The following is a 55679-nucleotide window of genomic DNA, read 5'->3' on the forward strand; positions in this document are numbered from 1 at the left end:
GCGATATCGCCGACGAGGCCGGTGAGAAGTTCGCCGGTGCACTTCGCGCGGCCGGCCGTCGCGCCGACTACGTCCATTGCGATGTCTCCCAAGAAGCCGATATCGCCGGCCTGATCGACAGCGCCGTCAAGAAGACCGGACGTCTAGACGTCCTGGTCAACAACGCCGCCATCGCCATAGGCGGCATGCCGGTGCACGAGATGACCGACGAGCAATGGCACCGGCTGATCGCGGTCAACCTGACCAGCGTGTTCCGCGGCTGCAAATACGCGCTGCCGCATATGATCGCGCAGAAGTCCGGCTCGATCATCAACATGGCCTCGGCGCAGGGCCATATCGGCCTCGACGGCTGGACCGCCTATGCCGGTGCCAAGGGCGCGGTGATGGCGATGACGCGCCAGATGGCGGTCGAGTTCGGCCCGATGAACATCCGCGTCAACTCGATCTCGCCGGGCACCATCAACACGCCGATGAACGACAGGCTGATCAAGGAGATCGGCGGCAGCCTCGCCAAGGCCTGGGTCAAGATGCATCCGCTCGGCCGCATCGGCGAGCCTTCCGAGGTAGCCGAGGCCGCCGTCTATCTGGCTTCCGATGCGGCCGGCTTCACCACCGGCACCGACCTGCGCGTCGATGGCGGGCTGACGGCAGCGCCCCGCTACGTTCCCGAACTGCTTTGAAACGAAACGAGACATGAAATGAATAAGGCCCTCGAAGGCGTCCGCATCCTCGATTTCAGCCATCTGTTGCAGGGGCCGTTCGCCACGCAGCTGCTCGGCGACATGGGCGCCGACATCATCAAGATCGAGCGCGCCGGCGCCGGCGACATGTTCCGCGGCATGACCTTCTTCGCCAAATGGGTCGGCGGCTCCGAGAGCCCGAACTTCCTCGCCTGGAACCGCAACAAGCGCTCGATCGCGCTCAACCTGAAGAGCCGCAAGGTGCACGCCATCATCATGGAGATGGCGAAAAGCGCGGACGTGGTGGTGCAGAATTTCCGCCCCGGCGTGCTGGCCAAGCTCGGCTACGGTTACGAGGACTTCAAGGCCGTCAATCCGCGCATCATCTATTGCTCCGGTTCGGGCTATGGCGAGGAAGGTCCCTATGTCGAGCGTCCCGGACAGGACATGCTGATCCAGGGGCTGGCGGGACTGATCGCCAACACCGGCCGCGGCGACCAGGCCCCGGTTCCGGCCGGCGCCGGGCTTGCCGACCAGATCGGCGCCATGAACATGGTCTATGGCATCCTCTCGGCGCTCTATTATCGCGAGAAGACCGGCAAGGGGCAGAAGATCGAGGTCAATCTGCTGGCCGGCCTGCTGGCCCACCTCAACCAGGAATATGTCGCCGTGCTCAATCTCGGCGAGGATTTCGTGCGGCCGAATTCCGGCATAGGCCATCCCGGCATGCAGGCGCCGTTCGGTATCTACGAGACGAAGGACGGCGGCTACGTGTCGATCGCCATGAGCCCGTTCAAGACGCTCTATGAGGTGTTGGAAGCGCCGCAGCTCGCCGTCTATGACGACCTGAAGACCTTGTTCGACAAGCGCGACGAGGTGTTCGAGAAGGTCAATGCCGAGACAAAGAAATTCGCCACGCAGGACCTGCTGGCGCGGCTTCTCAAGGCCGATATCTGGTGCGCCGAGGTGAAGGATATCCGTCGCGCCGCGGAAGACCCGCAGGTGACGCATATGGGCATGATCACCAGCTACGATCATCCGCGCGGCGGCAAGGTGCGGGTGGTAGCGCCGGCGGTCAAGATGAGTGAGACGCCCGCGACCATCGAGCGGCCGGCGCCGCTGGTCGGCCAGCATGGCCGCGAGATCCTGGCCGAGTTCGGCCTGTCGAAGGATGAGATCGCAGCGCTCGAAGCCTCCGGCGACATGACCGTGGACGCGGCCTGACGATGCGCGACTACCAGACGCTCACGGTGGAAACCCAAGGCCGCGTCGCGGTCGTCACCTTCCGCCGTGCCGACCAGCTCAACGCCATGAACCGGCTGATGCAAGGCGAGATCACCGAAGCGTTCGAGGCGCTGTCCTCCGACGCGGGCGTCGGCGCGATCGTGGTGACCGGCGAGGGGCGCGGCTTCATGGCCGGCGCCGACATCAAGGAATACGCCGCGCAGACGGCGGCCGAGTTCGACACGTTCCAGGCTGCCGGCATGCGCATGTATGCGGCGATCGAGGACAACCGCAAGCCGGTGATCGCGGCGGTCAACGGCTTCGCGCTGGGCGGCGGCATGGAGCTGGTGCTGTGCTGCGATATCGTGATCGCCAACCAGTTCGCCAAGCTCGGCCTGCCGGAGATCAAGCTCGGGCTGATCCCCGGCGGCGGCGGCACGCAGCGCAGCGTCGCCAGGCTCGGCCGCAACCGCGCCAATCTTCTGCTGATGACCGGCGCCATCGTGCCGGCCTCCGAGTTCGTCGATGCCGGCCTGGTCAATGAGATCGTCGATGTCGAAAGGCTGATGCCGCGCGCGCTGGAACTGGCCGGGATGATCGCTGCCGAGCCGGCCGCCGCGATCGAGGGCCTCAAAGCCCTGACGGCGCATGCCGTTTCTGGCGATCTGGCCGAAGGCCTTGCCATGGAGCGCAACATATTGGGCGGCCTCTACCGCAGCGAGACCGGCCAAAGGCGCGTCAAGGAATTCGCCGAGAGGAGCACGACGAAGGCGAAAAAGGCCGGGCCGTGAAGACCGTCGATCGAACTGCATTGTCCCTGGTCAAGCCGAACCGGCCGCGCTTCACCGATGTCGAGGGCCTGGCGGCGATGGTCGGCGACGGCGACGTCTTTGGCGTCGGCGGCCACCACTTCGCCAGGCTGCCGATCGCCTTGCTGGGCGCGATAGCCGGGTCCGGCATCAAGCATTTGCGCTACGTCTCCTGGGCTGGCGGCCTGCCGCTCGAGCTGCTGCTCGGGGCGGGCGCGGTGGCGGAAGTCGAGCTTTGCTTTTCCAGCCTCGACATCTTCGGACTGCCGCCGAAATTCCGCGCGGCTGCCGAGAACGGCGCGATCCCCGTCCGCGACTGGACGGCCCTGGCCATGATCCAGGCGCTGCGGGCGGCGCAGCAGAACCTGCCGTCGATGCCGTTCCAGCTTCCTCAAGGGTCCGACATGCTGGCGCGCGTGCCGGGCGCGCGCGCCGCGTCCGATCCGATTTCCGGAACCGCTACCGGATTTATCCCGCCGCTGCGGCTCGACACCTTCGTCGTCCATGCCCAGCGCGCCGACGAAAGTGGCAATGTCGAGATCATCGGACCGCGGGCGCTGGACTTCGCCATGGCCGGCGCGGCGCGCCAGGTGCTGGTCACGGTCGAGGAGATCGTGCCCGTCGGGGCGCTGCGGCGGGATGGCCGCCAGAGCATCCTCACCCGCAACCAGGTTTCGGCGATAGCGCTGGCGCCGGGCGGCGCCTATCCGGCCTCGTGCCTGCCATTCTATGTCACCGACTATCAGGCCTTGTCGGTGGCGTTCGCGGCGAAGGACGTGGCTTTGTCGGATAGGCTCGGCCTGCCTGCGGGCGGCCTGCCGGAGCGGCTTCAAAAGGCGGCCAAAGTCAGCGCCGCAACGGTCCTCGCGATGCCCCCATTGGCGCAGGGCGAGGGGCAAGCATCCGTCGACGAGATCATCGCCGCGCGGATCGCGGCCGAGCTCGACAATGAGAGCTTCGCCAGCGCTGGTGCGGTATCGCCGCTCGCCAACGTCGCCTACCGGCTGGCCAAGGCAACGCATGCGCCGGACATGATCATCGCGACGATGAGCTGCGGCCATCTCGACATCGCGCCGAGCCCGATGGTGCTGTCGCTGATCGAAAGCCTCGATTGCGAGACGGCCGTGGCGCATGCCGGCGGCGACGACACCTACTCGACCTATTACCAGGCGGGCGCCGTGACACACGAGATCGTCGGCGCCGCGCAGGTCGACCGGCACGGCCGCGTCAACACCATCGCGCTGCGCAAGCCGAGCGGCGGCCTGATCCGGCTGCCGGGGCAGGGCGGCATGGCCGACGTCGCCAACATGCATCGCGACTACCTGCTCTACGTCCCGCGCCATTCGGTCCAGTCGCTGGTGGGCGCGGTCGAGATCGTCAGCTCCGCCCGCTGCCTGCTGACACCGGCCGAACGCGAGCCGATGGGCTATCGTACCGGCAAGTCGCTGGTCTTCACCGATCTCTGCATCTTCCGGCTCGACCAGGCATCGAGGGAATTGATCGTCATCGAAACCATGCCCGGCGTTACCCGGCAGCAGGTCCGTGAAGCCACCGGGTTCGAAGTGACATTCGATGCCGATTGCCGCGAGGTGCCGATGCCGTCCAGCGATACGCTTGCCATGCTGCGAAACCGCATAGATCCGCTTGGCCTGCGGCGTCTGGAATTCGTCAGCGCCAAGGAGCGTGGCGCGCTGATCGCCGAAATCCTCGCGGCCGACCGTGCCATGGTCGAGCGCTGCATCGCCGCGCAGAGGCCGCCCGCCGCAAGCTGAGGAGCATTCCATGGCAAAGCCGTTGCTCGATATGTCCGCCGCTCGCGTTTTCTTCGACGGCATCTTCACCAGTCCGCGCGTCGCGCATCCGGAGGGCGTGGCTGTCCATCGCGACGGATCGATCTGGTGTGGCACCGAGACCGGCGATCTCGTGAGGCTGGCGGCAGACGGCGGCTCGGTCGAGCGCATGGGCGGCACAGACGGCTTCCTGCTCGGCATCGCTTTCGACAGCGCCGGCAATTGTTTTGCCTGCGACCTCAAGTATGCCGCGATCTTCCGCCGGGATGCCGCGACAGGCCGCATGGAGCGCTTCGCTTCGTCCGGCATTCGCGTGCCCAACTATCCGATCGTCGACGAGGCGCGGGGCTGGCTGTTCGTTTCCGACAGCGTCGGCGAGGACAATCGCTCGGGCATCTTCCGTTACGATCTCAGGACGGGCGAGGGCGGCCTGTGGTGCCGTGAGGTCATGAGGTTCGCCAACGGCATGGCCATGGCGCCGGACGGCAACGGGCTCTATGTGGTTGAGAGCGATGCGCCCTGCATCAGCTATGTGCCGATCCTCGCCGATGGTACGGCAGGGGTCCGGCAGGTCGTCGTCGAAGACGTGCGCAATGTTCCTGACGGGCTCGCCTTCGCGCCCGACGGCTCGCTGCTCATCTCATGCTACGAGCCGAGCCGCATCTATCGCTGGCGAAAGGAGCAAGGCCTCGAAGTGCTGATCGAGGATCCGGCGGCGACGACGCTGGCGCATCCCACCAACATCGCCTTCAAGGGCGACAAGCTCTACACCGCAAACCTTGGCCGCTGGCACATCACCGAGATCGATCTTGCGGCGGTTCCGGGCCTGAGCGGCGCTTAATCCGGCAAAACACACACAGTGCCGCCGCAAAGGGCGAGGGTATCCTTCGGGCCGTCATCGGTGGGCAGATTCAAACCCGAGTGCCAGGTCGGGTTGTGGCGCCGATCCGCCGGAAAATGAAGCTTTCATTTCCCTCCGATGCTGCCTCTTCCTGCGCGGCGTCGGTGAGTATCGCCATGTACTTGTGGATCGGCGATTTGACGCAGGCCGGATCCGTTGCCGCGGCGTCGCCGGCAATCGCCATCGCCTGACACCTGCAGCCGCCCCAATCGACCTCGCGGCGCTCGCAGCTTCGGCACGGCTCCTGCATCCAGTCGGTGCCGCGGAAGGCGTTGAATGCCGGTGAATCGGTCCAGATTTCGGCGAGCCTGCGTTCGCCGAAGCGCTCGAAGCGGAGCGAGGGAATCGTCTGGGCGGCATGGCACGGCAACACGATGCCGTCGGGCGCCACCATGAACGCGTCGCGCGCCCAGCCGCCCATGCATGGCTTGGGGTAGATGGCAAAATAATCCGGCGTGACGAAATCGATGGTCATGATGCCGGCAAGCCTTTCGCGCGCCGCCGCGACGATGTCCGCCTGCCGGTTGACCGCGGCGAGGTCGGGCATCAGCCTGTCGCGGTTGGCCAGCGCCCAACCGGCATATTGGACGTTGGCGATCTCGAGCCTCTCCGCATCTAATGACAGGGCCAGGTCGATGAATTCCGGCACTTCCTCGATGTTGTGCCGGTGGACCGGCGCGTTGATGGTGAGTGGCAGTCCGGCCGCGCGGGCGCGGTGTGCCGTCTCCAGCTTCTTCTCGTGGCTTCCCTGGTGGTTGCCGATACGGTCGGTGGTCGCCGGGCGGGCGCCCTGGAAGCTCAGTTGCAAATGGTCGAGACCGGCTTCGGCAAAGGCCTCGATGCGGCCCTCGGCAATGCCGACGCCGGCGGTGATAAGGTTGGTGTAGACGCCGCGCGCTGAGAGCCCGGCGATCAATTGCTCGAGGTCGCGGCGCAGGGTCGGCTCGCCGCCGGAAAGATGCACCTGCAGCACGCCGAGATCGGCAGCCTGCGAGAAGAGATCGAGCCAGGTCTGCGTGTCGAGCTCGCGGTTGGCTTTCAGCAGTTCGAGCGGATTGGAGCAATAGGGGCACTGCAGCGGGCAACGATGCGTCAGTTCCGCCAGCATGCCGATCGGAGGCAGAATGGGCTCGCTCATAGCTTCACCAAAAGCTTGTCCGACCATTCCTGCAGGAAGGCGATGACGTCGGCCGCCACGTCCTCCGGGTCCGCGTCATAGTCGGCCGCAAGACCGGCGATGATGCGGTCGACGGTGGACTGGCCGTCGCAGCGGCGCAGTATGTCGAGGCTTATCTCGTTCGGCCAGAACACTTTCTCCGGCGAAAGCACGGCGAAGGCCTGCCGCACGGGGTCGTGCTGGATGCGCACATGCCCGGGCAGCGATGGCGCCGACCGCAACGACACGATGGCTCTTTTGCGTAATGCTGTCATGAGGCCGCCTCCGGGCGGAAGGCGCCGGGCGGTATGTTTCCCGGCGCGCCATAGGCATGCTGGAGCGCATCGAGCATGGCCCATAGTATATCGCATTTGAACACCAGCGCATCGATCGCCTGCTGCTGGCGTTCGGGCGTGTCGGCGTGGGCCAGCACATAGGCGAGGGCGAAGTCGGCGTCGCGCGATGCCTGTTCGGGCCGCCTGCTGAAATAGGCCAGAGTGTCCTCGGTGACGTAATCGTATTTCGCCAGCATCGCCGGCACCCGCTCGCCGATGATGCGCGGCGAGAACATCTCGGTCAGCGACGACGCGATCGCCTCGAGCAACGTCCGGTTGGTGCAGAACGACAGGTAGGCGCCGACGGCGAAGCGGGTTGCCGGCAGCGCCAGCCTTTCGCTTTTGACCGCTTCGGCATCGAGCCCGAGCGAGGTTGCCAGATGCAGCCAGCGCGCGATGCCGCCGCTCCAGCCGTCCTCGCCGTCATGGTCCTCGATGCGCTTGCGCCAGGCGGCGCGAAACGCCGGATCCTCGGCACGCGCCAGGATCATGGCGTCCTTGCGCGGGATGACGGCCTGGTAGCAATAGCGGTTCAGCGCCCAGGCCTGCATTTCGGCCTTCGACAGGGCGCCGCCGGTCATTCTGTGATGGAAAGGATGGCGGTTGTGATAGCGCTCGTCGCCGACCTGCCGCAGCACGGCCTCGAGCTCGCTCTTCGACAGGCCGCCTCGCGCCGCGTTGTGGAAATCGCTCAAAATTCCATCTCCATGCCATCGCTGGCGACTTCCCAGCCAGCCGCCCTGACCGCCGCGTGTTCGGCGGAATTCTCGTCCAGAACAGGATTGGTGTTGTTGATATGGATGAAGATACGCCGAGCGATCTTCACATCGGCGAGGCCGGCAATCGAACCCGCCTCTCCGGACATTGCGATGTGCCCCATGCGCGCGCCGGTTTTCTGGCCGACGCGGGCCGTGATCATCTCGTCGTCCGTGTAGACGGTGCCGTCGAACAGAAGGCAGGCGGCATCTGCCAGACGCGCGCGCAGCGCGGCATCGATGCGCGCGCAGCCGGGAATGTAGAAAACAGCGGCGCGGCCATCGACACTGCTGATACGGACGCCGATCGTGTCGCCCGTGTCGGAGCTGAAATCGGCGCCGGGATGGTCTCTCTGCTCGAGATAGAGCGCGACCTTGCCGGGCACCGCAAAGCTGCCGACGACCAAGCCGGTCGGGTGGCCGTCCGCGTCGCGGATCGCCATTTCCTCGGTTGGCGCCAGGAGACGCCGCGGCACGATCGCCGGATCGAGAACATTGAAGATCGAATTCGCCTCCAGCGTCGCCAGCACCTGTGCCGTCGCATAGATCGCGAAGGGCTGTCGTTCACGCAGGCTGAGCAAGCCGGCGATATGGTCCACGTCGGCATTGGTCAGCACCACCGCGCGGATAGGCGTCGAGCGCAACGGCGCGTCGGCCGCGGGCTGCAGCTCGGGCGCCTGCGCAATCTGCTGGCGGATATCGGGCGATGCGTTGAAGAGAACCCAGCCCGTCCCGTCCGCCGACGCGGCAATGGATGATTGGGTTCGCGGATGCACGCCGGGCATCCCGGTGCGAGCCGCCCGGCTCAGGCGGTAATTGCAGTTCCATTGCGGAAAGCCGCCTCCCGCCGCCGATCCGATGATCTTCACGCGCATGGCAAATGCCCGCTCCGCGACCCATCTGATGGGCTTCCCGGCGGTAGACAGTTTCGTGGCCGCGTTTCCCGCTGCAAAGCCCTCACATGCGGCGGGGTGCATGCCCCTGCTGCCAGGGACATGCACCCTTGCGGCCTACTTCCTGGGAGGAATTTCAGCAGGCAGATACCGCGAGATTTCGAAGCCCGCAGCGACCTGGCACATGGTCGGTTTCTTCCAGCTCTTCTTCATGGCATTTCTCCTCTTCTGCCAGCCCGAAGGGGCCGGTCATGTCGTTGTCGCCATTGCGGGCGGGTGCAATGGCTCGTCCATCACTTCACAAATGGACAAATGAAACACTGGATTCTCAAACAACTAAAAGAAACTATCCGCATCGACGATCGGTTCCTTTCCTCCATCGCATCTCCTGTCTTCGCGCTTACCCCGGCGTTGCCGTGATCGGGTTGTCGTGCTCGTCGATCAGCGGCACGTTATAGTCGAGCAGCAGCTTGTTGATCTCCGCCTGGTTCTCCCGGATCACCTTGTTGAGCGTACGCTTCCATTCCTGGTCGGATGGACGCACGCCCATGGTGATGCGGTAGGACATGCGCGAACCGGTCTTTTCCTTGACCAGCGGAACGATCGTGACATTCGCGTCGAGCTGCCTGACATAGTAGCCCGCCATCGGCCCCCACAGGATCGCCGCGTCGATCTTGCCGGCGAGCATGTCCTTGATCATGACCTCTCCCATCGACGGGGTGACGCGGGTGTCGACGGACAGCGGGTAGATCTTTGCCGTTCGCAAGAGCTTGTTGGCGGCCATGTTGGCGGTTGGCGGCGTGCGTTCGACGACGCCGATCCTCTTGCCGGTGAGCTTCGGATCCTCGATCGTCTCGACACCCTCGAGGTCATCGCCCTTCGGATGCACAAGCACATAGGAGGAGCGATAGTAGGCGTTGGTGTTCTGCACCAGCTCATCGCCCTGGGCATAGCCCATGATGACGTCGCATCGGTTGGCGGCGAGCGTGTTGCGCACGAAGCCGATGACGGTCGGAAACCATGTATAGGCGACCGACTTCCGCCCCGTCTTCCTGGCGACGAGTTCGGCCAGCTTGTTTTCGAATCCCTGGCCGTTCTGGTCGGTGAAAGGCATGTTCGAAGGATCGGCGCAGACGCGCAGAATGTCGGGGTCGACCAGTTCTCCCGCGGCGCCGAGGCCGGCGCCTTGCGCCCAAGCGGCCGACGGCAGCAAGGCGAGCGCGCCGAGCAGGGGCAGAACGAAACGTGGCTTCGATGCAACCCGGCTGGTCACTTCATCCCCCCATGCAGGATTTTTCGGCATCCTTGGCCGCCTGGGGCTTGTCCTCGTGCTTGGGCGGCCTGCCGCGCGGCGCGGCGCCGTCGGCGCGGGCGCGCAGATAGACGTAGAGGTCATCCAGGTAGCAGTAGACGTTCTTGTTGTCGCCAAAGGCCGGCATGACATTCTCCTTGCCGTTGGCGGTGTTCTTACGGCCCTGTGCAACGATCGAGAGGAAAGTAGGGTAGTCGATCGTTTTAAGGCTGTTCGCCAGGGCCGGGGCATAGGTCGAACCCATCCCGTCCTGCCCGTGGCAGACATGGCAGTCGGAGTGATAGCGGCGGTAGCCGCTGAAGGTGTACCAATCGACGGTTCCGTTCTCGATCTTGTAGGTTGGATTTCCATCCGCGTCCAAATATTTGCCGCCGTCGTCCTTCACCGCCTTGGCTTTGTCGGCGCTGTCCTCGGCCTGCGCCGAAATTGAGCCGGCCAAAGGCAGAAGGGTCAGGGCGAGAACGGAAACTGCGATGCGGATGGACATTCAGACGCTTCCTTATTTTGCCAAAGGACGAAGGGGTGCCGTGCTGCAGATCGAGAGCTCGGCCGTTGCCTGCGGATGATCCGGGCTCTCGATCTTTCAGCCTTCGGTCTTGAGGTGTTCCGGAATATCAATCCGGAAGACCGAAGACGGTGAGCTGGCCGCCGAGCGTCGTGTAGTCGGCGAGTGCAGCGTAGCCACCGACCGCTCCGAGACCGGCCGTTCCAACGACCGCGGCCTGATCGCCTTGCGCGCGGCCCTGATCGACGGCGCCGTGCCAGGCAGCGGCGTTGTCGGGTGACAGCAGTCCGCCGGCGAGGCCGATGCCTGCCCATCCGCCGACACCGGACAGAACGGCGATGTACTGCTTGCCGTCATGCTCGAAGGGCGTGACGTTGCCGATGATGCCGGACGGGGTCTTGAACTTGTAGAGTTCTTTGCCGTGCTCATCGACCGCCTTGATGTAGCCTTCGAGCGTTCCGTAGAAGATGACGTCGCCTGCGGTCGCCAATGCGCCCGACCACACCGAGAACTGCTCGGGCTTCGACCAGACGATCTCACCCTTGGCGGCATCCCAGGCAATGAAGTTGCCCATGTTGCCGTCACCGCCGGGCGCCGGATACATCGACACCGTGGCGCCCACATAAGGCTGGCCGGCCGTATAGCTCACCTTGTAGGGCTCATAGTCCATGCAGACGTGGTTCGTCGGCACGTAGAACAGTCCGGTCTTCGGCGAGTAGGCGGCCGGCTGCTGGTCCTTGGTTCCAAGCGCTGCCGGGCAGATACCCGTCGAGTTGGTGTCTTCGCCGTTCTGCTGCGTCGAATATTTCGCCACGACCTGCGGGCGACCATACTCCTTGCTGTTGGGGTCCATGTTGACTTCGGTGGCCCAGTTCACCGCCGGGTCGTACTTCTTGGCGACGAGAAGTTCGCCGGTGGTGCGATCCATGGTGTAGGCGAAGCCGTTACGGTCGAAATGCACCAGCACGTCGTGCTTCTTGCCTTTGACCTCCATGCCGTCGACGAGGATCATCTCGTTGATGCCGTCATAGTCCCATTCGTCATGCGGGGTCATCTGGTAGACCCATTTGGCTACGCCGGTGTCGGCATCGCGGGCGAAGATGGTCATCGACCAGCGATTGTCGCCGGGGCGCTGGACCGGATTCCAGGTCGAGGGATTGCCGGTGCCGTAGTAGACAAGGTTCAGCTTGGGATCATAGGAATACCATCCCCATGTCGTGCCGCCGCCCGTCTTCCACTGCTCGCCTTCCCAGGTGTTCGTGCCGGAGTCCTTTCCCACCGGCTTGCCGAGCTGCGTGGTCTTGTCGGGATCGAGCAGCGTGTCCGCATCCGGACCTTCCGAATAAGCCTTCCAGGCGAGCTTGCCATCCTTCAGATTATAGGCGGCCAGCCACCCGCGGACGCCGAATTCCGCGCCGGATACGCCGACGAGGACCTTGTCCTTGACGACCACGGGCGCCGACGTGCCGGATTCACCCTTGCCGCCGTCGGTCTGCTCGCCGTTCTTGACCGACCACACGACCTTGCCGGTCTTGGCATCGAGCGCAACGACGGTGGTGTCGGCCTGGTTGAGAATGATCTTGCCGTCACCATAGGCGACGCCACGATTGACCGTGTCGCAGCACATGATCGGAATGACATTGGTGTCCTGCTTGGGCTCGTACTTCCAGAGGATCTTCCCGTCATTGTTGAGATCGAGGGCGAAGACGGTGTTCGGGAACGGCGTGTGAACATACATGACGTTGCCGATGATCAGCGGTCCGCCCTCATGACCGCGCAGAACACCGGTCGAGAAGGTCCACTTGACCTGCAGGTTCTTCACGTTTTCCTTGGTGATCTGCTTCAGCTTGGAGTAACGGGTGTTGGCGTAGTCGCCAGTCTGCATCACCCAATCTTTCGGATTTTCAGCCATCTTCACGAGATCTTCGTTAGCCGACGCTGTATAGAGCGCGCCTAACGACAGTAGGGCAGTGGTTGTTGCGATGTAGGTAGCTTGCGTAAGTGCGCGCATCAAATTCCTCCCATGTTGACAACAAGAAATCGGTATTCAGGCCCGCAAGAGCCTGTCCAGGCGATTCGTATTGGGAAGTATTTCCGGCAGCTGTCACGACCTAGACTGCAAATAGCAGAGGACCTTTTCTGTCCTTTACCAAACCAGCCCAGCCTACACCCGCCCGATGTGGCCTACGAAAGACTGCCGCCGCTCCCTTGTTACAGCGATGTCCTTGAAGCCGGAAACAGGATTAGGCTATGTCATCGCAAAATGTCAGGCAAGGAAAAACCCTTGCCGAAATTGTGCGATGCAGCATATATTTGATGCGCTGCAATACAAAATTGAGTTACAAAGGATTATCCAAACTTCACGATGATATGCAGTGTAAAATCGGGAGATTGCATATATAAAACCATATAATATCGCGTTAAAAAGCGTGTGTACTTTGGCGTTTATTTATATATATTCCTTTTTTCTTGCTGTATAGGATACTTATGGTTTTCCGTATTGATCCGGCTATGAAACAGTACTCATGAAGATGGGTTCTGTGGCGGGCCGTAAAGTTGCCTTGGAGCGCTGCTGCCGGGGGGCAAGGCATTCCTCCTTTGGTCCTATACCGGGGCGGTGGGAACTTGACCGGGCGCGCGCCATGTCGCCAACTGGACACGATGGTGCTGCCTCGCCGCAGCGCGGGCGGGCAATAGGAGGAATTTCTCATGGTCAGATATGTTGGATTTTCGATCCTGACGCTCGTCTTTTCGTCGGCAACGGTCTTCGCAAACCCGGCCGGCGCTGCGGGAGACTATCCGACAACGACGATTGTCGACTATGTGCTCGGCTGCATGCGGACGAACGGCCAGACACGCCAGGCGCTGGAGAGCTGTTCATGCTCGATCGATGTCATCGCCTCGATCCTCCCTTACGATCATTATGAGAGGGCCGAGACCTTCAAGAGCATGTCCCTGACGACAGGCGAGAATGCAGGTCTGTTTCGCGAAAGCGCGCCGGCGAAAGCCGCGCGAACGGAGCTGAAGCAGGCGCAGGCCGAAGCCGACGTGCGTTGCTTCTGAAGCAGGAAGTCGGCAGCGGTTTTCCGTTCGCAACTGCATAGAGCAGTGTGATCAGCTCACGCCCGGAAATTTCTGATGGAACGATCGCAAAAGGTCGTTCGTCGCCTCGGGGCCGCGGTGTTGCCTGGGCAGCCCTATGTCGAAAACGCCGAGCACATGCGAGGGCCGCGGCGAAAGCACGATGATGCGATCCGCCAGCGCCAGGGCCTCTGCCAGGTTGTGCGTCACCATCAAGGCGGTCGTAGGCCTGGCCGACCAGACGTCGAGAAGCAGGCGCCGGAGCTGCCCGGCGGTCCGCCCGTCGAGCGAGACGAAGGGCTCGTCGAGGAACAGCACCGCCGGTTCGGTTGCGAAGGCCCGCGCAAGTGCCGCTCTTCGTGCAAGGCCGAGCGACAGCTCGGCCGGATAAAGCGAGCGCATGCCGGCGAGACCCAGCGTGTCGAACAGCGCGTCGAGATTTTTCACCCGCAGCTCTTTCGGCAGCGCCAGCCTGACATTCTGTTCCACCGTGCGCCAGGGCAGCAAGGTCGGTTCCTGGAACACGGCGGCTATGCGGTTCGAGCCGCCTTCGGGAAGCTGGAAAGAACCGGAGAACTGCCTGTCGAGCCCAAGCAGTATGCGCAGCGTCGTGGTCTTGCCGCAGCCCGATGGTCCGAGCAGGCAGGCGAATTCGCCGTTTGGGACCTCGAAGGAAAGGTTCTTGAGCGCCGTGACCGAGACGCCCTGCGCGGACCTGAAGGTCTTCTCGGCGATGTCGACCCTAAGCGGGGCGGCGGCGCCAACGGGTTGCATGTCGTTCAACGGGCTGCACCAGAAGAAGTTCGATCACGAGCATCACCGCCACGAATGCCAGCGTGTAGGCAAGAATGGCGGCAACGTCGAAAAGCTGGAAATAGAGGTGGATCTGGAAGCCCACGCCATTGGAGCGGCCGAGCAGTTCGACCACCAGAACGATCTTCCAGATGAGAGCAATGCCGGAGCGCGAGGCCGCGGCCAGATAGGGCTGCAGTTGCGGCAGCAGGATATGGCGAACGCGATCGAGGGGACCGAAGCGGTAGACTGCCGCCATCTCGGCGTAACTAGGGTCCAGCGCCCTGGCGCCCTCACGCATGGTCACCACGACATTCGGGATCTTGTTCACGGCCACCGCGCCTATCGCCGCCGCCTCGTTGAGGCCGAACCAGATGTAGGCCAGCACGATGATCACCAGCGCGGGAATGTTGAGGAACAGGATGACCCAGGGGTTGAAGAACCGGTCCGCGCGGCGGTAGCTGCCGAGGAGGATGCCGATCACCGACCCGACAATCATCGCGACGAGGTACGCGGCGGCGACCCGGCCGAGCGTTGCGCCGAGGTGGTAGAAAAGGTCGCCGCTCGCCGCCTCTCGCAGCAATACCTGCCAGACCTGTCCCGGTCCCGGAAAGGCAGGGCTCGGCCAGGCATTCGCCGCCAGGCTCCACAGCAGGCCTAGCCCGAGCAGAGAGATTGTCACCGTCAGCGCGGGCATCAGCGTCGCCGCAGGAGCGGAACGCCCGGAGATGCCGGCCGCTTCGCCGAGCGTGCGATCGCCACCCTCTCTTGCGGTCATTGCGGCGGCTCCTGCCAGAATGTGCCAGGCGCCATCTCCGGCGCGCTGCCGACCAGCTTTTCGCCGCCGATTCCGGCCAACACCCGATAGAGCTTGCCGGCATCGGCCGCCTCCTCGGAGACCGGCCGCCTGGGGATGCCCTCGCGGTAGCGGTCGCGCAGCTTTGCCAGCTCCTTGCCGTCCGCGCGGATGATCGGCGCGAGGCGCAGCCACTCTTCGTCGGACGTTGCCAGCAGATCCTTGGCCTGCGCGGAAGCCTCGAGGAAGCCGCGGGCGGCTTGCGGGTTATCGTTTGCCCATTTGTCGTGGAAGACATAGCCAAGCGTCGATACCGGACCTGAGGCTCCGAGCGCCATCTGCGCGTCGCCGGCGCCGATCAGCCGACGGAAGCCGTCGGCTTCGAGCCGGGCGCAGAAATGCCAGAAATTGAGCACCGCATCGAGCTCGCCTTGAATGGCCTTTTGCGAAATCAGCGGCGGCGCGCCAAAGACGACATCGCTCACCGCCGGCAGGTCGAGGCCGTGATCGCGCCTGGCCAGCGCCTGTATCAGCAGCCAGCTCTTGTCGAGCGCTCCGCCGGCGACGCCGATCTTCTTTCCCTTGAGGTCGGCGATGGTGCGGATCGGCGATGCGTCCTTCACCATGATCGCCCCGACGGCCGTCGAATAGGGGGCCAAAGTGACATCGCCGCCTTGCGAGCGCTGACGCGAGACCCACAGCCAATCGGTTACGATCATGTCGATCGCGCCTGCCAGCATCGCCACATTGGTCGCATCCTCCCCGGCTAAATAGATGACGTCCAGATCGATCCCGTTGGCGGCGTCGAACTTGTGTTGCTTCAGCGTATCAAGCTCCCAGCTCACCGTGCCGAACTTCAGCACGCCGATGCGAACCGTGGGCGCGACGGCAGCGGCAGTGGGGTGCGGGCCGAGCACCGCCGCCGTTCCAAGGGCCGCCAAACGAAGCGTTTCCCGCCGCGAAATCATGATGCGTCCTCCCGGGACTGCAACAAGTTTGGGGCGCCGGTCAGATTGCCCGGTCATTGGTCGGGAAAGCGCATTTCCAACGCCTGACCTTCAGGGCCGGGTGTTCCTGCGACCATTTCGCGATCTCGCTGGGCGCCAGCATCATGCATTGGAACAGGGAGCCACGGCTTTCAAAATAGAGATGCTCGTCCCGGCAATCGCCGGGATTGGCGCTCAGGCAAACCGTCAAGATGAGGTCGACCATATTCATTCAGCACCTCTTGCGCGCGAAGACGCCCGCTCTGGCTAAATGCCGCCGCCCCCATAGCCTGGGCAAATCTCAGCCTGGATGAAACCAGCCTGACCGATGTCCCGAGGTGCCCTTGGGATTCCAGAACGAGCTGAAGCTACGCGCTCGCCCCAGGACCGTCAACAAAGGCGAAAGTACAGGATGGGCTCTCTCCAGTGCCGGAGTCTGGACCTTCGTATGATTGACTTCCGACATCCTCCAGCTAGCTTTTTACAGGCGCCGGGGATCTGACGATTGATGAGGAATTGCCATGCGCGCTATCGCATTTTTTGCCGTCACATTCCTGGTTACTTTCATCACGGACCAATCCTACGCGCAGGATGCGGCGGCGGGTGAGAAGGTCTTCACCAAATGCAAGGTCTGCCACGTCGCGGACAAGGATCAGAACAAGGTCGGTCCGTCGTTGAACGGCGTCATCGGCCGCACGGCCGGCACGCATCCGGGGTTCAGCTACTCCCAGGCCATGGTCGCGGCTGGAAAGTCCGGCGTCAAATGGGACGAGCCGACGCTGACGACCTATCTCCATGATCCAAAGGCCATGGTGAAAGGCACGAAGATGGCGTTTGTCGGCCTCAAGGACGACAAGGACGTGGCCAACGTCATCGCCTATCTCAAGCAGTTCTCAAAGTAGGGCAATTCTCGAAGTGGCGGCTTCGGGCCGGTTCAGTGTTTGATAGACTGAACCGCTCTAACTCTTTGTTTTCACGCAATTCCGAAGGGAAGGCTACGGCGAAGTCGTCGAGCCCGACCGCTGCGCGCTTTCCTCGAATTGCTCCAGCGCGCCGTTCGATCATTTGGTCGACGCGACGCGCTTCAGGCGGCGTCGCGCGGCCTCCGCATGGCGGAAGGCAGATCGAGCAGGCTGTCGCACACGAGGTCCGCGCCCAGCTCTTCGACGGGGACATGGGTGTAGCCGCCGCGCAGCAGAACGACCGGCGTGCCGGCCGCTCGCGCGGCGCCGACATCGCTGACGCTGTCTCCAACCATCAGCGCCTCGTACGGTTCGACCCCAAGCTGGTCGAGCGCCAGAAGCAGGGCGTCGGGCGCCGGTTTCAGGTTCGTCACGGCGTCTCCGCCGACGATCGCGCCGAGATATTCCGTCAGGTGGAAGTGCAGCAGGATTTCGCGGGTCGCCAATTGCGGCTTGTTGGTGACGACGCCCATGGCCGTTCCGGTCAGGTGGAAGTGCGTCAGCGCCTCCCTGACGCCAGGCATCAGCCTCGTCCGGCCGGTCAGATGCCTGCGGTAGATCGGCGCCATGTCGCGGTTGGCTTCCTCGAGGGCGCTGCCGGAAAGCGGCGACCCCGACGCTGCGAAAGCCCGCTCGACCAATTTCATCACGCCGCCGCCGATCATCGCCTTGACCTGATCCACGCTGAGCGGCGGCAGATCGCGGCCGGCCAGCAGCTCGTTCACGGCCGCTGCGATGTCGGGCGCCGAATCGATCAGCGTGCCGTCGAGATCGAACAGGATCGCCCTTGGCGACCGAAACCGTTTGCTTGCGCCGACGTTCATACGGCCTCCTTCCATTTGATCGAGCAGCCGATCGAAGCGATCTGGTGGAGCGGTCCGTTGCCGGTTCGGGCAACCTGCTTCATCGCCTCGAACAGATCGCGTCTTAGCCCAGGCGGTCCGGCGTCCCGTCGCGATGCATCCAGCCGCCCGCGATATTGCAGCGTCAGTTCTCCGTTGAAGCCGAAGAAATCCGGGGTGCACACGGCGCCATAGGCGCGCGCCATCTGCTGCGCCTCGTCATGGAGGTACAGGAAGGTGAAGGCGTTCGCCCTGGCGAAGAGCTTCATGTTGTCGAAGCCGTCGTCCGGATAGGCGTCGACATCGTTGGCGTTGATCGCGACAAAGCCGATCCCCTCGGCCTTGAGGTCGTCGGCATCGCGCACGATGCGGGAAATCACCGCCTTCACATAGGGGCAGTGATTGCAGATGAAGGCGACGACCAGCCCGTTGCGACCGGCCTGGCCGAAGATCGAATGCGATTTGCCGTCGATGCCAGGCAAGACGGCATCGACGCCTTGCCAGCCGAAATCGCAGACGGGTGGGATTGCCGCCATGTCGTCCTCCGATCAGGCCGTCACGCGGCCCGCCGGACCGCTCCATCGGCCGCCTGTCTGATCGCGCCGATATTGGCGCGATAAGCAGCCTCGGCGCCACCCTTGAAAACGGCGGATCCCGCGACGAGCACATTGGCGCCGGCCGCGGTGACAACGGGAGCGGTCTCAGGCGTGACGCCGCCGTCGATCTCGATGTCGATCGGACGCTGGCCGACGAGCGCCTTGACACGCCTGACCTTGTCGATGACCGCCGAAATGAAGGCCTGGCCGCCGAAACCCGGATTGACCGTCATCAAAAGCACCAGGTCGAGCCGGTCGAGAACATATTCGATGACGCCTTCCGGCGTCGACGGATTGAGCGACACACCGGCTTTCTTGCCGAGGTTCCTGATCGCCTGCAGCGAACGGTCGAGATGCGGTCCGGCCTCGGCATGCACCGTGATGATGTCGCAACCGGCGTCGGCGAAGGCGGCGAGATAGGGATCGGCCGGCGCGATCATCAGATGACAGTCGAAGATCTTGTCCGTTCGGTTGCGGATCGCCTTGATCACCGGCGGGCCGAAGGTGATGTTGGGCACGAAGTGTCCGTCCATCACGTCGAGATGGATCCAGTCGGCGCCCGCGCGCGCGACCGCTTCGACCTCGTCGCCGAGCCGTGAGAAATCCGACGACAGAACGGAAGGGGAGATGATGGTCTTTGCGGTCATTTGCCTTCTCCTTTCCCAGGGGGCAGCGCGAAGACCCGGCTGGCGGTGATGTCCTCGCCGGAGATCGTCGACAGCGCCTTTGCGTCGAGCGGTCCCTTGGCGCTCTCGAACAGGCGGTTGGCCTGCCGCAGCCGTGTCCGGTCGAGCGCGTTGCGGATCGAGCGGGCGTTGGCGAAATGCGGCTGCGCGCGGCGGCGCGCGATGTAGTCGGCCATTGCGGCGGTTGCCTTGGCGTCGAACAGGTAGTTTTGCTTTTCGAGCATTTGTTCCGCGATCCTGAGAAGCTCGTCGTCGGAATAATCGGGAAAGTCGATGTGGTGGGCGACGCGCGAACGGAATCCCGGATTGCTTTCGAAGAAGCGATCCATGCGCCGCGCGTAGCCGGCCAGGATCACCACGAGATCGTCGCGCTGGTTCTCCATCACCTGCAGCAGGATCTCGATCGCCTCCTGGCCGTAATCGCGCTCGTTCTCGGGGCGATAGAGATAATAGGCCTCGTCGATGAACAGCACGCCGCCCATCGCCTTCTTCAGTATCTCCTTGGTCTTGGGCGCGGTGTGGCCGATATACTGGCCGACCAGGTCGTCGCGGGTGACCGAAACCAGATGGCCCTTGCGGATATAGCCCAGGCGATGCAGCAGGTCGGCCATGCGCAACGCGACGGTCGTCTTGCCGGTGCCCGGATTGCCGGTGAAGCTCATATGCAGCGTCGGCGTCTCGTGCGCGAGGCCCATGCGGCGGCGGGCCCGCTCGACCAGCAGGAGCGCCGCCGTCTCGCGGATGCGCCGCTTGACGGGGGCGAGTCCGATCAGATCGCGGTCGAGTTCGGCCAGGACGTCCTTGACGCCGGACGTCTCGAATTCCTCGCGCAGATCGATCGCCGCCGGGGCGGCGGCTTGTGGCAGTTCCGTTTCGGCAAAGGCTGGCGCCGGCATGGCATTTCCTCCTATCGCGATGATCAGCCGTACCTCGCGCCGGCCGGCCTGTCGGCGGCGTAGGGCCTTGTGGTGTAGCGGATCATGCGGCCCGCTGCCTCCTGCCGGTCGAGCCGATAGCCGGGTTCCTCGTCCGGGCGGTTCACGATGAAGGAGAGCTTCACCGATTCCCAGCCGGGCGAGGAATCGAAGGCGACGACACGGATATAGCGATCGCCATAGAGCTTGCGGCATGCGTTCAGCTCCATCATCAGCGCCGCCGCGTCGGGATTGTCGAACATCGGGTGGCCCCACATGTCCCAATAAGTGTTGCGCGGGTGCGGGTCGTCGGTGAACTCCAGGCTGACGGCCCATTTGTTGTCGATGCAATATTGCACCTGCGCGCGGATCTGGTCGTCGGTCAGGTCGGGCAGGAAGGAAAAGGCCCCTTGGGTAATGCGCATTGTCCGTCTCCCTATTCGGCCGCCGTTGCCACCGGGACGAAGTCCGGCGTGTCGGTCGAGGCGTAGTTGAATGTCACGTCCTTCCAGACGTCGAGCGCCTGTCGCAGCGGCAGGCATGAGCGGGCGGCACGCTCGAGGATCTCAGGCCCCTCTCGCAGGTAGTCGCGGCCCTCGTTGCGGGCGAGGATCATCGCTTCGAGAGCCACCCTGTTGGCGGTAGCGCCGGCCGTGATCCCCATCGGATGGCCGATGGTGCCGCCGCCGAACTGCAGCACGACATCCTCGCCGAGCAGGTCGATGAGCTGATGCATCTGGCCGGCATGGATGCCGCCCGACGCCACCGGCATGAGCTTGTTGAGCGAGGCCCAGTGCTGGTCGAAGAAGATGCCGTTCTCCAGCCGCATCGGGTTATAATCCTCGCGGCAGATGTCGTAATAACCCTTGGTCGTCGCCGGGTCGCCTTCCAGCTTGCCGACCACGGTGCCGGCATGGATGTGGTCGACGCCGGCAAGCCGCATCCATTTGGCGATGACGCGGAACGACACGCCATGGCTCTTCTGCCGCGTGTAGGTCGAGTGTCCGGCGCGATGCAGGTGCAGGATCATGTCGTTCCTGCGCGCCCACTTGGCCATCGACTGGATCGCCGTGTAGCCGATCACGAGGTCGATCATGACGATGTTGGAGCCGAGTTCCCTGGCGAAGTCGGCCCGCTCGTACATGTCCTCCATGGTGCCTGCGGTAACGTTGAGATAGGTCCCCTTGATCTCGCCCGTCTCGGCCTGCGCCTTGTTGACGGCCTCCATGCAGTAGAGGAAACGCTCGCGCCAATGCATGAAGGGCTGCGAGTTGATGTTCTCGTCGTCCTTGGTGAAATCGAGCCCGCCTTTCAGCGCCTCGTAGACGACACGGCCGTAGTTGCGGCCCGAAAGGCCGAGTTTCGGCTTGACGGTGGCGCCGAGCAGCGGGCGGCCGAACTTGTCGAGGCGCTCGCGCTCGACGACGATGCCGGTCGCCGGACCCTGGAAGGTCTTCACATAGGCGACGGGAAAGCGCATGTCCTCCAGCCGCAATGCCTTCAACGGCTTGAAGCCGAAGACGTTGCCGATGATCGATGCCGAAAGATTGGCGATCGAGCCCGGCTCGAACAAGTCGAGGTCGTAGGCGATATAGGCGAAGTACTGTCCGGGCGCATTCGGCACGGGGTCGACCCGATAAGCCTTGGCGCGGTATTTTTCGCTCGCCGTCAGCCGGTCCGTCCAGACCACGGTCCAGGTCGCGGTCGAGGATTCGCCGGCGACTGCCGCGGCGGCCTCGATCGGGTCGACCCCGTCCTGCGGGGTGATCCTGAACACCGAGATTATGTCGGTGTCCTTCGGCTCGTAGTCGGGCTCCCAATAGCCCATCTTCTTGTATTCCATCACACCGGATCTGTAGCGGTCCTTGCCGGTGACGGTCTCGGATTTGTTGGGCATGAGGTTGGTCCTTTCCTTCTCTGGCGGACCGCCGCTCAGGCGGCTTTCGCGGTTGCGATCTGCGGGTCGAGCTTTCCCGCGGCGTAGCGTTTCGCCATCTCGTCCATGGCGATGACCTTGATCTTCGAGGCGTTGCCCGCGGTGCCGAAGCGTTCGAAGCGATCGCGGCAGAGGTCGCGCAGGGCGTCCATGGCGGGCTTCAGGAATTTTCGCGGATCGAATTCGCGCGGATCCTGTGTCGCGACGCGGCGGAATTGCCCGGCCATGGCCATGCGGCAATCGGTGTCGATGTTGACCTTGCGCACGCCGTGACGGATGCCGCGTTCGATCTCCTCGACCGGCACGCCGAAGGTCTGGGGCATCTCGCCGCCATATTTGTTGATGATGTCCTGCAGGTCCTGCGGCACGGAGGAGGAACCGTGCATGACCAGATGCGTGTTCGGCAGCTTCTCGTGAATCGCCTCGATCACCTGCATGGCCAGGATGTCGCCATCGGGCTTGCGGGTGAACTTGTAGGCGCCGTGGGAGGTGCCGCAGGCGATCGCCAGCGCGTCGACCCTGGTGGCCGTCACGAAGTCGACCGCCTGATCGGGGTCGGTCAACAGCTGTTCATGGGAGAGGGCGCCTTCGGCGCCGTGACCGTCCTCCCCTTCGCCCTGGCCGGTTTCCAGCGAGCCGAGCACGCCGAGCTCGCCCTCGACGGAAGCGCCGACCCAATGCGCCATGCGCGCGACGCGCTCAGTGATGGCGACGTTGTAGTCGTAGCTCGCCGGGGTCTTGGCGTCCGCCAGCAACGATCCGTCCATCATCACCGAGGTGAAGCCGTGGCGGATCGCCGAAAGGCAGGTGGCTTCGTTGTTGCCGTGATCCTGGTGGATGCACAATGGAATGCTTGGATGGATCTCGGTCAACGCCTCGATCATTCTGGCCAGCATGACGTCGTTGGCATAGGAGCGGGCGCCGCGCGAGGCCTGGATGATCACCGGCGCATCGCAAGCGCTTGCCGCCTCCATGATGGCGAGGCCCTGTTCCATGTTGTTGATGTTGAATGCCGGCACGCCGTAGCCGTGCTCGGCGGCATGGTCGAGAAGCTGGCGAAGGGTGATGCGGGCCATTGTCGGTCCTCCTAGATGATGAGCTTCAGGGCCGCCGCGACGACGGCTTCGGGTGTGATGCCGAAATGCCGGTACAGGTCCGGTGCGGGCGCGCTGGCGCCGAAGCCGGTCATGCCGACAAAAGCGCCGGCGTCGCCGATCCAGCGATCCCAGCCGAGACGGGCGGCTGCCTCGACGGCAATGCGCGGCGCGGAACCGAGGACGGACTTGCGGTAGTCGGCTTCCTGTTCCTCGAACAATTCCCAGCACGGCATCGAGATGACCGCCGCGGCAAGGCCGTGCTGGGTATCCAGCCGCTCCGCGGCAGTGACGGCGATCTCGACTTCCGAGCCGGTGGCGATCAGCGTCACGGCGCGGTGCCTGGATGGCTCGCGCAACACGTAAGCGCCGCGGCCGGACCGGTTCTCGTGGCTGTACGCCTGGCGCAGCATCGGCAGGTTCTGGCGCGAGAGCACGAGCACGCTCGGCCGCGTCCCGCTCTTCAGCGCCAGCTCCCAGCACTCGGCCGTTTCGATGATGTCGGCCGGACGGAAGACGTTGAGGTTCGGTGTCGCCCGCAGCATCGCCAGGTGCTCGATCGGCTGATGGGTCGGGCCGTCCTCGCCGAGGCCGATGGAATCATGCGTCATCACATAGACGACGCGCTGGTTCATGAGCGCCGAGAGCCGCATCGCGCCGCGAGCATAGTCGGCGAAGCACAGGAAGGTGCCGCCGTAAGGGACGAACCCGCCATGCAGCGCGATGCCGTTCATGGCCGCGGCCATGCCGTGCTCGCGGATGCCGTAATGAATATAGCGGCCCGCGTAATCGCCAGGCGCTATGCGATCCATGCCTTTGGTGATCGTCAGGTTCGAGTGCGTGAGATCGGCGGAGCCGCCGACCGTCAGCTCGGTTGCGTCGTTGATCGCGGCGAGCGCCATTTCGGAGGCCTTGCGCGTTGCGACCTTGGAAGCCTTCTCGACATGCTCCTTGCGAAAGGCGTCCAGTGCTTCGAAGACCGCACCGGGCAGCTTGCCGGAAAGCGCGCGCTCGAAGTCCTGACGCCGTGGCGAGGCGGCAAGCCGCCGTTCCCAGGCGCGCCGCGCCGCTTGCCCGCGCTCGGCGACCTCGCGCCATGCGGACAGGATATCGTCCGGCACCTCGAACGGCGCGTGGGCCCAACCGATGTTTTCGCGCGTCGCGGCGATCTCCGCATCGCCCAGCGGCGCGCCGTGCGTCTTTTCCGAACCGCCGAGATTGGGTGCGCCCTTGCCGATCACCGTGCGGCAGGCGATCAGCGACGGCCGATCCGACCGCCGCGCGGCCTCGATCGCCGCGGCGACGGCTTCCATGTCGTGGCCGTCCACGGACTGCACATGCCACCCGGCGGCTTTGAACCGGGCCGGCTGGTCCATCGATGTCGACAGCGAGGTGGGTCCGTCGATGGAGATCGCGTTGTCGTCCCAAAGCACGATCAAGCGGGAGAGCCTCAGGTGACCGGCGAGGTCGATCGCCTCGTGGCTAATGCCTTCCTGCAGGCAGCCGTCGCCGGCGATGACGTAGGTGTCGTGGTCGACGAGATCGGCGCCGTAGCGGGCGGCAAGCATGCGTTCCGCCAGCGCCATGCCGACAGCGGTCGAGATGCCTTGTCCGAGCGGACCGGTGGTCGTCTCGATGCCGAGCGCGTGGCCATGCTCCGGATGTCCGGCGGTACGGCTGCCCAGCTGACGGAACCGCTGCAACTCCTCGATCGGCATGTCCTGGTAGCCGAGCAGGTAATGCAGCGCATATTGCAGCATCGAGCCGTGCCCGGCCGAAAGCACGAAGCGGTCGCGGTCGGGCCAGTCCGGCGCCGCTGGGTCGATGGCGATGAAGCGGCTGAACAATACCGTCGCGACATCGGCCATGCCCATCGGCATGCCCGGGTGTCCGGAGCTTGCCTTCTGCACGCTGTCCATGGCCAGCGCGCGGATGGCGTTCGCCATATCGCGCTCGGACACGGCTGCGGCGGACTTCAATGCTGCCAGGCTGGTCATGGCATCCTCCTCACGACACACGTTTCTTGCGTTCGATCAATTGCAGGATGAGCGGCGTCAGGATCAGCTGCATGGCAAGGTCGAGCTTGTTGCCTGGCACCACTATGGAATTTGGCCGCGACATGAAGGAGTCGTGGATCATTGAAAGCAGGTAGGGGAAGTCGATGCCACGAGGATTGGCGAAGCGGATGACCAGCATCGATTCGTCGGGGGTCGGGATCCAGCGCGCGATGAACGGGTTGGACGTGTCGACGATCGGCACGCGCTGGAAATTGATCGCGGTCTGCGAGAATTGCGGGACGATGTAGCGGACATAGTCCGGCATGCGGCGCAGGATCACGTCCATCACCGCCTCGGTGGAATAGCCGCGCGTAGCGCGGTCGCGATGGATCTTCTGGATCCACTCGAGATTTATGACCGGCACCACGCCGATCTTGAGGTCCGCGTGCCTGGCCAGGTTGATCTTGTCGGTGACGACGCAGCCATGCAGGCCTTCGTAGAAGAGCAGGTCGCTCGGCGCGAATTCGCGCCATTCGGTGAAATTGCCGGGCGGCGTGGCGTACTGCTTCTCCTCGTCCTCGTCATGGACGTAGGTGCGGGTCCTTCCGCTCCCGCGGCGGCCATATTCCTCGAAAACCCCCTCGAGGATCTCCAGTTCGTTGGCCTCGGCATGGAAATGGGTGAAGTTCGGGTTGCCTGCCTTTTCCTGCGCGGCGACCTCCGCCTTCATCGCAGCGCGATCGTAGCGATGAAAGGCATCGCCTTCGATGAAGGCAGCCTCGATGTTCTCGCGCCGGAAGATCATCTCGAAGATGCGCTTGACCGAGGTCGTGCCCGCGCCCGACGATCCGGTGATGGTGATGATGGGGTGCTTCGCCGACATGGTTTCCGCTCAGGCCCTGAACAGTCCGCGGCGGCTGAACAGCGGCGCACGCTCGCCGATGGCGCTGGGTTCGGTGTGGTAGCGGGCGATCCGCGCGACTTCCCGCGCGGACCCGAAAACCACGGGCACGCGCTGATGCAGGCTCTCGGGTTCGATTTCCAGGATGCGGGTGATCGCGTCGGTCGCGGCACCGGCCGCCTGTTCGATCAGATAGGCAATCGGATTGGCCTCATAGACCAGCCGAAGCCGGCCCTGGCTGTAACCCCGGCGTTGGTCGCCGGGGTACAGGAACACGCCGCCGCGCATCAATATGCGGTAGCATTCGGCGACAAGCGAGGCGATCCAGCGCATGTTGAAATCCTTCTCCCTTGGACCTTCGGTGCCTTCCAGGCAGTCGTCGACATAGAGGCGCACGGCCTCGTCCCAGTGGCGGTAGTTGGCGGCGTTGATGGCGAACTCCTGGGTCCGCTCCGGGATGATCCGGCTTTCGTAGGCCTGGACGAAGGTGCCAAGCCGGGTTGAATGCACGAAGACGTGCGTGCCGCTGCCGAGCGACAGAACGAGCGCCAGCTGGGGCCCGTAGATGAAGAAGCCGGCGCCCAGCATGCTGACGCCCGCCTGCAAAAAAGAGGCGGCCGGATCGACATCCGGCGCGCCAGTTGCAGGGAGGAGCGAGAAAATCGTTCCGACCGACACGTTGGTGTCGATGTTGGAAGAGCCGTCCAACGGGTCGATGGCGACGGCGAGGGGGGCTTGCCTGTCGAGCAGTACCGGCTGCTCCAGCTCCTCGGAGGCATAGAGCGCGACCGGGGCGCGACGCATGGCGTCGAGGAAGATGTCGTCGGCGAAGACGTCGAGATCCTTCTGGACATCGCCATCGGCATTGGCGCCGCGGGTCCCGGCAAAAGCGACGCCGAGCGCCCCCTGGTTGATGGCATTGCGGACCTTGGTGGCGGCTTGCGTGAACTGCCGGATGGTCGCAACGACCGCGGATCGGCGTTCGTCCGGCTGGTCGCCGAGATAGGAGTTCAGAAAAGCGTCGAGCGTTGCCGCTGGCATCGTAACCTCCCGGTCCGGCCATATCCCTCGAGGCCGGATGGAGAGATGAAACCAAACGATCTACGCTAAGTAAAATTCAATAACTTTACCTCGGCACTAAAATTAATTTAGTATAGCCCATGAGAAACCTCACGCTCAAGCAATTGAAGACCGTCCAGGCCATCGTCAGTCACGGAAAAATCGTGAGCGCGGCCAAGGTGTTAGGCCTTTCTCCTCCAGCGGTTACGATCCAGTTGCGACAGGTGGAGGACGAGTTCCAACTGGCCTTGTTCGACCGGACGTCGGACGGCATGCGTCCCACCGCCGCAGGGCTGGCCTTCGTCGAGGCAGCGCAGGCCATCGACGAGCGGCTGCGCATGCTCGAAGACGAGATGGACGCCATCAAAGGCGTGCGCACCGGCAGCCTGAGGCTCGGCGTCGTTTCCACCGCCAAATATTTCGCGCCGCGGCTGATGGCCGGCTTCATGAAGGAGCATCCCGATATCGACATGCGGCTTGCCATCGGCAATCGCGCCGAAACGATCGACAGATTGAAGAACCACGATATCGACATCGCGCTGATGGGCCGTCCGCCCAAGGAAGTTTCGGTGCGTGCTTCCGTCTTCGGCGACCATCCGCTGGTCATCATCGCGCCGCCCGAGCACAAGCTGGTTTCGGCACGCGACATTTCCAAGGAAAGGATCGCCGAGGAGCATTTCCTTATCCGCGAGCCAGGTTCGGGCACGCGCATCTCGCTGGAGATATTCCTGAGCGACGTGCCCGGCCGGATCGACGATCTCGGCGTCGAGATGGGGTCGAACGAGACGATCAAGCAGGCGGTGATGGCAGGTCTCGGCATCGCCTTCATCTCCGCCCACACCATCGCCGCAGAGACGGAAGCCGGCCGGCTCGTCATTCTCGACGTGGCCGGCATGCCGATCCGCCGGCAATGGTTTTCGGTGATGCGCACCGATCACGTGATCTCGCCGGCGATGGCGACCTTCAACGATTTCCTGATGCGCAAGGGCGCGACCTACCTGCCCCTGTTCGGCAAATTGTATCCGCACGCCGAAGTAGATGAAGCAGCGCCGGCACGGCAAGCGAGAACGCCTGCAAGGTCCAAGTGAAACGCCTGACATACCGGCCGTCGAGATCGTGCGAAAGGTTCGGAAAGGGCGTGAGCAATGGGTCACCGCCATGGTGATCGGCCAGCCCGCATGTTATATTGCTTATTGCTAATGGAATGGTAGGGCAGCAGGGCAGCCAAACCCTGCAGACAATCGCTATGCGTCCCGGCGTGGGGTTCGGGATTTCGAAGGGGAAGGGGCAATGCTTTATACAATCGTGATGATGGTCTGCATGACGGGCGTACCGCAGAATTGCGAGCAACGCGAGGAAATGGCGGACGGTCTGGCCATGAATCCCGGAGTGGCCTTCATGCAGGCACAGCCGCTGGTCGCGCATTGGCTGGACACACATCCTGGCTACTTCGTGCAGCGCTGGCGCGTGCTGCCCGGCCGGAGCAGTTGACTGGAGAGGTTATTTCTTCGCGGCAAGCGTGTCCGAGACGGTCTTGGCCAACTGATAAAGCCGCTGCTCGATTATCGTCGGCACGTCGCAGACATAGGTCAGGGACTGGGCGCGCTCCGTGAAGATCCGCGTCGCGAAAGTCAGTTGGTCGGTCCGCCGCTCGACGTCGTCCTGATCCGCGTCGGGCTTCGCGCGCAACGCATCGACATCGGAGGCTTGCTTGCGCAAGTCGGCGGCCATTTCGAGCTGCCTGTGGGCATAACGGGAAATGCCGGAAATCACATGCGAACGCTCGGCGTCCATGTGGTCGAACATGCCCTGCACGAGCATCGCCATTTTCGGTGCAAGCTGCTCGGCCGGCAGCGATGCCGCAAAATCCCTGATCTTCTTCTCTGCGTCGGCGATCGGCAGCCGCCGTGCCGCAACGTCCTCGACGAGGGCGGAAACCGAGGCGTCGTTTGACCAGTCCTTGGCCGAAGGCGGAAGGTCCGCTCCGTTCCAGACCTGGCCGAGCGACAATTGCGGCACCTTGCGCTGGACACACGGCCAGTCCGGATCGACGGTCGCCGCCTTGGCATTTGCGCCCGGCGCGAGCATGGCGACCACAACAAGGCCGCGAGCAAAGGCCAATCGCGTCATCAGGCATTTCCTCCCGTATCCTGCTTGCGGGTCATCAGGCCGCGTGAAGGGTCGTAGGCGATGATGGCTCCGGCCAGGAACAGCAGCGTGCATCCGGCGACGACGCCCAGCGACAGCCAATCGACCTGCCCGTAAAAGGCGAAGCGGATCAGTTCGACCGCGTAGGTGAACGGATTGACGACGCAGATCTTGTAGAGGAGAGGGCTGGCTTCCTGGATGCGCCACAACGGATACAGAGCCGGCGAGGCGAAATAGCCGGGGAATATGACGAAGTTCATGATGCCGGCGAAGTTCTCGAGCTGCTTGATCACCGAGGACAAAAGCATCCCGAGCGCGCAAAGCATCATGCCCGACAAAAACAACGCCGGCAGCACGAACAGGTAGCCGAGCGGCGGCGCCTTGACGCCCCAGAACCAGGCCACGATCAGGAACGCGTAGACCTGCGCGATCGAAACGGCGACGCCGGCGAGCATCTTCGACACCAACAGGAACCAGCGCGGAAACGGGCTGACGAGAAGGGTGCGCATATTGCCCATCTCGCGGTCGTAGACCATCGACAGCGATGACTGCATGCCCGAGAACAGAAGGATCATGCCGCACAGGCCGGGCGTGATGTAGACCTCGTAGAGGACGTAGGTCTTGTAGGGCGGGATGATCGAGACGCCGAGCACCTGGCGAAAGCCGGCGGCGAAGATGAACAGCCAGACGAGCGGCCTGACCAGCGAGGAGATGAAGCGCTCGCGTTGATGCAGGAAACGCAGGCACTCGCGCAGGACGACGCCCTTGAGGCAGATGAGATAGTGGCGCAGGCCGAACGCGCCGGACCTCACCGGCATGACGGAGGCGACCTTCTGCCGCATTGCGGAGGCGCTCACGGCGAGATCCCCGCAATGCCGGCCGCCTCTGCGCGGTTGAGCTTCGAGAAAGCGTCGCGGATCGAATCAGCGCCGTTGGCCTGGATGAGATCGGACACCGTGCCGCTGGCGACAAGGTTGCCCTGTCGCAACACGACGGCATGGTCGCCATCGTCGACTTCGTCGATCAGATGCGTGGCCCACAGAACGCCGATGCCTTCGGTTTCGACCAGCCTACGGATGGTGGCCAGGATGCCGGCGCGCGACTGGATGTCGAGGCCGACGGTCGCCTCGTCGAGCAGCAGCAGGGCGGGGCGATGCAGCAGCGCCCTGGCGATCTCGATCCGTCGCATCTGGCCGCCGGAGAGAGAGCGGGCCTTGTCATGCCCGCGGCCCCGCATGTCGACCGTTTCGAGCAGGGCCGCGATGCGCTGCCGGGCCTCGCGTGCGCCGATGCCGTGCAGCGAGGCGTGGTAGGAGAGGTTCTGGTGCACGCTGAGGTCAAGGTCGAGGGTGCGTGCCTGGAACACGATGCCGACACATCTGAGCGCTTCGCCGGAAGCGCGGCGGATGTCGTTGCCGAAGATGCGGATCGATCCGTGGCGCGTGTCGTAAAGGTGGCTGATCAGCGAGAACAAGGTTGTCTTGCCGGCGCCGTTGAGGCCGAGCAGAACGGTGAAAGTCGCCGGCGCGATCGAGAAGGACACGTTGTTCAGCGCCCGCTTGGGACCGTAGGAATGGCTGACACCGGCGACGTCGAGCGCCGCCACCTCATTTCCCGGTCCGCCTGTCCGTACATGCTGCACGCCGATCACCTTGTCCTCATCTGTGCCCGGTCCTCATTTGCCGTTTTCATTTGATCGTGATCTTTCCCTTGAGGCCCTTGTCGGCAAGGTCGGAGACGGACCAGGTGTATTCGCCGGGCCGCACGGTGTGGAACTGAACCAATATGGTTCCCGCATCGTCGAATTCGAGCCAGGCTGGTGCGCCGGCCATATGCACTTCGAGATCGTTTATGACGATCTGGTCGATCCAGACGTTTCGCCAGAGATCGGTCATGAACTTGTATTCGAAGCCGCCGTGAGACGTGATCTTCCAGCGGTAGCCCTGGCCGGCGACCAGTTCGAAATCCGCCCGGTTGACGTCGTAGCTGGATTTGTCCGAGCCCAGGACCAGCTCGGGGAGGTTCTTGCTCGATCGCGTCACCTTCAGCGCATTGTCGTCGGCACTGGCCGCGAGCGGAGCAACCGCCAGTCCAACCAGAACGGCGAAGGCAATCGTGCGGTTGATCGTCATGGAACGAACCTCCTGGCTTGCTTGGAGCATCGCTAGTTGGGCGATATGGCCACGCCCCACGGCTGCTGGCCGACGGTGAGCGACTGGACCGGTTCATCGGTCGCCGTGTCGATGAAGGTGATGTCGTTCGAGTTGCCGTTCGTGGTGATCAGCGTCTTCTGGTCGGGGGTGAAGGCCAGATGCCAGACGCGCTGGCCGACAAGGATGTATTTCTCCACTTCGTAGGTCTCGGTGTTGATCACCGCGACATGGTTTGCCGGACCGAGCGCGACATAGGCCTTCTTGCCGTCGGCGGTTATGGCGATGCCCACGGGTTGGATGGTTTCAGCCCGCAATCCATTGATCGCGAACTGGATTTTCTTCACGACCTGGCGCTTGGCGTTGTCGATGACGCTTACCGTGCCGCCGACCTCGGCGCTGACCCAGACCTGCGAGCCATCGGGCTTGAATTCGGCGAAGCGCGGGCGCGTGTCGACCAGCACGTTATCGGTCACCTCATGACTTTGCGTGTCGATGAAATGCGCCATGCTGGTGGTCTCGGAGGTGTTGACCATGGTCTTGCCGTCTGGGCTGACGCCCATGCCTTCCGGCTCGACGCCGACCGGGATCTCCGAGAGCACCGCCTTGCTCGCGACGTCGACGACAGTCACCAGATTGTCGTCCTCGTTGGCGATATAAAGCGTCTTGCCGTCGGGCGAGAGCACGAACAGTTCAGGGTCGGGCCCAGAGGGCAGCGTGCCCACGATTTCAAGGCTGGACGTATCGATGATCTGGACCGTGTCGTCGTCGCTGGCGCACAGGTAGACGAACTTGCCGTCGGGCGAGATCGTGATGCCGCGCGGCCGCTGGCCGACATCGACGGTCTTGATCACCTTCATCACCGCCGTGTCGATGACGGTCATGGTGTTGTCCTTCTCGTTGGAGACATAGGCCGTATAGGCCGATGCCGGACCGGTCATCAGACCGGCCGCGAGAATGGCTAGTGCACAAGTTCGTCCTTGCACCGAAACTCCTCCCGATTGCTTTCTACTTAAGGGCGCATTTGGTCTCCGGTTGGTCGACGCCGAGCGTGTCGAGCTCGGAAACCTGATGGAGATAGCCCTCCTGCGGCGAAGTCGAGACGACCGACTTGGCGTCGCTGAGCAGGATCGGCTGGCGCAGCTGGAGGTTCCATTTGCGGAAGGTCAGCTTCTGGCCCTTGAAGGCGGCGACCGAGAAATCATCCGAACGGATGTAGTCGCTGATTTTTTTGGGATCGTCGCCATTGGTGCGCGTGGTGGCTTCGCCGATGGCCCGCACGGCCGTCCAGGCCGACATGTCCTTGGACAACATTCGCCGGCCCGTGGTCCTCAGGAAGCGGCTTTGCATCTGGATGCCGCCCCATTGCTCGCTCGCGGGGTGCCATGACGATGCGACAAGTCCGGCCGTGCCCGCGACCGGCCGCGGCGTCCATGTGCGGTAGGGCACATAGGTTCCGAATACCTCGCTCTCGTCGGCGACCAGCACCACGTCGTGCTCAGGCAGGTCCTGCGTGAACACGGAAATCTGCTGCTGGATCTGCGTGGCGCCCGTATCGGTTCGCCTGGCGGTGCCGGTGTCCTTGAACTCCTTCTCCGCCACGATCTGGCCACCGAAACGGGCAGCCGCGCGGCGCAACGCATCGGCGTAGAGGTGGTCCTGCTCATGCGAACCGTAGAGCAGCACCCAGTTCGGCCATTTCTTCACCATGAGATACTGCGCCAGCGCGTCGGCCAGCATGCTGCGCGTCGGCGCGATGTGGAAGACGTTTATGCGGCAGTCCTCCTCGCGCAGGCTGTCGTCGGTGGCGCCGATGTTGAAGATCAGCACGCCCTTGTCGCGCGCGATGTCGGCGATGGATAGCAGCTGCTTGGCCGGGAGGTCCGCGACCACATAGCGGTCGCCCTTGGCGATCAGGTCGTCGAATGCCTGAACCGCATCGGCGTCCGGTTTTATTTCGGTGATGTCGAGGCTGAATTTCTGGCCGAGGAATGCTCCTGTCGTATTGTTGTCGCCAATCGCCACCTTGGCGCCGGCAACGCCCTCGTCCCTTGGCGGCAGGTCGAGCAGGGAAAGCGTCAGCTGCGGCGCGTATGCCCGCAAATAACCTATCTTGATTTCTGTGATCTTCTTTTCAGGCTTGGCCGCCGCGGCCGACTGCTTGCTCGCCGCTTCCTGGGCCGCCGCACCGGAAAAATTGGCGGCCAGGAAAAGGAAGCACAAAAAGGTCGTGAGAGTGCTCGGCACCGCGCTCGTCATCGAAAACATTACCCACTCTCGTGCCGAGTCCAACCCTATCGGACCAGCGCCAAGCCAAGGTGCCCGCGAAGAAATTAGCGGAAGTGTTGGATTTATCAAACCTTGTAAGCTGACCTGTCACTTCTGCTTTAGTCCTATTCGCCGCCGGGAAGGCGGCCGGCGATCAAGCGGAGCACGGCATGCCGAAACTGCGCGGAAAGCTTCCAATTGATCTGCGAGATCGAGCAACACGTCTACCGGACAGCCACTTTGAAGCGGCTGGAAGGGTGGGGGGACCTTGGTAGAATAGACTTATGAGGGAGACCGTTCGATTATCGCGACCTCACTACGGCTTGGAAACGGTATTTTTGTTGCCCGGCGGACTTCACGTCCGCTGGAACATGAAGTTTTTTCGACTGCCTTGGGAGGAAGTGCCTCATGAAAACGCGTGCCGCCGTTGCCGTTGCCGCCGGAAAGCCGCTTGAGATCATGGAGGTGGACCTTGAAGGTCCGCGCGAGGGCGAGGTGCTGGTCGAGGTGAAGGCGACCGGCATCTGCCATACCGACGAGTTCACGCTGTCTGGCGCCGATCCGGAAGGCCTGTTCCCGGCGATCCTGGGCCATGAGGGCGCCGGCATCGTCGTCGATGTCGGCAAGGGCGTGACCTCGGTCAGGAAGGGCGACCATGTCATCCCGCTCTACACGCCCGAATGCCGGCAGTGCCCGTCCTGCCTGTCGAGGAAGACCAATTTGTGCACCGCCATCCGCGCCACGCAGGGGCAAGGGTTGATGCCCGACGGTTCGTCGCGCTTCTCGCTCGGGGGCGAAAAACTGTTCCACTATATGGGCTGCTCGACCTTCTCCAACTTCACCGTGCTGCCCGAGATCGCGGTGGCCAAGGTCAATCCCGACGCCCCCTTCGACAAGATCTGCTATATCGGCTGCGGCGTGACCACCGGCATCGGCGCCGTCATCAACACGGCCAAGGTCGAGCAAGGGGCGACAGCGGTCGTGTTCGGCCTCGGCGGCATTGGCCTCAACGTCATCCAGGGGCTTCGCCTTGCCGGCGCCGACATGATCATCGGCGTCGATTTGAACAACGACAAGAAGGCCTGGGGCGAGAAGTTCGGCATGACGCATTTCGTCAATCCGAAGGAGATCGACGGCGACGTCGTGCCTTACCTGGTCAACATGACCAAGCGCGGCGCCGACCAGATCGGCGGCGCCGACTACACGTTCGACTGCACCGGCAACACCAAGGTGATGCGCCAGGCGCTGGAAGCCTCGCATCGCGGCTGGGGCAAGTCGGTCGTCATCGGCGTTGCCGGCGCCGGCCAGGAGATATCGACCCGTCCCTTCCAGTTGGTCACCGGCCGCAGCTGGATGGGCACCGCCTTCGGTGGCGCGCGCGGCCGCACCGATGTGCCCAGGATCGTCGACTGGTACATGGAGAAAAAGATCCAGATCGATCCGATGATCACCCACACGCTGAAGCTGGAGGACATCAACAAGGGTTTCGACCTCATGCATGAGGGCAAGTCGATCAGGAGTGTCGTGGTTTACTGAAGCAACCCACCGGGCCGCAGGCCGGAGTGCCGGCGACCCTTTTTTGTCAACATGGGAGGAAACAGGAATGGCCGAAAAACTGCATCACTCGATCGACAATGGCTTGCCGAAGGAAAGCGCATCCTTCTCCGGCGGCACGCTGGTCTGTCTTTGCACCTCGAAGCCGGTGAAGGTGAAGGTCAAGGGCCAGATCGCCCACAACCACGCCTGCGGCTGCACCAAGTGCTGGAAGCCGGAGGGCGCTGTGTTCTCGGTCGTGGCCGTTGCCGGCACGGGCGACGTCACCGTGACGGAGAACGGCGACAAGCTGAAGGTGGTCGATCCGGCAGCACTCATCCAGCGCCATGCCTGCACCGGCTGCGGCGTCCACATGTACGGCCCGGTCGAGCGCGACCATCCCTTCAAGGGCCTGTCCTTCATCCATCCCGAGCGCTTCGAGGAGGACGGCTGGTCGCCACCGGGCTTCACCGCCTTCGTCTCCTCGATCATCGAATCCGGGGTAGACCCGAAGCGGATGGACGGCATCCGCGCCCAGCTGAAGTCGATCGGGCTCGAGCCCTATGACTGCCTCAACCCCGGCCTGATGGACTACATCGCCACCTGGACGGCGAAAAAGTCGGGCGCCTTGGCGGCCTAGCCGCCGTGCCACGCCGCGGGGCGCGGCGTTTGCGCCGAAAATCTCGGGGATGCGGCCGATGAGGCCGCATCCCTCGCTGGCTCCTCGAAGCATCTGAATTTGCCATTCATCTTGGCGCTGCCGTCGATTTCCCCGGTGGCCCGAGAACGCCTCCGATTGGGCAAACCGTCCCACAAGATTCCTTTGATCAGCACGCCATCCACGGTCGTTGGCGCGTCTGCCGGCGCTATCGGAACCGCTGTCGCCTAGCGCCGCCGTTCAAGCTCATCAGCCGGGCTCAGCCCGCTGCTTCGGTTTCGGCGAAGCAAAGGACAGAAAAAGACTTCTTTTTGCGATCCGGCCCGGGTGCTCTCTTGCGGGCCTAGAACACGCTAGGCTCGCCTGGGAGGCGACGCATAACAAGAGAGCGGCTGCCAAAACGCCGCTTGGCATGGGCCGTTGAATGGGCCGATGCCGGCAACAGCCATGGGGAACCAAGACAATGAAGACATTCCGAAACTGCCTGATGACCGCGGTCAGCGCAGGCCTGCTGGGCCTGGGGCTTGCCGCTCCCGCCAATGCCGGCGCCATTCGCCTCGGCATGACAACCTGGGTAGGCTACGGGCCGCTGTTTCTTGCCCGTGACCTCGGCTACTTCAAGGAAGCCGGCGTCGACGTCGACCTGAAGGTCATTGAGGAATCGGCGCTTTACATGGCGGCGGTCGCCGGCGGCGACCTCGACGGCGCCGCCTCCACCGTCGACGAGCTGATGAAATACCGCTCCGACGACCTCTGCTTCAAATATGTCGTGGCGCTCGACGACAGCCATGGCGGCGACGGCGTCGTCACGCAGCCCGACGTCAAGTCGCTCAAGGACCTGAAGGGCCAGCAGGTGGCCTTGAACGAGGGCTCCATTTCCGAATTCTGGTTCAACGTGCTCCTGAAAAAGGAAGGCATGACCGAGGACGACGTCACCATCACCAACATGACCGCCGATGATGCCGCGACCGCCTTCATCGCCGGCCAGGTTCCGGCCGCGGTGACCTGGGAGCCGCATCTCACCGAAGTCCGCAAGGGCGGCAAGGGCAAGGTGCTGATCGATTCCACGGCCACGCCCGGCCTGATCGTCGATGTGATCGCGCTCAAATGCGACCTGATCGAGAAGCACCCCGAGGACGTGAAGGCTCTCATCAAGGGCTATTACAAGGCGGTCGACTACATCAAGACCAACCCGGACAAGGCCTATGAGATCATGGCCAAGGGCATTGGCGGCTATCTCGAGAAGCCGGAGGATTTCGCCGCCGGCGCCAAGGGCGTGCGCTACTACGACCGCGCCCGCAACCTGGAATTCTTCGGCACGCCGGAGAAGAGCGAAGCGGCCGACCTGGTGAACTTCGCGCAGGACATCTGGGGCAAGGCCGGCAAGCTCAAGATGACGATCGACTCGAAAACCATCCTCGACACCGATTTCATCAAGGAACAGTGAGCCTTCGGGATTGCCGGGGTTGGCCCATTCGGGCCAGCCCCGTTTTCTTGAAGCCAGGTTTTCGCGTTTGGATTCTACGGAGGCCATCCTATGGCACAGAGGCGAACGGCGTGGACGCGCCTGACGACCCCATTCGCCAACATCCCCGCCAGCACGGCAACCGCGCTTGCGCTGGCGATGTGGGTTGTCGTGATCGGCGGCTGGGCTTTGCTGTCCTATGGGCGCGTCGTGCCGAACATGTTTCTGCCGACACCTGGAACCGTGCTCGAGACGACCTATCGCATGTCGCTCGACGGCAGCCTTTTCTACCACACTTTGACAAGCGCCAAGGTGGTCATCCTGGGCTTCATCGTGTCGTCGGTGATTGCAGTGCCGCTGGGACTGTGGATGGGCACCTACCGGGCAGTGCAGGCGCCCCTGGAGCCGCTGGTCAACTTCATCCGCTATCTGCCCGTCACCTCCTTCGTGCCTCTGTTCATCCTGTGGATCGGCATCGGCATCGAGCAGCGCATAGCGGTCATCTTCTTCGGCACGTTCTTCCAGCAGCTGGTGATGATCTCCGACTGCGCCCGCAGCGTATCCAGGGATCTAGTCAACGCCTCCTACACGCTTGGCACCAAGCGCAGCGAAGCGGTGTGGCACGTCATTTTCCCTGCGGCACTTCCCGCGATCCTCGACACGCTTCGCGTCACCATGGGCTGGGCCTGGACCTATCTGGTCGTCGCCGAGCTCGTCGCCGCGTCGAGCGGCCTCGGCTATATCAGCCTCAAGGCGATGCGCGGCTTCCAGGTCGACGTGATCTTCATGGCGATCGCCGCGATCGGGCTTCTAGGCCTGATCACCGACACGGCATTCCGCATTCTCCGGGCAAGGGTTGCGCCATGGGCACCTTGATCTTGAACGCATCCTCGCAAACCGCAGCCGGATCAAGGGTAGTGATGACCGAAACCGTCAAGGCGAACAATTTGGACGGCATGGCCTCTGCCAATGTCGATGCGCGTGCCGCCGGGACCACGATGGCCATCGAGGACGTGACATTGCGCTATGGCGACGCCAACGGCGTCCTGGCGCTGGACGATGTGTCGCTGAAGGTGGCCAAGAACGAATTCTGCGTCATCGTCGGCCCTTCGGGATGCGGCAAATCCAGCCTGCTCTATCTCGCCGCCGGCCTCAACGACGCGACCTCGGGCAGCATCAAGGTCGACGGCAGGGAAGTGATCGAACCGGGTCCCGACAGGGGCATGGTGTTCCAGAGCTACACGCTGTTTCCCTGGCTCACGGTGCGCGCCAACATCGAATATGGGCCGAAGCGCAAGGGGCTGCCGGCGCAGCAGCGCAAGCAGATCGTCGACCAGTATCTGAACGAGGTTGGGCTCGCGCCCTTTGCCGACCATTACCCGGCGCAACTCTCAGGCGGCATGAAGCAGCGCGTGGCGATCGCGCGCGCCCTTGCCAACGATCCGGCCGTTCTCCTGATGGACGAGCCGTTCGGCGCGCTCGACAGCCAGACGCGTGGCACCATGCAGAAGCTGCTCCTGCGCGTCTGGGAGCGGCAGCAGAAGACGGTGCTGTTCGTCACCCACGATATCGACGAGGCGCTGGTGCTCGGCGACCGCGTGCTGGTGATGACGGCCCGGCCAGGCAAGATCAAGGCCGAGATCAAGGTCGACATCCCGCGGCCGCGCTCGATGGACGTCATCCTCGAGCCCGACTTCATCGCGCTCAAGCGCCGCATCCTCGGCCTCCTGCACGACGAGATCGACGAGGATCACTAAGAGCAATTCCGGATAAGTTGCTTAAGCGCAGTTCAGCGATGCCAAACGCTGAACTGCGCTAACGTTGAAGGGCCGAGGCGATCTCTACCGTTGGCCGCGATGTCCCGAGCCAAGGATCATTTCCGAAACCTTCTGGCCGATCATCATGCTCGGCGCGTTGGTGTTGCCGCCGATCAGCTTCGGCATGACCGAGGCGTCGGCGACCCGGAGCCCATCCAGGCCGCGCACCTTGAGCGTCGCCGGATCGACGACAGCCATGTCGTCCGTTCCCATCTTGCAGGTTCCCACCGGGTGATAGACGGTCAGCGCCTCGGCGCGCAGATAGGCCAGGATCTCGTCGTCGCTGTTTATATTCTTGCCCGGCAGCATCTCCTTGCCGCGCACCGCGTCGAACTCGGACGAGGCAAAAATCCGGCGCGCGATCTTGATGCCTTCGACCAACACCATGGCGTCGTCTTCATGGGTGAAGAAGCGGTGGTCGATCAGGACGTCGCGGCGGGAGCTGTCGCGCGACAGCCTGACCTCGCCCACGCTTTTCGGTCTCAGGACGCAGGTGTGAATAGCGTAGCCGTGGCCGTATTCGATGAGCCTGCCGCGATGGCTGCGATAACCCGGCACGAAATGGAACTGGATGTCGGGCAGGCTGTTCGCGTGCCTGGTCTTCGCAAAGCCGCCGGCTTCGACATAGTTGGTGGTGAGCATGCCCTTGCGGCGCGCGAAATACTGGAAGGGCGTGGCGGCGATACGGGGCAGGTTGGCGATCGACAGGCCGAGCGTCCTGGTACTCCTGGAGCGCACGGTGATCATGCCATCGATATGGTCCTGCAGGTTCTTGCCGACGCCTGGCAGGTCGAGGACCGGCGTGATGCCGATCTGCTTGAGCTCATCTGCCGGTCCGATGCCGGATGTCATCAGGATCTTGGGCGAGTTGATGGCGCCGGCCGAAAGTACGATCTCGCGGCTGGCCGAGAGCGTCTTCTGCTGGCCCTCGTGCCGCACGCGCATTCCCGTGGCGCGGCCCTCGGCGATGACGAGGTCGATCACCTCGCATTGGCTGAGCAGCGTCAGGTTCCTGCGATCGAGCACCGGGCGCATGAAGGCGCTGAAGCTGCTGAAGCGTTGTCCGCGGTTCTGCGTGACGTTGTAGATCCCGAGGCCGAACTGGCTTTCAGCATTGAAGTCGCTATTGGCGGGCAGGCCCGCGTTCCTGCCGGCCTTGACGAACATGCTTGAAAGCTCGTTCGGATCGCGCGGATTGTCGATCAGCAGCTCGCCGTCGCTGCCGTGATAGCGCGGGTCCTGGCCGAGCAGGTTGCGCTCCAGCTTCCTGAACACGGGCAGCACGTCGCGATAGGCCCAGCCGGCGCAGCCTAGCCCGGCCCATTCGTCATAGTCTTCGGAGGCGCCGCGGATATAGACCATCGAGTTGATCGAGCTCGATCCGCCCAGCGCCTTGCCGCGGTTGACCGGAATGCTGCGGTTGTTGAGATGCGGCTGCGGCACGCCGACGAAGCAATAGTCGTAGTTGGGGTTGCCGTAGAGCGAGAGGATGCCTGCCGGCACTTTGACGCGCAGGCTGTCGTCGCTGCCGCCGGCCTCGATCAGGCACACCTTGACCGACGGATCGGCGCTCAGCCGATTGGCGACCACGCAACCGGCCGAGCCGGCGCCGACGACGATGTAGTCAAATTCAGCCGCTTCCATCCACCCCCCCAAGACGCGGCCTCAAGCCGCGGGTTCTTCCCAGACAGATCTGCCGCCGACGATCGTCTTCAACACTTTGATGTCCGCGATTCTGTCCGGCTCGACCTGCAGCGGATCATCGGAAAGGACGATGAAGTCGGCGAGCTTCCCCGCCGCCAGACTGCCCTCGTCGTCTTCCCGATGGCCGGCAAAGGCCGCCCCCAGCGTATAGGCATGAAGCGCCTGCGCGACGCTGATCTTCTGCTGCGGGACCCAGCCGGTTTCCGGCCGGCGATCCCGGCTTTGTCGCAGCACTGCATTGCGTATGCCGACCAGCGGATTGAGGTCTACGATGGGCCAATCGGTTCCGAACGCGACGGCGCCTGAGGCATCGAGGATGGAGCGGACCGGAAAGGCCCGCGGCAAGGATGCAGAGCCGACGCGCACCTCCCAAATCCCTTCCATTCCAAGCCACTGGTCGCGTGGATAGATCATGGCGGGTTGGAAGCTCGCTATCGCCCCTATGTCGCGAAAACGCTCGATGTCGCGCGCGGTGGGTATTTCGCAATGCTCTACCCGCGGCCGGCACTGCCGCGAGCGTTGGCCATCCGCGGCATAGGCGTCGAGCGCCATTTCGATGGCGCCTGTGCCGATCGCGTGCGTCCAGACCTGAAAGCCTTCCTGCTGCGCGCGGCTGACGGCCGCGTTGTAGGCAGATGCCTTCCAAAGGCAGGTTCCCGTTTCGCCCGGTTTATCAGCATAGCCCTGGGGCATGAAGCCGGTGTGGGATTCCAGCACGCCGTCCAGGAAGAATTTGATGACGCGCCCGTCGAGAAAGTCAGGGTCGAGGTCATCCCTCCATCCGGACACGCGCGCAATCACCTCGTCGAGGCTCGAATCCGGATTTACGATGCTCGAAAGCGTGAACCGCAGGGTCAATTCGCCCTTCGCCAATATCTCCGCCAGCGAGGGGACAGCTTCGTCATCCATCCCTGCGCTCTGGACCCGCGACAGTCCCAGACGGTTTGCTTCCTTGGTGGCGGAGATCAGCGCCGATCGCAGATCCGATTGCGAGGATTGGGGGATCAGCGCTTCGAACTTGGACCACGCTTTCTCCTTCAACCACCCGGTCGGCTCACCGCTCGCATCTCTCACGATCTCGCCGCCTTCGGGGTCGGCCGTGTCCCGCGTGATGCCGGCAAGTGCCAGCGCCTTGCTGTTCACCCACGCGGCGTGAGCCATGCCCGAGCGGAAGAAAACCGGGCGATCGGCAACAACCTGGTCGAGAAGCGATTTGTGGAAGCCGCCTTCGGCGAGGTCGGGGTAGCCGTAGCTGAATTCGCTGCCCACGATCCATTCGCGGTCGGGATAGGCCTGCGAATAGGCCTTCAACCGGGCAAGCACGTCGCCAAAGGTCTTTGCCTCGCGCAGCCGCACTTCATCGAGATATTTGCTTCCCCAGGCGAAATGGACGTGGGCGTCGATGAAGGCCGGCATGGCGAACCGGCCCTGGAGATCGACGATTTCGGCGTCCTTGGATGCTTGCGCCCTGACGGAGGAAGAAGAGCCGACAGCCACGATGCGCTCGCCGCGAACCAGCATCGCCTCGGCAACGGGGTTCGCCGCATCGACCGTGTATAGCGCGCCGTTCGCGTAAAGGGTCTCTCGCGCCATTTCACTCTCAGCGATCGTAAACTCTGATGCGGGTGACGCAGGGAACCACCAAATCCAAGGCGCAAGAATTACTTTTTCCAGCACCCGTGCTTAGGGTCCGCCTAAGCTTTTCCCGAGGTCCGGAGGCGGTCCTGCCGATCGCGACCGCCGGAATTGGGTGCCCTCGGCGATCCCACCGCAGCGTTTAGGGATAAGCTAAGCACTGACACATGAAATCATAATTTTCGCTCCGCCAGCCCGTCACTAAAAGCAAACCGGACCTCCATCACAGCGGCGAAAGCCCTATCGAAAGAGACGTGGATATGTCGGTTGAGAAGGTAGACACGCTCGTCGTCGGCGGCGGCCAGGCCGGGGTGGCCATGAGCGAGCACCTGAGCAAATGCGGGGTGCCTCATCTCGTTCTCGAGCGCGGCCGGATCGCCGAGCGCTGGCGTTCGCAGCGGTGGGATTCGCTGGTCGCCAACGGCCCGGCCTGGCATGACCGGTTTCCGGGCATGGAGTTTCCCGTGACGGGCCCCGAGGGCTTTCCTTCCAAGGAGGAGGTGGCCGACTATTTCGTCGCCTACGCAAAGCAGATCAACGCGCCGATCCGCTGCGGCGTCGAGGTCAAGCTCGCGCAGAGAAATGTCGGCCGTCCGGGATTCCGCGTCGAGACCTCGGATGGCGTGATCGAGGCCAACAGCATTGTTGCCGCGACCGGACCTTTCCAGGTCCCCGTCATCCCGCCGGTTGTCCCGAAGGAAACCGGCATCCTGCAAATCCACTCCAGCGCGTACCGCAATCCGGCGCAGCTGCCGAAGGGCGCGGTGCTGGTGGTCGGGGCAGGGTCCTCGGGCGTGCAGATCGCCGACGAACTGCAGCGCTCAAGCAGGCGCGTCTATCTCTCGGTCGGCCCGCACGATCGCCCGCCACGCGCCTATCGCGGCCGTGACTTCTGCTGGTGGCTGGGCGTTCTCGGCAAATGGGACCTCGAGACCCCGGGGCCCGGCACGGAACACGTCACGATCGCGGTGAGCGGCGCGCGTGGCGGCGAGACGATCGATTTCCGCCGTCTGGCCGCGCAGGGGCTTACGCTCGTCGGCATGACGAAGACGTACCAGGACGGCGTCATGACCTTCGCGCCCGATCTTGCGAAGAACATTGCCCGCGGCGACGCCAATCTGATGTCGCTGCTGGACGAAGCAGACGCCTACGTCGCCCGCAACGGCCTGGACCTTCCGGAGGAACCTGCCCTCCGCAGGATCGACCCGGATCCGGACTGCGTCACCAATCCGATCAGCGAGCTCAACCTGGCCGAGGCCGGGATCGCGACGATCATCTGGGCGACGGGCTTTGCCGTCGACTACAGCTGGCTGAAGGTCGACGCCTTCGACGAGAAGGGCCGGCCAAGGCACCAGCGCGGCGTCTCGGTCGAGCCCGGTATTTATTTTCTCGGACTGCCCTGGCAGTCGCGCAGAGGGTCGAGCTTCATCTGGGGTGTCTGGCACGATGCCAAGCATGTGGCCGACCGTATTTCGACGCAGCGCAAATATCTCGCCTACCACGCGGCCGCGATGCGCGAGCCGGTGGACGCCTGACCAAAGCTGCGAGCCCGACTTCATGGAGACCAAGATGGCGCATACGCGAATTCGCAAATTCAACACCAAGGACACCTATCCGGAACAGAAGCTCGACAACGATCTCTGCCAGGCGGTCGTCACGCGCGGCGGCAGGACCGTCTATCTGCGCGGCCAGTGCCCGCAGGATCTCGACACGGCGAAGAACATCGACAGCCACGATCCGGTCGAGCAGACCCACAAGGTCATGCAGAATATCAGGCAGCTTATCGAAGAGTGCGGCGGCACGATGGAGCATCTGGTGAAGGTGGTTGTCTACATCACCGACGTGCGCCATCGCGAAGCCGTCTACCGGACGATGGGCGAATACATCAAGGGCGTCCATCCGGTTTCGACCGGCTTGGTCGTGTCGGCCCTGGCGCGGCCGGATTGGCTGGTCGAAATCGACGGCACCGCCGTCATTCCGGACTAAAGCGCCATGACCTTTTCCATCGTCGCGCGCTGCCGGCGCACAGGCATGTTCGGGGTGGCGGTGTCCTCGTCGTCTCCCGCGGTCGCGGCGCGCTGCGCCTACGCGCAGACGGGCGTCGGTGCCGTCGCCAGCCAGAACGTCACCGATCCGACGCTCGGCCCCAGGGCGCTGGAGCTGATGACGCGCGGCGCTTCCGCCACGGAGGCCGTCGCGATCCTGAAGCGCACGGGCGCCTTTATCGAATACCGGCAGATACTGGCTGTCGACGCCGCGGGCGTCAGCGCGATCCACTCCGGGCCGAAGGCGCTCGGCATCTGGGCCGAGGCGCGAGGCGAGGACGTGGCCTGCGGCGGCAACCTGCTTGCGAATGATGGCATCCCGCGTGCCATGGTCGATGCCTTCCTCGCCTCCGGGGGCGACCTCGGCGATCGGCTCATCGCCACGATGCGCGCCGCGCTCAAAGCCGGCGGCGAGGCCGGGCCCGTCCGCTCCGCCGGCATGAAGCTGGTGCGCGATGTGTCCTGGCCCGTGGCCGACCTGCGTTGCGACTGGACCGAGGATTGTCCGATCGAGCAGCTGGCAACGCTGTGGGATATCTACAAGCCCCAGCTCGATGCCTACGTTACCCGCGCGCTCAACCCGTCCGGTGCGCCGAGCTACGGCGTTCCTGGTGACGAATAGCCCCGACAATCCGGAGCCAACATGAGCGAACTCAGCCATAAGGAGTGGGTCGGCAAGGCGTCCGCGATCCGATTCCGCGACAAGGCCTTCATCGACGGCAAGGCGGTGCCAGCGCGCTCCGGCCGGACCTTCGCCAGCATCAATCCGGCCACGGGAGCGACGCTCGCCGAGGTCGCCTCCTGCGGGGAGGAGGATATCGACCTCGCCGTCGCCGCGGCCCGGCGCAGCTTCGACGCTGGCGTCTGGTCGCGGACGGCGCCAGCGCATCGCAAGGAGGTGCTGCTCAGGCTGGCGCAATTGCTGCGCGAGAACCTGCAGGAGCTCGCGCTGCTGGAATCGCTGGACATGGGCAAGCTGGTCAAGGACGCGGCCACCATCGACGTGCCGGGGTCGGCAGCGATCTTCCAGTGGTATGCCGAGGCGATCGACAAGGTCTATGACGAGGTGGCGCCGACGGGCCAGGGCGACCTCGCTCTGGTGCGGCGTGAGCCGCTTGGCGTCGTGGGCGCCGTGGTGCCGTGGAATTTTCCGCTCGACATGGCGACCTGGAAATGCGCGCCGGCGCTTGCGGCGGGCAATTCGGTGGTGCTGAAGCCGGCCGAGCAGTCGCCTTTTTCCGCGCTCAGGCTGGCGGAACTCGCCATGGAGGCGGGGCTGCCCGCCGGCGTGCTCAATGTGGTGCCGGGCCTCGGCGAGACCGCCGGCCAAGCACTTGGCCGACATATGGATGTCGATTGCCTCGCCTTCACCGGGTCGACCGCCGTCGGCAAGCTCTTCCTGCAATATTCCGGCCAGTCGAACATGAAGCAGGTCTGGCTGGAGACGGGCGGCAAGAGCCCCAATCTGGTGTTCGCGGATTGCGCGGACCTCGACGCGGCCGCCGACATGGCCGCCTTCGGCATCTTCTTCAACCAGGGACAGGTGTGCTCGGCCAATTCCAGGCTGCTGGTGGAGCGCGGCATCAAGGACGCGCTGGTCGAGAAATTGGCGCAACGCGCGGCGGCGACGCAGCCCGGCGATCCCCTCGACCCGGCATCGAGGATGGGGGCGATGGTGGACGCGCGGCATGCCGCGACAGTCATGCGTTTCATCGATGGCGGCAGGAAGTCGGCCAGGCTGGTGACCGGCGGCGGCCGGATTTCGGTCGATGGGCGCGGCAGCTTCGTGCAGCCGACGATCTTCGACGAGGTCTCGCCCGAGGATCCGCTTGCCCGCGATGAGATATTTGGCCCGGTGCTGTCGGTCATCGCCTTCGACAGCGAAGAGGAGGCGCTGCGGATCGCCAATGACAGCATCTACGGCCTGGCGGCATCGCTTTGGACCGACAGCCTGTCGCGGGCACACCGCATCGCGGAAAGACTGCGGGTGGGCACGGTTTCGGTGAACACGGTCGACGCGCTGAGCCCGATGACCCCCTTCGGCGGCTTCAAGCAGTCCGGCTTCGGACGCGACCTGTCGCTGCACGCGCTCGACAAATACACCGCGCTGAAGACCACCTGGATCAAGTACTGAGGAGCGGCCCGACTTGATCACAGAGTGCAAACCGGCAACATAGGACCATGCCGCTCCGCTTCACGCTCAGACAACTCGAATATTTCGTCGCCGTCGGCGAAGCGGGTTCGATTGCCAAGGCGGCCGAGCAGGTCAATGTCTCGCCGCCGTCGATCTCGGCGTCGATCGCGCAGCTCGAAGCGGAGTTCGGCGTCCAGCTCTTCGTGCGCAAGCATTCGCACGCGCTGGCGCTCACCGCGGGCGGGCGCCTGTTCCTCAAGGAAGCCGCGCGGCTGCTCAACGATGCGGATGCGCTGCACGACATTGCCGGCGATATCGCCGAAAAGGTGCGCGGACCGCTGGCGATCGGCTGCCTGCTGACTTTCGCGCAGATCGTGCTGCCGGCGCTGCGCCGGAAATTCGAGGACGCCTATCCGGATGTGCGCGTCCGGCAGTTCGAGCGCAACCAGGGGCAGTTGTTCGAGATGCTGCAGCGCGGCGACATAGACGCAGCGCTTACCTACGACCTCGAATTGTCGCAGGACATGACGTTCGAGCCGCTGATGCAGTTGCCGGCCTATGTGATGCTGCCGGCCGCGCATCGTCTGGCGGCGAGGGCGGGCATCACGCCCGAGGAGCTGGTCGACGAGCCGATGGTGCTGCTCGACCTGCCTTACAGCCGGGAATACTTCCTCTCGGCGTTCCAGGGCCTGCGGCCCAGGATCGTCGAACGCACCGGCGACATCGCCGTGATGCGCTCGATGGTTGCCAATGGCTTCGGCTATGGCATCGCCAATATGCGGCCGCTCAACACCATGTCGCCGGACGGCAAGCTGCTGGTCTTCGTACCCTTGCTGGGCGATCTGCGGCCGTTGATGATGGGAATTGCGCTGCCCAACGCCGAGCACCGCACGCTGACGGTGCAGGCCTTCATCGACCATTGCCGCCGCTTCGTGGTCGAGCAAGGCGTCTTCGGCACCGAACGCATCGTCAAGTGAGCGACATCATGGCCAGCCGTCGGCGAGCCGCGACAGCAGCCGCTCCAGCATCTCGTCGCAACGCCGCAGCTGTTCGACGCTGACATACTCGTCCGGCTTGTGCCCCTGCGCCATGGAGCCTGGGCCGCAGACGACGGCAGGCGTGCCGAGATCGCGGCTGAACAGTCCGCCTTCGGTGCCGTAAGCGACTTTCATGGTGCTGTTGGCTCCGGTCAGCGATTTGACGAAGGCGACGGCTTCCGATGCGGCCGGCGTGTCGAGGCCCGGATAGGTGTTGGTGATCTCGATGTCGATCGCGGCTTCTGGTGCGATCGAAGCGGCGTCCGCGGCAATGCGCGCCGCGGCGCCGCGCAGCCTGTCGAGAATGCCGGCGGCATCGTCGGCGGCGACGTTGCGGATCTCGAAATCGACCACGCAAAGATTGGGCACGATGTTGAGGGCCACGCCAGCATTGATCTTGCCGACATGCACGGTCGTATAGGGAATGTCGTAGTCTCCGTCGCGGGCGCCTTCGCGGGCCAGCCGGTCCTGTTCGTCGCGCAAGACCCGCACGAAATCGCAGCCGAGATGGATGGCGTTGAGCGCCAGCGGGGCGAGCGCCGAATGGCCTTCGCGTCCCCTGCATGTGGCGCGAGCCGCGAGCTTGCCCTTGTGTCCGGTCGCCACCTGCATGCCGGTCGGCTCGCCGACGATGCACAGCAGTGGCCGTTGGGGTGCCGCGCTCAGCATTTCGATCAGGTCGCGCACGCCGAGACAGCCGATCTCCTCGTCGTAGGAGAGCGCCAGATGCAAGGGCGTGCGCAGCGCCATCTTCGAGGCCTTGAGGCTGGCTGCGAGCGCTGAGGCGACGAAGCCCTTCATGTCCGCCGCGCCGCGCCCGAAAAGCTTGCCGTCGCGCTCGGTCATCGCGAATGGCGGCAGGGTCCAGTTCTGACCGTCGACGGGAACGACATCGGTGTGACCGGACAGCATGATGCCGGGCGCACCAGTCGGTCCTATCGTGGCGAAGAGATTGGCCTTGTGGCCGTCGGCGCTGTGGATGAGCTGGCAGGCTATGCCGCTCGCTTCGAGCAGGTCCGCAACATAGCCGATGAGGTCGAGGTTCGAGTCGCGGCTCACCGTCGGGAAGGCGATCAGCCGCTCGAGTATCCTGATGCTGTCCATGTCTCTTGCCTCGTTGCCGCAGCCGGTTGTGTAGCATCGTGCCGCCGCGGCTCTGAAGTCGCATTTGGCTCAGCCCCGATTCATTTGAGGCTAATCCATGCAAGGCGATTAGGCGCGTCCTAATCCGCACAGAAGAAATCCATAGTTTTCCCGCGCCCGCGCCAACTTATGAGTAGTCTCCAGATCAGGATGACGTTTCGTTGAATCGTCATCCTGATCTGGCTTTTTGTTGGAGCATGATCTTTTCCGAAAACCGGTTCCCACTTTTCGGGATCATGCTTCGGGGCAGCGGCAGCGCCAGCCGACGGGAAGGAAGCACCATGCGCGACCCACGCTACGATATTCTGTTCGAGCCGATGAAGATCGGACCGGTAACGGCCAAGAACCGTTTCTATCAGGTTCCTCACTGCAATGGCGGCGGATATCGCGATCCGTCGGCCGCGGCCGAGATGCGGCGCATGAAGTCCGAGGGCGGATGGGGCGTCATCTTCACCGAGCAGACGGAGATGCATCACACCTCCGAGATCACGCCTTTCATCGAGCTCAGGCTATGGGACGACGCCGACATTCCGGCCCTGGCGAAGATGGCCAAAGCGATGCACGAATATGGCGCGCTGGCCGGCATCCAACTCGCCTATTCCGGCATCAACGGCCCCAACCTCTATACCAAGGAGGTTCCGCGCGGGCCGTCGGCGCTGCCGATCCGCACCTTCACCAACGATCCGGTGCAGGCGCGCGCCATGGACAAGCAGGATATCCGCGATCTGCGCCGCTGGCACCGCAATGCTTTCAAGCGGGCGAAGCAGGCGGGCTTCGACCTGGTGTGCCTCTACGGTGCGCATGGCTTCGGCATCATCCAGCACTTCCTGTCCACCGCCACCAACCAGCGCAGCGACGAATATGGCGGCTCACTGGAAAACCGCTCGCGGCTGATGCGCGAGCTGATCGAGGAAGGACGCGATGCGATCGGCGACACATGCGGCCTGACGCTCAGGCTGTCACTGGACGAGATGATCGGTGAGCTCGGCTTCGCCAATTCGGAAGTTCGCGACATGATCGAGATGCACGCCGAGCTGCCCGATCTCTGGGACCTCGCGCATGGCGCCTGGGAGGATTGCTCGGGGCCGTCGCGCTTCAAGGACGAGGCGGCGCAGGAGAGCCTCGTCTCCGGCATCAAGAAGCTGACCTCGAAGCCGGTCGTCGGTGTCGGCCGCTTCACCTCGCCGGACGTGATGGTGCGAATGATCAAATCTGGCACGCTCGACTTCATCGGCTGCGCCCGCCCGTCGATCGCCGATCCCTTCCTGCCGAGGAAGGTCGAGGAGGGCCGCATCGAGGACATCCGCGAATGCATCGGCTGCAACATCTGCATCACCGGCGACATGACCATGTCGATCTCGCGCTGCACGCAGAACCCCACCTTCATGGAGGAATGGCGCAAGGGCTGGCATCCTGAGCGCATGCAGGCCAAGGGCGACAGCGACAGCGTGCTGATCGTCGGCGCTGGACCGGCCGGACTGGAGGCCGCCCGCGCGCTCGGCCTGCGCGGCTATCAGGTGGCTTTGGCGGAAGCCGGCAACTCGCTTGGCGGGCGCGTGGCGCGCGAATGCCTGCTGCCGGGCCTCTCGGCCTGGGGCCGGGTGCGCGACTACCGGCAGTATCAGCTCAGCCAGATGCCCAATGTCGACATCTATTTCGAAAGCCGGCTGTCGGCGGACGACATCCTGTCCTTCGGCTTCCAGAACGTCGCCATCGCCACCGGATCGACCTGGCGGCGGGACGGCGTCGCGCGCGCTCATGTCGTACCGATGCCCATCGACGCCGCGATGCAGGTCTACACGCCGGACGATCTGATGGACGGCAAGGTGCCGTCCGGCAACGTCGTGCTGTTCGACGACGACCACTATTACATGGGCGGTGTGCTTGCCGAGCTGATGGCGCGTCAGGGCGCGAAGGTGACCCTGGTGACGCCATCGGCCTATGTCTCGGACTGGACCCGCAACACGCTGGAGCAGGGGGCCATCCACCGCCGCCTGGCGGAGCTGGGGGTCGACATCGTCCTCAACAGGACCGTCACGAACATCGCTTCTGGCAGCGTCGCGACGGCTTGCGTCTATACCGGCGCGCGGCAGGAGCTGGCGGCCAACGCCGTCGTCCTGGTCACCTCGCGCAATCAGGACGATACCGTCTGGCGTGAACTCAAGGCGCGGGAAGACGAATGGGCCGGCAACGGCATCCGTTCGGTCAAGGTCATCGGCGATGCGCAAGCGCCGGGGCCGATCGCCTGGGCGACCTATGCCGGCCACCGCTTCGCCCGCGAGCTGGACGAAGCCGATATCGGCGACGCGCTGCCTTTCCGACGCGAGGTGACGGCGCTGGCGGACGCGTAGCGCCGCTCGACTGGCGACACTTGAAGGCGGCGGTAGTCCGGAGAACAACTGCTGACCTATGAGGTGGAAATCCGCTACCATCTGCTCCGCTTTGGGGCTTCCTTGACCTTTGATATTATTATAATAGCTTTGCGTCGAGGCTAATGATGACGGCGAGCAATGCGGTGTAACCTATCGGATCGGGTCGCCTTGGTCACAGGGGCGGCGGGGGCAATCGGAAGTGCTATCGCCAAACGGCTTTCCGACAACGGCGCCGCGGTTGTCGTCGCCGACATCGATATGGCAGGCGCCGAGCGTGTCGCGGCAGGCCTGGGCAATGCGATGGCCTGCGCCCTCGACATTCGCGACGGCCAATCGGTCGACGCCGCGATCGCCAGGGTTTGCGAGCGGTATGGACGGCTCGACATCCTGGTCAACAATGCCGGCGTCAACACCTTGGCGCATCGCGTCACCATAGACGAATTCCCTGCCGAGGAATGGGACCGCATCACCGGCATCGACCTCGACGGCCTCTACATCATGAGCCGCGCCGCATTGGCGCCGATGCTCGCCGCCGGCAAGGGCGGGCGCATCGTCAACATCGCCTCGGTCGTCGGCCTTGCCGCGATGCGCCTGCAAAGCCCGTTCGTCGCCGCCAAGGCCGCCATCGTGCATCTGACGCGGTCGATGGCAATCGAACTGGGAGCCAAGGGGATCCTCACCAACGCGATCGCGCCCGGCTCGGTGATGACCGCGCTGACCGCCAAGCTGTTCTACGGCGACGACGGCAAGTTCGCGGGGCGCACCCAGGAGTTCCTCGCCCATGTGCCGCTCGGCCGGCCGGCCCAGTCGGAGGAGATCGCCGAGGCCGTGCTGTTCCTGGTCTCTCCGGCCGCCAGCTACATCAACGGCCAGGTGCTGGCCGTCGATGGCGGCTGGACCGCGGGATATATGATGTGAGCGCCGCCATGGAAATCGACCTCGGCGGCGCCGCGATCGCGCTGGACGGCGAAACCAATGCGATCGTCGATGCGGTGCTCGCCGCATTGCGCGCCAATGGCGGGCGTATTGTGGAAGGCGCCCCGCCGCACGCGGCCGCCGATATCCTGCTCGTCTCGTGTCCGCTGCGTCCGGGAACGAAGGCCGGCGATCCGCGCTCCCTTTATGCCGACGCGCGCAAGGCGGCGGTGGCGATGACCGAGCGCGGCGGCCGCATCGTCTTCCTGATCTCGGCGGTCGCCGGCACGCCGATGCGTCGCCATCCGCGCTTCTCCATGGAGAACGCGTCGATCCTTGCCGGGATGCGTGTGCTGGCCATGGAATTCGGGCCGAAAATCCTGGTCAATGCGGTTGGCTTCGGCATGGTCGAGGGAGTCGCCATCGTCGCGGGTGACAAGGCGATGCTCAGCCACACGCCGGTCGGCCGCGCCGGCAGCGTCGAGGAAGCGGTCGCCGCGGTGCTGTTCTTCTGCGATCCGCTGAACAGCTACACCACCGGGCAGATGCTGGGCGTCGACGGCGGCTGGGCGGCGGGCTATGGGCGCAATTTCTGAGGTGGTGACACTCAGGGCAGGTGCGCTGGAAGTCGGGCTGGCGCCGGCAATCGGCGGCAGCGTCAGCGCGATGCGCTGGCGCGGCGTCGATCTCATGCGCCGGCTTTCGGATGACGACCGCGATGGGGGCAACGTGCTGGGCGTCGCCATGTTCCCGATGACGCCCTACGCCAACCGCATTGCCCGAAACGAATTCGACTTCGGGGCAAGGCGCTGGCGGGTTCTGCCCAACAATCCGCCCGAGAGATTCAACGTGCATGGCAGTGGCTGGAAACAGCCATGGGCTGTCATCAAGATCGATGCGACCGCGGCCGTGCTGGCGCTCGAGGTGGTCGCTGGAGCGGAACCCTATTCTTATCGCGCCGAGCAGGTCTTCGCGGCCTCGGAGGAGGGGCTCAGCATCAAAATGACGCTGACCAATACGGGACCGGTTGCCATGCCGTTCGGCTTTGGCCTGCACCCGTGGTTCGATCGCGACCCGGACGTGACGCTGCAATTCAGCGCCCGGCGCTTCCATCTCGAAGAGCCCGATGGCGTCTCGGGCGATCCGATCACGCTGCCGCGCGAACTGGATTTCGCGAAGGGCCGGCCGCTGCCCGACGGTTGGCGCAACAATGATTATGGCGGCTGGGCCGGTGAGGCGACCATCCGCTTTCCGGCGCGCGGCGCCGGGTTGCGGATCGTGGCCGATCCCGTCTTCAAGCATCTGATGCTCTATGCCGACCCGACCAAGCCCTATTTCTGCCTGGAACCGCAGACGAATGCCTCGGGCGCCTTCAACCGTGGCCGATGGAACGATCCGGATGAAGGCGCGATCGTGCTTGCGCCTGGCGAAAGCGCGGCGGGCGCCGTCTCGTTCATGCCGTTCGCTGCACCCTGAGCAGCTTAAAGCAATCGAGCCAGGAGCCCGCCATCCACCTGCATGGCGCTGCCGGTGACGAAGGACGAGGCGTCCGAGAGCAGGAAGCCGATGGCGCTGGCGATCTCGGAGGGGTTGGCGATGCGCGCGATCCTGTTGGGCTCGAACGATAGCCCCAGCGCCTCCGCGCCGCCGGCCGCTTCCAGCCCGTCCAGCGTCATTCTCGTGGCGACCGAGCCGACCAGCACGGCGTTGACGCGGATGCGGTCGACGGCATAGTCGAGCGCCATCTGTCGCGACAATCCGACGACCGCCGCCTTTGTCGCCGCATAGGCCGGAACGCCGGGAACCGTAGCATCGGCGTGCACCGAGGCGAGGTTGACGATCGAGCCGCCGCCTGCCGCGCGCAGCAGCGGCAAGGTCGCGCGGCAGATGCGGAAAATGGCGGTCAGGTTGACGGCAATGGTCCTGTCCCAGTCTTCGTCGGAGAGTTCCTCGAGCCGCTTGCCCGTCGGATAGATGCCGGCGCAGTTGACGACGGCGTCAAGCCCGCCGAACCGCTCCGTCGCCTCCGCCACGGCCGCTCGCACCTCGATTTCGCGGGCGAGATCCGTCTCGCGAAAGATCAATTTGCCGCCAGCGCAACGGCCAGCGAGCGCCTTGCCCTCCTCGGCGTCCAGCCCGATGCCGAACACGGCCGCGCCCTGAGCGACGAGATACTCGGCCGTCGCCCGGCCGATGCCAGTGGCCGCGCCGGTCACCAGAACGCGCTTGCCGGCAAACATCATGGCGATACCTGCGATGCGTGGCGTTCGGCTTGCGCCGCGGTCACCGAACGCAGCACGCGATCCTCGCCGCCTTCGCGACGTTTGAATTCGTCGACGATGCGGCCATCGGCGACGACGAGGCAACGGTCGCAAAGGCCGATCAGCTCCTCGAGCTCGGAGGCGACGATCAGCAAGCCCACGCCCTTTTCGGCGAGGTCGACCACGAGCCGATAGATTTCGTGCCGGGTTGCCGCGTCGACGCCCTTGGTCGGCTCGTCGAGCAGCAGCACTTTCGGGGCACGCATCAGCACGCGGGCGAAGAGGAGTTTCTGCTGGTTGCCGCCCGACAGATGGCTGACAGACGCCTGCGGCGACGATGCCTTGACGTTGAGCGCGCGCATGGCGGCCAGGATGGAGCTGCGTTCAAGTCCACCGCGCACGACGCCGCGCCGCGACAAGGGGGCGAGATTGCCGATGGTGATGTTGGCGCCGACCGGCAGATTGAAGAGCAGGCCATCGCGCTTGCGGTCCTCGGTCAGAAGCGCAATGCCGGCGGCCCGGGCATCGCCGGGCGATCCGATCGCCCCCGGATCGCCCGCGACGCGGATTTCGCCCTCGGCCGGGACGCGGCCATAGATGCCGTGCAGGATCTCGCTGCGGCCGGAACCGAGCAGGCCCGCAAGCCCGACGATCTCGCCAGCGGCCACCGACAGATTGATGTCCTTGGCGCCATGAACGGCGCCGCTATGACCAGCCACGGTCAAATTGCGAACCTCCAGCGCGGTCGGTGCGCCGGCGGGGGCCGTGTGCTCCGGGAACAGCCGTTGCAATCGTTGTCCCGACATCGAGAAAATGAAGGTCTCGGCGTCGAAATCCTCCCTTGCGATGCGCACCGCCACTTGTCCGTCGCGCAGCACCGTGGCGCGGTCGCAGATGGCCAGCACTTCCGGCAGGCGATGGGTGATGTAGATCATCGCGACGCCCTGTGTCTTGAGACGTCGCAGCACGGCGAACAGCGCGTCGACCTCCGTGCCGGAAAGCGAGGCGGTCGGCTCGTCCAGCATCAAGACGCGCGGCTTCATGACGATGGCACGGGCGATCATCACCAGATGGCGCTGCGCCGAAGTCAGCGATGCGACATAGGCCCTGGGATCGATGCCGATGCCGAGATCGGCAAAGATCTCGCCGGCCCGCTGTTCCAGCTTGCGCTGGTGGACCAGGGCGCCGTCGCCCAAACCGGTGCGGCCGGCAAAGACATTTTCGGCGACCGAGAGCTGCTCGAGCACTTCGATCTCCTGCGGCACATAGCCGACACCGTTCGACCGTGCGTCGGCGGGCGAGGCAAAGCTGACGGGCCTGCCGTCAAGCTTGATGGCGCCGCTATAGGAGCCGGCCGGATGCACGCCGTTGAGGATCTTGACGAGCGTCGAC

56 protein-coding genes (2 of these 56 running past the window's edge) are annotated in these 55679 nt (G+C 64.1%); 24 read left to right on the forward strand and 32 right to left on the reverse strand.

What is annotated here, in order from left to right; genetic code table 11:
• The 5 genes in view from LB572_RS07660 to LB572_RS07680 are tightly spaced (at most 18 nt apart) and all read left to right on the forward strand, a layout consistent with a single transcriptional unit that may run on beyond the window.
• Positions 1-680 carry the 3' portion of an SDR family NAD(P)-dependent oxidoreductase gene (locus LB572_RS07660; RefSeq protein WP_224667291.1) on the forward strand. The gene continues 106 nt to the left of window position 1, outside the view, so only the last 680 of its 786 coding nucleotides appear in the window; its start codon lies beyond the left edge, outside the window; it ends in the stop codon at positions 678-680.
• 18 nt (positions 681-698) lie between these two features.
• Positions 699-1904 (forward strand): CaiB/BaiF CoA transferase family protein, encoded by a 1206-nt coding sequence (locus LB572_RS07665; RefSeq protein WP_224667292.1) that lies wholly within the window; start codon positions 699-701, stop codon positions 1902-1904.
• 2 nt (positions 1905-1906) lie between these two features.
• Positions 1907-2695, forward strand: coding sequence for an enoyl-CoA hydratase/isomerase family protein (locus tag LB572_RS07670; protein ID WP_140804873.1), 789 nt, complete (start codon positions 1907-1909; stop codon positions 2693-2695).
• Positions 2692-4485 carry a CoA-transferase gene (locus tag LB572_RS07675; protein ID WP_224667293.1) on the forward strand — a complete coding sequence of 598 codons (1794 nt, stop codon included), beginning with the start codon at positions 2692-2694 and terminating at the stop codon, positions 4483-4485. The genes LB572_RS07670 and LB572_RS07675 overlap by 4 nt, the downstream gene beginning before the upstream one ends.
• A 10-nt stretch (positions 4486-4495) precedes the next feature.
• Positions 4496-5344, forward strand: coding sequence for an SMP-30/gluconolactonase/LRE family protein (locus LB572_RS07680; RefSeq protein WP_224667294.1), 849 nt, complete (start codon positions 4496-4498; stop codon positions 5342-5344).
• A 70-nt stretch (positions 5345-5414) separates the two neighbouring features.
• On the opposite strand, the gene pqqE is transcribed toward LB572_RS07680, so the two are convergent.
• Genes pqqE through pqqB form a run of 4 tightly spaced genes read right to left on the reverse strand, consistent with a single transcriptional unit; the run spans position 5415 to position 8525 of the window.
• Positions 5415-6542, reverse strand: a complete 1128-nt coding sequence (pqqE, locus tag LB572_RS07685; protein WP_412033542.1) for a pyrroloquinoline quinone biosynthesis protein PqqE — start codon at positions 6540-6542, stop codon at positions 5415-5417.
• Positions 6539-6835, reverse strand: coding sequence for a pyrroloquinoline quinone biosynthesis peptide chaperone PqqD (gene pqqD / locus LB572_RS07690; protein WP_224667296.1), 297 nt, complete (start codon positions 6833-6835; stop codon positions 6539-6541). Before pqqD ends, pqqE begins: the two co-directional genes overlap by 4 nt.
• A complete protein-coding gene (pqqC, locus tag LB572_RS07695) occupies positions 6832-7590 on the reverse strand; it encodes a pyrroloquinoline-quinone synthase PqqC (RefSeq protein WP_224667297.1) in 759 nt (252 codons plus the stop codon). Before pqqC ends, pqqD begins: the two co-directional genes overlap by 4 nt.
• Positions 7587-8525 carry a pyrroloquinoline quinone biosynthesis protein PqqB gene (pqqB, locus tag LB572_RS07700; RefSeq protein ID WP_224667298.1) on the reverse strand — a complete coding sequence of 313 codons (939 nt, stop codon included), beginning with the start codon at positions 8523-8525 and terminating at the stop codon, positions 7587-7589. The genes pqqC and pqqB overlap by 4 nt, the downstream gene beginning before the upstream one ends.
• Between pqqB and LB572_RS07705 the strand changes: the two genes are divergently transcribed.
• Complete coding sequence (locus LB572_RS07705; protein ID WP_224667299.1) at positions 8509-8859, forward strand: hypothetical protein; 351 nt, start codon at positions 8509-8511, stop codon at positions 8857-8859. The two genes, pqqB and LB572_RS07705, sit on opposite strands and share 17 nt — an antisense overlap.
• A gap of 84 nt (positions 8860-8943) precedes the next feature.
• Here the strand turns inward: LB572_RS07705 and LB572_RS07710 are convergent, their stop codons facing one another.
• The 3 genes from LB572_RS07710 to LB572_RS07720 form a co-directional block, all read right to left on the reverse strand.
• On the reverse strand, positions 8944-9846 hold the full coding sequence (locus LB572_RS07710) for a substrate-binding domain-containing protein (protein ID WP_224667300.1): 903 nt from the start codon (positions 9844-9846) through the stop codon (positions 8944-8946).
• Positions 9818-10342: a c-type cytochrome, methanol metabolism-related gene (locus LB572_RS07715; protein WP_140804861.1), complete on the reverse strand. Its 525-nt coding sequence runs from the start codon at positions 10340-10342 to the stop codon at positions 9818-9820. Before LB572_RS07715 ends, LB572_RS07710 begins: the two co-directional genes overlap by 29 nt.
• A gap of 127 nt (positions 10343-10469) precedes the next feature.
• Positions 10470-12272 carry a methanol/ethanol family PQQ-dependent dehydrogenase gene (locus LB572_RS07720; protein WP_246684746.1) on the reverse strand — a complete coding sequence of 601 codons (1803 nt, stop codon included), beginning with the start codon at positions 12270-12272 and terminating at the stop codon, positions 10470-10472.
• A gap of 797 nt (positions 12273-13069) precedes the next feature.
• On the opposite strand from LB572_RS07720, the gene LB572_RS07725 reads away from it, so the two are divergent.
• Positions 13070-13423, forward strand: a complete 354-nt coding sequence (locus LB572_RS07725) for a hypothetical protein (RefSeq protein ID WP_224667301.1) — start codon at positions 13070-13072, stop codon at positions 13421-13423.
• 51 nt (positions 13424-13474) lie between these two features.
• On the opposite strand, the gene LB572_RS07730 is transcribed toward LB572_RS07725, so the two are convergent.
• Genes LB572_RS07730 through LB572_RS07745 form a run of 4 tightly spaced genes read right to left on the reverse strand, consistent with a single transcriptional unit; the run spans position 13475 to position 16247 of the window.
• On the reverse strand, positions 13475-14215 hold the full coding sequence (locus LB572_RS07730) for an ABC transporter ATP-binding protein (RefSeq protein ID WP_140804911.1): 741 nt from the start codon (positions 14213-14215) through the stop codon (positions 13475-13477).
• Positions 14184-15011: an ABC transporter permease gene (locus tag LB572_RS07735; protein WP_412033543.1), complete on the reverse strand. Its 828-nt coding sequence runs from the start codon at positions 15009-15011 to the stop codon at positions 14184-14186. The genes LB572_RS07730 and LB572_RS07735 overlap by 32 nt, the downstream gene beginning before the upstream one ends.
• Positions 15008-16000 carry an ABC transporter substrate-binding protein gene (locus LB572_RS07740; RefSeq protein ID WP_224667342.1) on the reverse strand — a complete coding sequence of 331 codons (993 nt, stop codon included), beginning with the start codon at positions 15998-16000 and terminating at the stop codon, positions 15008-15010. Before LB572_RS07740 ends, LB572_RS07735 begins: the two co-directional genes overlap by 4 nt.
• Positions 16001-16037: 37 nt before the next feature.
• Positions 16038-16247: a hypothetical protein gene (locus LB572_RS07745; protein ID WP_140804853.1), complete on the reverse strand. Its 210-nt coding sequence runs from the start codon at positions 16245-16247 to the stop codon at positions 16038-16040.
• A 289-nt stretch (positions 16248-16536) separates the two neighbouring features.
• On the opposite strand from LB572_RS07745, the gene LB572_RS07750 reads away from it, so the two are divergent.
• Entirely contained in the window at positions 16537-16917 is a 381-nt protein-coding gene (locus LB572_RS07750) for a c-type cytochrome (protein WP_140804851.1), read from the forward strand.
• Between the two features lie 182 nt (positions 16918-17099).
• Here LB572_RS07750 and gph read toward each other — a convergent pair whose 3' ends face one another.
• The 10 genes from gph to LB572_RS07800 are packed head-to-tail and all read right to left on the reverse strand — an operon-like array spanning position 17100 to position 26984.
• On the reverse strand, positions 17100-17801 hold the full coding sequence (gene gph, locus LB572_RS07755) for a phosphoglycolate phosphatase (protein ID WP_140804849.1): 702 nt from the start codon (positions 17799-17801) through the stop codon (positions 17100-17102).
• Positions 17798-18355, reverse strand: coding sequence for a thioredoxin family protein (locus LB572_RS07760; protein ID WP_140804846.1), 558 nt, complete (start codon positions 18353-18355; stop codon positions 17798-17800). Before LB572_RS07760 ends, gph begins: the two co-directional genes overlap by 4 nt.
• 20 nt (positions 18356-18375) lie before the next feature.
• Positions 18376-19062 carry a ribulose-phosphate 3-epimerase gene (rpe, locus tag LB572_RS07765; RefSeq protein ID WP_224667302.1) on the reverse strand — a complete coding sequence of 229 codons (687 nt, stop codon included), beginning with the start codon at positions 19060-19062 and terminating at the stop codon, positions 18376-18378.
• Positions 19059-19997, reverse strand: a complete 939-nt coding sequence (gene cbbX, locus LB572_RS07770) for a CbbX protein (RefSeq protein WP_224667303.1) — start codon at positions 19995-19997, stop codon at positions 19059-19061. The genes rpe and cbbX overlap by 4 nt, the downstream gene beginning before the upstream one ends.
• A gap of 23 nt (positions 19998-20020) precedes the next feature.
• Positions 20021-20440, reverse strand: a complete 420-nt coding sequence (locus LB572_RS07775) for a ribulose bisphosphate carboxylase small subunit (protein ID WP_140804841.1) — start codon at positions 20438-20440, stop codon at positions 20021-20023.
• 11 nt (positions 20441-20451) lie between these two features.
• The gene (locus LB572_RS07780) at positions 20452-21912 is read right to left on the reverse strand and encodes a form I ribulose bisphosphate carboxylase large subunit (RefSeq protein WP_140804839.1); all 1461 of its coding nucleotides are present in this window, start codon (positions 21910-21912) and stop codon (positions 20452-20454) included.
• 35 nt (positions 21913-21947) lie between these two features.
• A complete protein-coding gene (fba, locus tag LB572_RS07785) occupies positions 21948-23027 on the reverse strand; it encodes a class II fructose-bisphosphate aldolase (protein WP_224667304.1) in 1080 nt (359 codons plus the stop codon).
• 11 nt (positions 23028-23038) lie between these two features.
• Positions 23039-25042, reverse strand: a complete 2004-nt coding sequence (gene tkt / locus LB572_RS07790; RefSeq protein ID WP_224667305.1) for a transketolase — start codon at positions 25040-25042, stop codon at positions 23039-23041.
• Between the two features lie 10 nt (positions 25043-25052).
• Entirely contained in the window at positions 25053-25925 is an 873-nt protein-coding gene (locus LB572_RS07795) for a phosphoribulokinase (protein WP_224667306.1), read from the reverse strand.
• A gap of 9 nt (positions 25926-25934) precedes the next feature.
• On the reverse strand, positions 25935-26984 hold the full coding sequence (locus tag LB572_RS07800) for a class 1 fructose-bisphosphatase (protein ID WP_224667307.1): 1050 nt from the start codon (positions 26982-26984) through the stop codon (positions 25935-25937).
• A gap of 119 nt (positions 26985-27103) precedes the next feature.
• Here LB572_RS07800 and LB572_RS07805 point away from each other — a divergent pair, with 119 nt between their 5' ends.
• Entirely contained in the window at positions 27104-28090 is a 987-nt protein-coding gene (locus LB572_RS07805; protein WP_140804827.1) for a LysR family transcriptional regulator, read from the forward strand.
• Between the two features lie 202 nt (positions 28091-28292).
• On the forward strand, positions 28293-28493 hold the full coding sequence (locus LB572_RS07810; RefSeq protein ID WP_140804825.1) for a hypothetical protein: 201 nt from the start codon (positions 28293-28295) through the stop codon (positions 28491-28493).
• Positions 28494-28502: 9 nt separating this feature from the next.
• Here LB572_RS07810 and LB572_RS07815 read toward each other — a convergent pair whose 3' ends face one another.
• The 6 genes from LB572_RS07815 to LB572_RS07840 form a co-directional block, all read right to left on the reverse strand.
• The gene (locus LB572_RS07815; RefSeq protein ID WP_224667308.1) at positions 28503-29132 is read right to left on the reverse strand and encodes a hypothetical protein; all 630 of its coding nucleotides are present in this window, start codon (positions 29130-29132) and stop codon (positions 28503-28505) included.
• A complete protein-coding gene (locus tag LB572_RS07820) occupies positions 29132-29968 on the reverse strand; it encodes an ABC transporter permease (protein WP_224667343.1) in 837 nt (278 codons plus the stop codon). Before LB572_RS07820 ends, LB572_RS07815 begins: the two co-directional genes overlap by 1 nt.
• Positions 29969-30003: 35 nt before the next feature.
• On the reverse strand, positions 30004-30792 hold the full coding sequence (locus LB572_RS07825) for an ATP-binding cassette domain-containing protein (protein ID WP_224667344.1): 789 nt from the start codon (positions 30790-30792) through the stop codon (positions 30004-30006).
• A 46-nt stretch (positions 30793-30838) separates the two neighbouring features.
• The gene (locus tag LB572_RS07830) at positions 30839-31282 is read right to left on the reverse strand and encodes a hypothetical protein (RefSeq protein ID WP_140804819.1); all 444 of its coding nucleotides are present in this window, start codon (positions 31280-31282) and stop codon (positions 30839-30841) included.
• 32 nt (positions 31283-31314) lie between these two features.
• Positions 31315-32241 (reverse strand): YVTN family beta-propeller repeat protein, encoded by a 927-nt coding sequence (locus tag LB572_RS07835; protein WP_181179461.1) that lies wholly within the window; start codon positions 32239-32241, stop codon positions 31315-31317.
• A gap of 67 nt (positions 32242-32308) precedes the next feature.
• On the reverse strand, positions 32309-33559 hold the full coding sequence (locus tag LB572_RS07840) for an ABC transporter substrate-binding protein (protein ID WP_224667345.1): 1251 nt from the start codon (positions 33557-33559) through the stop codon (positions 32309-32311).
• 417 nt (positions 33560-33976) lie between these two features.
• Between LB572_RS07840 and LB572_RS07845 the strand changes: the two genes are divergently transcribed.
• The 5 genes from LB572_RS07845 (at position 33977) to LB572_RS07865 (ending at position 38981) form a co-directional block, all read left to right on the forward strand.
• On the forward strand, positions 33977-35104 hold the full coding sequence (locus LB572_RS07845; RefSeq protein ID WP_224667309.1) for an S-(hydroxymethyl)glutathione dehydrogenase/class III alcohol dehydrogenase: 1128 nt from the start codon (positions 33977-33979) through the stop codon (positions 35102-35104).
• A gap of 67 nt (positions 35105-35171) precedes the next feature.
• Complete coding sequence (gfa, locus tag LB572_RS07850) at positions 35172-35741, forward strand: S-(hydroxymethyl)glutathione synthase (protein WP_224667310.1); 570 nt, start codon at positions 35172-35174, stop codon at positions 35739-35741.
• Positions 35742-36222: 481 nt separating this feature from the next.
• Positions 36223-37206, forward strand: coding sequence for an ABC transporter substrate-binding protein (locus LB572_RS07855; protein WP_140806973.1), 984 nt, complete (start codon positions 36223-36225; stop codon positions 37204-37206).
• Between the two features lie 90 nt (positions 37207-37296).
• Positions 37297-38100: an ABC transporter permease gene (locus LB572_RS07860; protein WP_140806972.1), complete on the forward strand. Its 804-nt coding sequence runs from the start codon at positions 37297-37299 to the stop codon at positions 38098-38100.
• 80 nt (positions 38101-38180) lie between these two features.
• Complete coding sequence (locus LB572_RS07865; protein ID WP_412033545.1) at positions 38181-38981, forward strand: ABC transporter ATP-binding protein; 801 nt, start codon at positions 38181-38183, stop codon at positions 38979-38981.
• 84 nt (positions 38982-39065) lie between these two features.
• Here LB572_RS07865 and LB572_RS07870 read toward each other — a convergent pair whose 3' ends face one another.
• Positions 39066-40685 (reverse strand): GMC family oxidoreductase, encoded by a 1620-nt coding sequence (locus tag LB572_RS07870; RefSeq protein ID WP_224667311.1) that lies wholly within the window; start codon positions 40683-40685, stop codon positions 39066-39068.
• A 21-nt stretch (positions 40686-40706) separates the two neighbouring features.
• Positions 40707-42338, reverse strand: coding sequence for an amidohydrolase (locus LB572_RS07875; RefSeq protein WP_224667312.1), 1632 nt, complete (start codon positions 42336-42338; stop codon positions 40707-40709).
• Between the two features lie 302 nt (positions 42339-42640).
• Here LB572_RS07875 and LB572_RS07880 point away from each other — a divergent pair, with 302 nt between their 5' ends.
• From LB572_RS07880 to LB572_RS07900, 5 genes are read left to right on the forward strand one after another with little or no spacing between them, the layout of a single operon-like run.
• Entirely contained in the window at positions 42641-43915 is a 1275-nt protein-coding gene (locus tag LB572_RS07880) for a flavin-containing monooxygenase (RefSeq protein WP_140806968.1), read from the forward strand.
• A gap of 34 nt (positions 43916-43949) precedes the next feature.
• A complete protein-coding gene (locus tag LB572_RS07885; protein WP_112097707.1) occupies positions 43950-44366 on the forward strand; it encodes a RidA family protein in 417 nt (138 codons plus the stop codon).
• Between the two features lie 6 nt (positions 44367-44372).
• Positions 44373-45047 carry a DUF1028 domain-containing protein gene (locus LB572_RS07890; RefSeq protein ID WP_224667313.1) on the forward strand — a complete coding sequence of 225 codons (675 nt, stop codon included), beginning with the start codon at positions 44373-44375 and terminating at the stop codon, positions 45045-45047.
• 21 nt (positions 45048-45068) lie between these two features.
• Positions 45069-46559, forward strand: coding sequence for an aldehyde dehydrogenase (locus tag LB572_RS07895; protein ID WP_224667314.1), 1491 nt, complete (start codon positions 45069-45071; stop codon positions 46557-46559).
• A gap of 47 nt (positions 46560-46606) precedes the next feature.
• On the forward strand, positions 46607-47536 hold the full coding sequence (locus tag LB572_RS07900) for a LysR family transcriptional regulator (protein ID WP_224667315.1): 930 nt from the start codon (positions 46607-46609) through the stop codon (positions 47534-47536).
• Between the two features lie 6 nt (positions 47537-47542).
• Here LB572_RS07900 and argE read toward each other — a convergent pair whose 3' ends face one another.
• Positions 47543-48700, reverse strand: a complete 1158-nt coding sequence (gene argE, locus LB572_RS07905; RefSeq protein WP_140806964.1) for an acetylornithine deacetylase — start codon at positions 48698-48700, stop codon at positions 47543-47545.
• 320 nt (positions 48701-49020) lie between these two features.
• On the opposite strand from argE, the gene LB572_RS07910 reads away from it, so the two are divergent.
• The 4 genes from LB572_RS07910 to LB572_RS07925 all read left to right on the forward strand — a co-directional run bounded on the left by LB572_RS07910 (position 49021) and on the right by LB572_RS07925 (position 53502).
• Positions 49021-51090, forward strand: a complete 2070-nt coding sequence (locus LB572_RS07910; RefSeq protein ID WP_224667316.1) for an NAD(P)-binding protein — start codon at positions 49021-49023, stop codon at positions 51088-51090.
• 159 nt (positions 51091-51249) lie between these two features.
• Positions 51250-52029, forward strand: a complete 780-nt coding sequence (locus LB572_RS07915; protein WP_224667317.1) for an SDR family NAD(P)-dependent oxidoreductase — start codon at positions 51250-51252, stop codon at positions 52027-52029.
• On the forward strand, positions 52026-52622 hold the full coding sequence (locus LB572_RS07920) for an SDR family oxidoreductase (RefSeq protein WP_224667318.1): 597 nt from the start codon (positions 52026-52028) through the stop codon (positions 52620-52622). Before LB572_RS07915 ends, LB572_RS07920 begins: the two co-directional genes overlap by 4 nt.
• Positions 52606-53502, forward strand: a complete 897-nt coding sequence (locus tag LB572_RS07925) for an aldose 1-epimerase (protein WP_224667319.1) — start codon at positions 52606-52608, stop codon at positions 53500-53502. Before LB572_RS07920 ends, LB572_RS07925 begins: the two co-directional genes overlap by 17 nt.
• Before the next feature lie 5 nt (positions 53503-53507).
• Here the strand turns inward: LB572_RS07925 and LB572_RS07930 are convergent, their stop codons facing one another.
• On the reverse strand, positions 53508-54269 hold the full coding sequence (locus LB572_RS07930) for an SDR family NAD(P)-dependent oxidoreductase (protein ID WP_224667320.1): 762 nt from the start codon (positions 54267-54269) through the stop codon (positions 53508-53510).
• A protein-coding gene (locus LB572_RS07935; RefSeq protein WP_224667321.1) for a sugar ABC transporter ATP-binding protein crosses the window boundary here: on the reverse strand, positions 54266-55679 show its 3' portion. The gene runs 116 nt beyond the window's last position; 1414 of the gene's 1530 nt are visible here — the last part of the coding sequence; its start codon lies off the right edge, out of view — the gene reads right to left on this strand; its stop codon occupies positions 54266-54268. The genes LB572_RS07930 and LB572_RS07935 overlap by 4 nt, the downstream gene beginning before the upstream one ends.

The sequence above is a fragment of the Mesorhizobium sp. BH1-1-5 genome, assembly GCF_020165615.1.
In the GTDB taxonomy this organism is placed as follows: Bacteria; Pseudomonadota; Alphaproteobacteria; order Rhizobiales; family Rhizobiaceae; genus Mesorhizobium.

Excerpts from the sequence above, each read along its gene's own strand:
- LB572_RS07860 (WP_140806972.1), top strand. The coding sequence starts at position 37,297 with ATGGCACAGAGGCGAACGGCGTGGACGCGCCTGACGACCCCATTCGCC.
- LB572_RS07780 (WP_140804839.1), bottom strand. The coding sequence starts at position 21,912 with ATGCCCAACAAATCCGAGACCGTCACCGGCAAGGACCGCTACAGATCC.
- LB572_RS07800 (WP_224667307.1), bottom strand. The coding sequence starts at position 26,984 with ATGCCAGCGGCAACGCTCGACGCTTTTCTGAACTCCTATCTCGGCGAC.
- tkt (WP_224667305.1), bottom strand. The coding sequence starts at position 25,042 with ATGACCAGCCTGGCAGCATTGAAGTCCGCCGCAGCCGTGTCCGAGCGC.
- LB572_RS07835 (WP_181179461.1), bottom strand. The coding sequence starts at position 32,241 with ATGACCGGTCCGGCATCGGCCTATACGGCCTATGTCTCCAACGAGAAG.
- pqqB (WP_224667298.1), bottom strand. The coding sequence starts at position 8,525 with ATGCGCGTGAAGATCATCGGATCGGCGGCGGGAGGCGGCTTTCCGCAA.
- LB572_RS07735 (WP_412033543.1), bottom strand. The coding sequence starts at position 15,011 with ATGACCGCAAGAGAGGGTGGCGATCGCACGCTCGGCGAAGCGGCCGGC.
- LB572_RS07915 (WP_224667317.1), top strand. The coding sequence starts at position 51,250 with ATGCGGTGTAACCTATCGGATCGGGTCGCCTTGGTCACAGGGGCGGCG.
- fba (WP_224667304.1), bottom strand. The coding sequence starts at position 23,027 with ATGGCCCGCATCACCCTTCGCCAGCTTCTCGACCATGCCGCCGAGCAC.
- gph (WP_140804849.1), bottom strand. The coding sequence starts at position 17,801 with ATGAACGTCGGCGCAAGCAAACGGTTTCGGTCGCCAAGGGCGATCCTG.
- LB572_RS07880 (WP_140806968.1), top strand. The coding sequence starts at position 42,641 with ATGTCGGTTGAGAAGGTAGACACGCTCGTCGTCGGCGGCGGCCAGGCC.
- LB572_RS07845 (WP_224667309.1), top strand. The coding sequence starts at position 33,977 with ATGAAAACGCGTGCCGCCGTTGCCGTTGCCGCCGGAAAGCCGCTTGAG.
- LB572_RS07875 (WP_224667312.1), bottom strand. The coding sequence starts at position 42,338 with ATGGCGCGAGAGACCCTTTACGCGAACGGCGCGCTATACACGGTCGAT.
- LB572_RS07865 (WP_412033545.1), top strand. The coding sequence starts at position 38,181 with ATGGCCTCTGCCAATGTCGATGCGCGTGCCGCCGGGACCACGATGGCC.
- gfa (WP_224667310.1), top strand. The coding sequence starts at position 35,172 with ATGGCCGAAAAACTGCATCACTCGATCGACAATGGCTTGCCGAAGGAA.
- LB572_RS07820 (WP_224667343.1), bottom strand. The coding sequence starts at position 29,968 with ATGCCGGTGAGGTCCGGCGCGTTCGGCCTGCGCCACTATCTCATCTGC.
- LB572_RS07855 (WP_140806973.1), top strand. The coding sequence starts at position 36,223 with ATGAAGACATTCCGAAACTGCCTGATGACCGCGGTCAGCGCAGGCCTG.
- LB572_RS07760 (WP_140804846.1), bottom strand. The coding sequence starts at position 18,355 with ATGGCGGCAATCCCACCCGTCTGCGATTTCGGCTGGCAAGGCGTCGAT.
- pqqE (WP_412033542.1), bottom strand. The coding sequence starts at position 6,542 with ATGAGCGAGCCCATTCTGCCTCCGATCGGCATGCTGGCGGAACTGACG.
- LB572_RS07895 (WP_224667314.1), top strand. The coding sequence starts at position 45,069 with ATGAGCGAACTCAGCCATAAGGAGTGGGTCGGCAAGGCGTCCGCGATC.
- LB572_RS07810 (WP_140804825.1), top strand. The coding sequence starts at position 28,293 with ATGCTTTATACAATCGTGATGATGGTCTGCATGACGGGCGTACCGCAG.
- LB572_RS07775 (WP_140804841.1), bottom strand. The coding sequence starts at position 20,440 with ATGCGCATTACCCAAGGGGCCTTTTCCTTCCTGCCCGACCTGACCGAC.
- LB572_RS07715 (WP_140804861.1), bottom strand. The coding sequence starts at position 10,342 with ATGTCCATCCGCATCGCAGTTTCCGTTCTCGCCCTGACCCTTCTGCCT.
- rpe (WP_224667302.1), bottom strand. The coding sequence starts at position 19,062 with ATGACCGCAAAGACCATCATCTCCCCTTCCGTTCTGTCGTCGGATTTC.
- LB572_RS07705 (WP_224667299.1), top strand. The coding sequence starts at position 8,509 with ATGATCTTCACGCGCATGGCAAATGCCCGCTCCGCGACCCATCTGATG.
- LB572_RS07890 (WP_224667313.1), top strand. The coding sequence starts at position 44,373 with ATGACCTTTTCCATCGTCGCGCGCTGCCGGCGCACAGGCATGTTCGGG.
- LB572_RS07930 (WP_224667320.1), bottom strand. The coding sequence starts at position 54,269 with ATGATGTTTGCCGGCAAGCGCGTTCTGGTGACCGGCGCGGCCACTGGC.
- cbbX (WP_224667303.1), bottom strand. The coding sequence starts at position 19,997 with ATGCCGGCGCCAGCCTTTGCCGAAACGGAACTGCCACAAGCCGCCGCC.
- argE (WP_140806964.1), bottom strand. The coding sequence starts at position 48,700 with ATGGACAGCATCAGGATACTCGAGCGGCTGATCGCCTTCCCGACGGTG.
- LB572_RS07745 (WP_140804853.1), bottom strand. The coding sequence starts at position 16,247 with ATGAATATGGTCGACCTCATCTTGACGGTTTGCCTGAGCGCCAATCCC.
- LB572_RS07680 (WP_224667294.1), top strand. The coding sequence starts at position 4,496 with ATGGCAAAGCCGTTGCTCGATATGTCCGCCGCTCGCGTTTTCTTCGAC.
- LB572_RS07725 (WP_224667301.1), top strand. The coding sequence starts at position 13,070 with ATGGTCAGATATGTTGGATTTTCGATCCTGACGCTCGTCTTTTCGTCG.
- LB572_RS07925 (WP_224667319.1), top strand. The coding sequence starts at position 52,606 with ATGGGCGCAATTTCTGAGGTGGTGACACTCAGGGCAGGTGCGCTGGAA.
- LB572_RS07805 (WP_140804827.1), top strand. The coding sequence starts at position 27,104 with ATGAGAAACCTCACGCTCAAGCAATTGAAGACCGTCCAGGCCATCGTC.
- LB572_RS07870 (WP_224667311.1), bottom strand. The coding sequence starts at position 40,685 with ATGGAAGCGGCTGAATTTGACTACATCGTCGTCGGCGCCGGCTCGGCC.
- LB572_RS07910 (WP_224667316.1), top strand. The coding sequence starts at position 49,021 with ATGCGCGACCCACGCTACGATATTCTGTTCGAGCCGATGAAGATCGGA.
- LB572_RS07900 (WP_224667315.1), top strand. The coding sequence starts at position 46,607 with ATGCCGCTCCGCTTCACGCTCAGACAACTCGAATATTTCGTCGCCGTC.
- LB572_RS07830 (WP_140804819.1), bottom strand. The coding sequence starts at position 31,282 with ATGACGATCAACCGCACGATTGCCTTCGCCGTTCTGGTTGGACTGGCG.
- LB572_RS07710 (WP_224667300.1), bottom strand. The coding sequence starts at position 9,846 with ATGCCGAAAAATCCTGCATGGGGGGATGAAGTGACCAGCCGGGTTGCA.
- LB572_RS07665 (WP_224667292.1), top strand. The coding sequence starts at position 699 with ATGAATAAGGCCCTCGAAGGCGTCCGCATCCTCGATTTCAGCCATCTG.
- LB572_RS07795 (WP_224667306.1), bottom strand. The coding sequence starts at position 25,925 with ATGTCGGCGAAGCACCCCATCATCACCATCACCGGATCGTCGGGCGCG.
- pqqD (WP_224667296.1), bottom strand. The coding sequence starts at position 6,835 with ATGACAGCATTACGCAAAAGAGCCATCGTGTCGTTGCGGTCGGCGCCA.
- LB572_RS07670 (WP_140804873.1), top strand. The coding sequence starts at position 1,907 with ATGCGCGACTACCAGACGCTCACGGTGGAAACCCAAGGCCGCGTCGCG.
- LB572_RS07750 (WP_140804851.1), top strand. The coding sequence starts at position 16,537 with ATGCGCGCTATCGCATTTTTTGCCGTCACATTCCTGGTTACTTTCATC.
- LB572_RS07730 (WP_140804911.1), bottom strand. The coding sequence starts at position 14,215 with ATGCAACCCGTTGGCGCCGCCGCCCCGCTTAGGGTCGACATCGCCGAG.
- LB572_RS07815 (WP_224667308.1), bottom strand. The coding sequence starts at position 29,132 with ATGACGCGATTGGCCTTTGCTCGCGGCCTTGTTGTGGTCGCCATGCTC.
- LB572_RS07885 (WP_112097707.1), top strand. The coding sequence starts at position 43,950 with ATGGCGCATACGCGAATTCGCAAATTCAACACCAAGGACACCTATCCG.
- LB572_RS07840 (WP_224667345.1), bottom strand. The coding sequence starts at position 33,559 with ATGACGAGCGCGGTGCCGAGCACTCTCACGACCTTTTTGTGCTTCCTT.
- LB572_RS07720 (WP_246684746.1), bottom strand. The coding sequence starts at position 12,272 with ATGGCTGAAAATCCGAAAGATTGGGTGATGCAGACTGGCGACTACGCC.